The organism is Verrucomicrobiia bacterium, from assembly GCA_035495615.1.
In the GTDB taxonomy this organism is placed as follows: domain Bacteria; phylum Omnitrophota; class Omnitrophia; order Omnitrophales; family Aquincolibacteriaceae; genus DATJFP01.
Window position 1 is genome coordinate 1 of the sequence record DATJFP010000099.1, and the last position, 57,671, is coordinate 57,671.

Consider the following 57,671-nt stretch of genomic DNA (forward strand, 5'->3'; position numbering starts at 1 on the left):
CCGGCCCGCGGTCGCCAGGATCAACACGACCGAAGACGAAGCCGCCTTTTATTACGGGCTTCCCGAAGAATTCGTCTACCGGGTGGATGCGGCCGAAGACTTCAAAGAGCAGGGGCCCCGCGGAGAAATGCGGGCCGCGGCGGAGGAAATCCCGGCGCCGGCGTCGCACCGTTCGAGCGGCATCGACTTCACCCGGACCCAGCCCGTTTCCGCGACGGGGAAGAACAACGCGTTTTTCGGGGAAGAAGCCCGTTCCTCGCAGAAATCATCCGACCAGATCGAACGCGAGCTCGACGAAATGGTGGGTGCGTCTCACGAAAGAATGGGCCGCGAATACGGCTTCCTTGCGCGGGACAAGTCGCCGGAGATCACGAGGGTTTACGAATCCTTCGACCGGCTCGTGGCCGGCTACAACAGACTGGCGCAAATGCAGGGCCTGCCGCTTTACCGCGGAAAGCTCTTCATCGTGGATTCCGAAGACGTGAACGCGTTCGTCTACGCCGGCCATGACGACGTGTATTTCCACATGGGCATGCTGCGGGCCATGGAACGCTACACGCAGCTTCCCGGTGTTACCGCGAAAATGACCGAAGAGCTGGTGGCCAGCGTGCTCGCGCACGAACTCAGCCACGTCATGCAGCTCAGTTCCTACGAAGGGCTCAGTGTCGCCAAAGGACGCGGCCGGGAGGAATCGGCGATGTTCGCGCTGAAGCGCAATGCGGAGTACGACGCGGACCGCAACGCGATCACGGTCATGACGCTCGCGGGGTATTCGCCCCGCGAAATGGTGACAGCCCTCGAATTTCTCGCGCGCATCACCCCCGAGAGCACGGCCGAGCATTCCCTGTCCGATCATCCGCACCCGAAGCTCCGGCTGCGCGAATTGCAGCGCCACATCCAGGATGCGCGGCTTGTCACCGCGACCTGGGGGCTTGCGCTTCATCCCTTCGAGCGGCCGGGCGCTTTTACGGATTTGAAAACCGGGCACCTGGCGCCGTCCCTGCCGAACACCGCGGCGCAGCTCGACGAGGCCGCCGGCCGCGTGTCGTCGGCGCGTGAGCTCACGGAAGTCGGCCGCGTCGCGGACGAAAAGGCAAGGCTCGGGCGCGTGCGCAAAATCGCGGACACGCCTTCGGGCCGCGACCTCTTTTCTTTCTTCGTGTTCGCCGGCAACATGATGAACGCGGCCAACGATCTCGCCATGCGGCTTGCGTACAACGAAAACCGGGAAAGCGCGCCCGCCATCAAGATGGACCCGATCGGCGCGCACATCCTCGAAGACCTCAAGCCCGAAGACCTCGCGCTTCTCACCAAAGACAGCGGCGATCTGACCAGTAAGGAAAAAGACAAAATCGCGGAGCTTTGGAAAATGACGGCGGCGGGCGCCGCACGCGTCCTGGGGGTCATGAAAACGCAGCTGCTTTCCGGCGAGACGACGTCTCAGATGACGGCGGAACGGCGCGAGGCCGCCATTAAGGCCCTGACGCTCATGGCGGACCACTTCAAACGGGCGACGTCCGTGTTCGCCAATCATGTTTGGGATACGGCCGCGGAACCGCCGACGCAGGCCCAGATCACCGACATGTTCCTGGACGGCCGCAGCGCCGAAGCCATCCAACTTCTGACGCGGGTTCCGGTGGCCGTTTACGCGACGGTGGGGCGCACGACGCTGGATGAAGCCGCGAGCGTGAGCCGGAGCGGCGTGACCGTGAGCGGCCAGCTCGAGCGCGGGGATTCCGCGTTTTACCGGCAGAATGTAAGCCTGGATTCGACGGCCACGCCGGCCGACCGCCAGCGCGCGCTGGATGCGGCGCGCTACGCGTGGATGGCGGAAGTCATGACGAGCGTGGTCGGCAAGGTTCACGCCGGAATTTTCCGCGAGAAATGGGCCGACAAGCTCGAATCGCTGCTGCCGGAGCTGCCTGCGCCGCTTACCACCGGAGAAACGGCCCGCGACGGAGAAACGCTGACCCAGGCCCGCGCCGTGACCCGCGGCTTTTTCATCAACAACAAAGTCAGCCGCGGCAAGGATGCGGATTTATTTTTCGCCTACGCGGGGCCGGTCCTGCTGCCCGAAGCTTCGCAGATCCGTTCTCCGATCTACCAGGCTGAAAAAGGACTCCGCGATCCGACGCTGGTGCTGGGGCGCCGGGAAGGCCTGGAGCGCCAGGACCCTTACTTCGAGATGATCAACAACGCCGACGTTCCCGGCGAAATTCTGATCCGGGAATGGGAAGAGCGGGGAAGCGCCGCGGGCTTTGATCTGGCCGAACTCTTCCGGCGGCACCTGGCTCCGTACAGCCGCTCCTTCCGCAAAAAAATCATTTCGGAAATGATGTATTCGATGACGCAGTCCGTCCGTTACGACCAGCGCCGCGCCGGAATCCTTTTCGACATCTTCCTGGAAAACGTGGGTTCCGCGGATGCCTACGCGCTGATGAGCGAATACCTGTCTGTCGTGGAGCCTTCCGAGTTCAAGAGCACGCGCGTCTCGAAATCCAAGGAGGCGTCGCTGGAGTGGCTTCGCGAGATCGCGGATACTATCAAGAACAAGCTGCTGCCCATGCGCGCGCCCGGCGGCAACATGATCAGCGCCACGCTGGCCGAGCATTATCTCACGGCCGTGACGGCCATCCTCGAGCTCGAAGGGCGCACGCCGGAATCCCTCACGCCGGACGAGGCCTTCGGCATCATCGAGCCCCTGTCCCGGCACGTGCTGCTTTCCATGGAGGTCACCAAGCCGCAGACGGGCATGCGGGACCCGTACGCCAAGGAAGAGCACGATCCCCGCCTCGGCCTTTATTCGCGCGAGTGGACCGCGCCCAATGACGTGATGCCGGCCAAAATCGATACGGCCAACATCGACGAAATGCCGGTGGCGTTTTTCAAAGGGCCTTCTTCGGTTTTCGCGCAGCGGCTTTTTTCGCAGACGCTGAAGCTGGACCGGAAGAAGCTGCAGCAGATCGCGCGGAACCAGACCGATCTCCTGGAAAACGCTTCGAACTCCCCGGTGCGCAAGGTCGGAAGATTTGCCGTGCCCCGGATCGGCGAGGCCGCCGGTTTCCTCACGCTGCTGAATGGAACCATCGCCGCGAAAATCGCGGCGGAATTGCTTTCGCTTCCCGCCGCGAATTTCCAGAGCGGGCTCCGGTTCACGGCGGAAAAACAGCCCATGGCGACGCAGCGGGTCAATGCCGAGGTCAAAAAACTCACGTTCGAGGAGTTCGCGGCGGACATCCAGCGCAGCGCGGCGGGACGCGAGGACGCGTTTTATCCGGCTTTTTACCGCGCCTTGTCGGAAGGATTCGTCAAAGTCAACACGCTGCTGGGCGACGAACGGGAAGGCAGCAACCTGTTTTTCTGGCGCCTGGCGGCCGGCCGTCCGGACGATTTCCCGCTTTACCGGGACATGATGGACAGCCCGCCCAACGTCAATACCAATCCGGACCTGCGCAAGGCGCGCCCCAATCCGGAATCGTACCTGCGCGCGGCCTCGCGCTTTTTACCGTTCCGCGGCTCCAAAGACCGCCTCTTTAAAGCTTATCTCCGGGCGCATGCCGGGGACCGGCAGACGCTGCTGCGCGCAGACCGCCATCCCGACCCTGCGGCCATGGTGGGGCAGCTTGCGGAAACTCTCGACAGCGCCACGCTCTTCCGCGACGGCTTCCTCGACCTGTGGGAGCGCCAGCTGTTTCCGGAGATGCATGCCAATTCGTCCATCACCTCCTCGCGCCTGGCCGACCTGCCGAACGATTTCAGCGACGAAAAGGCCGACGACTTCATGTCGGACAGCATCGTGGAAGTGCCTTTGGAATGGGCGAACCTGGCCAAGACCGATTTCCGGAAATTCGACAGGGCGCGCGGGCAGAAGCTCCTGGAGTTTTATGCCGCGGCCATCCCGCTGATCATGGACCCGCAGCGCCAGGCGCGCTTCGGCGCGACGGCCATGAAAATCTGGAAGGCGCTGAATCCGGACGCGGGATTCCAGGAAGAAGCGGGCGCCATCCAGCGTTTCCTGCCTCAGCCTTCGCAATTCCGGGACGAGGCGCTGGACGCGCTTTTCAACCATCACGACATTCCGAGCGTCAGTGTGCCGCACTCCGCCATCGTGCAGGCGCAGCGGCTGTACTCGTATTACCACAAGCTCGAATACGATGCGGAGCTGACGAATGCGGACGCCCTGTACCAGGCGCTGCAGAGCCTGCTGAGCCCGTCTAGCCGCCAGGATCGCAAGGACCTTTTTCTGTGGATGCTCTCCAGTAAATCTCCGGTGCCTTCCGTGGTGACGGGCGCGCGCGAAAAGTACAACGTTGTCTTCGACGATCTGCCCGAGCACCGGCGGTACGCACCGAAATCGGTGCAGCGGGAAATGGTGCTGAACATGTTGACCGGCGAGAATGGACTTCTGCGGCCGCGCTCGCAGCAGGACGTGGAAACACGGCGCGAATTCCTGGGCTCGCTGTTCGACCATTTCTTCCCCGTGTCGGAAAACCGCCCGCACAAGTCCGGGATTTCCAACGAGGTGCTCGCGCTCGTGCGGCGCATGTTCATCCTTTCCATGGAAGCGCATGACGAAGGCCGCGGCGCCGCGATCATCCAGGACCTGATGGAAATGGAAAACCGCCTCGAATTCATGCCTTTTGGGGAAAGGCTGGCCGTCCTGCTCGGGACGCTCGGGCCGGTCGGCATCAAGATCGGGCAAATTCTCTCCGAAAACGAACGGCTTGTCCCGAACGCGCGGCTTCGCGAACAGCTCGGCCATTTGCGCGGCAATGCTCAGGAGCTGAGCAAAGTCGCGGTCCTGGAAGCGCTGCTTGCCGCGGGCCTGAGCCTCGACCGCATCCGCCTCGGCCGCCGGCTGGGCTCGGCGTCCATGAAACAGGTGCATGCGGGGCAATACCTGGACGACAACGGCGTCTGGCAGGACGTGGTGTTCAAAGTGCTGCGGCCCGCGCTCACACGCACGGTGGAAAGCGACCTGAACGTCGTGGCCGCGGTGCTCGCGGACGCCGAAGTGCTGGCCGGCATCCGGACGCTGATGCCGGAATTTTCTCCGGACGCGATCGTCGCCAAAATCCGCCTCATGATCGAACAGGAAAAGAACCTGGTGCTCGAAGCGGAAAATACGGACAAGCTGGACCGCGCCGTTCGTTCCTATGCCGGGCCGTCGCGTCTCGGGGCTTTTGTGCCGGGAATCCTCGTCCATACCGAAAGCGTGATCGTCGAACAGCGGGTCCAGGGCCTCGAGATGAGCGCCTGGCCGAGCGGAGGATTCTTCGAATCCTGGCGCGTGGGACGCGAGCTGGGCCAGCGCGGCATCGCGCGGGACGCGGCACGCCAAATTCAGAAATTGACGCGCGGGGCCATCGTGAAAGAACTTCGCCGTCGCTTCCTGGACCAGGTTTTCGTGCAGGGCGTTTTTCACGCGGACCCGCACGCGGGCAACATCATGGTCAGCGCGCAGGGGCTTGCGTTTATCGATACCGGATTAATCGGAACGCTGAATCCGGCCCAGCGTGAAGGCGCGAAAGAACTGACCAAGGGCATTCTCCTGCAGGACGAAGACCGCACGCTTGCGGCCGTGCGGGCCATTCTCGCGGCCGAAGGCGCGGCCATGTCCGATCCGGACCGCACGCGCGAGGCCGTGCGCCGCGCGTTCAAAACCCATGGCCGCGATCTCGCGGGCCTCTTGAACAGCCTTGCCGCGATCCTTGCGCGCGAGGGAGGCGACGCAGGCAAAACCGTCGCGGCCTTCCTCAAAGCGTTCACGCAGGGCCTTTGGTTCATGCCGATTTCTCTCGGGACGCTGCGAGACATTGCCGCGGCCACGGGCATGACTTCCGGCGAATTTTACCGGGCGGCATGGTCGACAGGAGTGTCCAATGCCGTCGCGTTTCCCGGCCGCGTGCTTTCGGAAGCCGGGAAAGGCCTGGTCAACGGGTGGCGGGCCGTGCAGGAAAAGGCCGCCGAGATGTTCCAGCAAAGGCGCGGCCTCACGCTGATGCGGCGGACGCAAAGCGGGCTGCGCGGCGTGCTGGGAGTTTTCAGAAAGTCCGCCGAAGAGCCGGCGCCGCAGCTGCTGAAGAACAACATTACGCCCCAGGCGAAACTCTTGCCGGTGCCGGCGGCGGGGCAGACTGTTTTCAAGCCCGCGGCATCGCTCAAAATCCAATATTCCAAGGTCACCCTCGGAGAAGTCGCCGAGGATTTTCCAATTCCTGAGGGCGTGCGCGTGGACCAGCTGCACGATGCCCTGGGTTTGTTTTCGAAATATTATGCGGCGGTTTCTTCCCTGGACGAGAACAGGGAAGGGGCATGGACCGTGCCGTATCCCAGCGAGAATGAGTACAACATGCTGCGTTCTGTCCTTCTCGCGCAGGGCGCGGCGCTCGGCAAGCCGCCTTCCAGCGTCTCCCAGAAACGGTACATGAGCCGGGACATCGTGGCGCGCACCCTGACCGCGAGGCAGCTGGAAAAACTCGGAGGCGCGGAGAACTTGATCCTGGCCGGCTTATTTCGTTTTACCGCGCCCCAGGCCGCGGAAGCCGCGGACCGGCTTACGGACCTCTACCTGAAAGGGCTGGAGTTCGAAGACGCGCTGAACCCGCTCGATTCGCCGGAGGGCACGCCGCCTGAGCCGCGCGCCAGCGCGCTCGAAAACAATTTTACCGTGACGCCGAAGGCTAAACCCAGGGACTGGGCCGACGATGACCGCAAAATCGCGCTTCCCACACGGCCGGCGCAAAACGTCCGGTGGATCCAGCAGAAAGAAGAAGGCGAGGTTCCCGAATTCGCGCTGACGCCGAGCCTTCGCGGCCAGCTCGCGCAGTATGCCGACATGCTGGACCTGCGGCAGCCGGGAACCGCCGTCAACCTGTTCGACCCGGGCACAGGACAGCCGCAATCGGGCATCGTGGCCATCCGCGAAAAGTACAGCCGCGACGAAAACGCGCTCACGATCCGCATCGAAGTCCACCACGAAAGCGGGCAGTCAGTCGTGATGCGTTTCACCGACAAGGGCTATGCCGAATTCATCAAGCAGAACAGCCGCTCGAGGCCCGCGGCTTTCGAGGTCACGCGCTATGCCGCGGCCTCGGCGCGCGCCGAACTGCGGCAGGATGAAGGGCTGTCCGTCCTCACGGACGAAGAAGCAAACCAGAAAGCTCAGCCGCGCCCGCTGGACGCGTCCGAGCTGTCCGTGCGCGATCAGATTCTTGCCATCAGCCGATATTGGGCAGAAAAACTGGGCGTGTCGCTTTTCAGGCAGACCGACTACGACAAGGTCATCAACCGGGACACGCAAAAATTGAGCCGCGTGGCCCTGGCCGGGAACAAAGTGCTGGGATTTATTCTCGTGACGCCGCTCAAAGATGGGCCTTCGATCCATTGGGATGCGTCGGTGAGCGCGAGGCCCTTCGGAGGAACGGCGGTTTACGGATGGAATTTCATGAAACATCCGGCCAATGCCAACGCCCGTTTTGGAAGAGACATGTTCCACGAGCTTGCGAAAAATATCCTGGCCGACAACGCGGTCCTGGACAAGCGTTTCGTGGGAGACGTGGAAGACATCCCGTCCAACCAGCCGCTCCTGGCTTATTATCGAAGGCTCGGTCTTGAGCGCGTGGGGGAAATCGAAGAGGGCGGACGGCGGTTCATCCGCGTGGCCGTGGATGCGGACACGCTGCTTCGCAATACCGCGCCCGTGCGCGCGGAACTCCGGTCGGATTCGGCCGTGCCCGCTCAGGCGCCGGACGTGTCGCAGCGCCTCCCCGAGGCCTTGCGCGGCGTGCCGCTGGCCTTGGATCAGGGCTTCTGGAGCAACTTCCGCGGCGAATCGTGGCTGGCGCAGCTCTTCGAAGGGGATTTGTCATGGATGAAAAGCCCGGGCATCCAGAGGTTCCTCGGCGATCCTGCGCGCGCGACTTACGCGCTGCTGGACGACGGCGAGCGGGATGTTTTCCGGCAGCATGCGGGCGAACTTTATGAACGCATGCAGCGGCTCACGCTCGAGCATTTCGATAACGCCATGGGCTCCGGCGATGAAAATCTTTTTCTTATGCTTCTGGCCACGGGACGCGACACCTTTTTCCTGGAGAACGAACAGCGGGCCGAAGATCTGGACCGCGCCGCCGCGGCTGTAGGACGCGCCTTCCAGGCGGTGCAGGCGCGCCACCCGGGATCGGTCCTTGTCGGCATCGGCGCTTATCCGGCCTGGATCTTGAAGACGCTCGAACTGACCGAGCCGTCGCTCGGCTATGGGATCCGGGAGCTCGCGTTTTCCGGCGACGACGTCCCGTCGCCGGAAGCTTTGGAACAATACGCCTCTTACCTGGACAACGAAGTCCGGCTCGACCTCGAAGCGATCGTGAAGTCGAATGCGAAGATCGTGCTGGCCGACACGGTTCTCCAGGGCCGCGCGGCCAAAGTCATCATCAAAGACGTCTTTGCCAAGATTCTCGCTCGCCGTTCCGGAATGTCCGAGGCCGAGGCGCTGGCCGCACTCAACGGTAAGATCGAGCTGATCAACATCAGCGACGACAGTTTCACGCGACCCGAAGCGCTTCAGTATCTGGAAAGAGAAGGCATCCGCATTCCGTCCACCGTGGTCAATGTCGGGCGCCAGCTGCAGACTTATCTGGACCACAATCCATTTGCCGACCGCCTTGTCCCGTATTACGCCGCCGGCCAATGGCTGAAGCCTCCGGCGAAAGGCGTTTCGATCATGGGATCGGTCATGCAATTTCTCCTGATGGACGTCCTGATCGAAAGAGGACGCGCGGAACTGCGCTCGCAGCAGGCCTCCACGCCCGCGCCCGGCGCCTATTCCAAAGAGTGGTACGCCGCCCAGGGCATTGACTTCCATTCGATCGTGACCTCGCGCGCCAGCGGAAATTATCAGGACCGCCACGGCACGAGGGAAATCAAGGTGGAAGGCATTCCGCACGGCAAAGGCCGCCTGCTGTTCGTGGCCGACGGCTTCGGCGGCAGCGAAAAAGTTTCCGAATGGGTCCGCGACCGTCTCATGAATACCGATATTTTCGAGGAAATGCTGAAGCGCAATCATGGAGATCTGCAGAGGGCGCTCCTGGAACTGATTCTGAATCTGGGGCAGGAAGCCGCCGATGTCGTGGCGCAGCTGGGCATTCCTGACGGAGACAAGGCCCCGGGGTCCACGCTTTCGATCCTCTACCTGCCTTCGGATGAAGCCGCGGCCTATACCGCGGTGCTGGGGGATTCGCCGATCGTGATTCTCGACCAGAACCGCGACCGCATTTTCAGTTCCGTGAAGCAGTCGATGCGGAACGTGCTGACTCACTTCCTGGGCGGCAGCTCGGCCTCGAACCCCAAGCATCATTCGGCCGCCATCGACCGCATCGACATTCCGGACGCGGCCTCTTTCTTCCTGCTGGCAAGCGACGGTATTTATAACCGGGACGAGACATCCTACACCGTCAATCCCGGCACGCCGTCCGAAGCGTCTTATCATGACCTGCTGCAGGCCTCGGGCATGCATTTCGAGACCCAGGATGCTTCCCAGGTTTCCGCGCAGGCCGTGGCCGAGTTCGCGCGCAATACCATCGGAAGCATCGACGATATCTCCGTGCTGATCCACGAAGCGAAATTGCCGGAAGGCCTTGCGCCGCAGGCCCCGGTGCCGGGCGCTCCGACCGCCCGCGAGATTTTCCTGAAATTCGAGGCCCTTAAAAACGAAGCCATGAGCAAGAAGATTTCAAACCTCAAAGCCGAGGCCGAAGAATTGCGGCGCCTCGCCGGCCAGATCCGGGCGCTTGGAGATGAGACCCGGTATAAGGATGCGGCGCGTCTGGTGGAAGTCCGCGCGGCGCTTTTCGAGGCCGGAGAAAAGGACGATCCCGAGGCGGAGGTCCAGGCGCTCTTCCGCGAAGCCCAGATGCTCGGTTCTCCTCTAAGTTTCCTAGAAGAATTCGAAAAAGTCCAGGCGAGCGTTGTCGGCCAGGGAAAGGCCGCAAAAATCGTGAAAGGAATTGAGGACAAAAACGCGGCCATCACCGCGGACACGACCCTCGCGCAGCTCGTCGAGCAGACGGCGGGCTGGATCGTGACGGGAAGTGTCAGCTTCAGCAAGGACCAGCTGGTGCGTCTCCATCAGATCTGGGAGGAGGCTTTCCGGCCCCGGATCAATCTTCCGGAAATGACGCGCCAGCCCGTGGGCGCGGCCGAGGCCGGATACCTTGTCGCGGGGCAGGTCCTGGAAGATGCAGACGGAAACATTTACGTGGTCCGTTCCGTTGTCCCTCGGGCTGACAACACAAAAGCCTATGTCCTCCAAGATTCCCCGATATCAACGAAGAACATCAGCGAGGCCATCGCGGCGACGCAGGGATTTACCGTCATTGTTCCTCCCGGCCAGAAAGTCGACTTGACCGAGTTCGGCAAGCTCGCGCGTGATCTTCTCGGCGGAAAGCAAGCGGAGTCCCAGCGCAATGAGACTTTGGCCGAAGCTCTGGCCCGCGTACAGGCCCGGGACTACTCCGATTTCAAGCTCGGAAAAGGGGCATCGATGGCAAGTGAAACCCAGATCCTGGATCAGTTCGTCGGGCTGATGCAAAAGGCGGGGGAAGTCTTCGTTCAGGGGGACGACGCGAAGTCCGCGGCAGAATTCGAGAAAGTCCTGAGTTTCTTTGAATTCGCCGTCCACCTGTCGGGCATCGAAAATGCCGTCATTCTCGGCAAGCTCCTTACCGCAGTCAAAAAGGTGCCGCCCGCGGAAAAATTCAAGGGGACGTGGAGCCAGCGCCTTTTTGCCGCCATTGCCAACGGCCGTGAGGGGGAGCCGGTCGACTCGCGCGTCGAAAGCTGGCACGAATATCTGGATACCTCCAAGGTCAGGATCATGTTCGAAGGCGCAACCTTTAAAGCCAAGCCCGAGCTCCGGACTTCGAGTCCTGAAGGACAGAAGCAAGCTCGTGCCGAGCTCAGGGCGGAAGAGCCGCACCGGGAAGTGGAAGTGGAGCTCGATTCGGCGGCCTTTATCCAAGAGATGCGCGCGGCCTGGCGCGCGGAAGCGGTCCCTGTGGCGGAGCGTAAACGGCTGACCAGCCTGGCCGAAAGGCTGCGCATCACGGTGAGCGTGCCGCAGAGCCAGACCCAGAATCCCACGCCGGAAGACCTGAAGAAAATGCCCGCGTACATCATCCTGCGGGATCTTTTCAGCCCCATCCTGCCGGAACAACGCGAGGAGGGGAAACCGGTTTCGCGCCTGCTGAACCTGTTGTCCAATGCGCGGAACGAGCCCGGCCTGCCCGAACCGCAGTCGCTGCATTACCGCGTGCGCGAATTCGGGATGGAATATCTCGGCGAGGGCATGCACCGCGTCGTGGACCAGATCGCAGTCACGGAAACCAACGGAAAAACAACGGCCTTTACCGCCAGCTATTATCACGAGGTGAACGGCGACGAAGTCCAGCGCGCGGAAAGCGAACAGGACGACCTCAAGCTGATCTTCAACGAGCCGGCGCTGCAGGGTCTGCGCCCCCACTTCCAGAGGCCGCTGGGCGTTTCGCTCATCATGGGTGAAGAGGAAAACCGCCTGGTCGCCTACAAGCTTTACAAAGAAGGCCGCGCTTACGTGGATCTCTTCGGCCAGTATTTGAGCCCGGCGCAATTCGGCGAAGCGGAAAATGCCGAGGCGCGGCTGCTGCGCGATCTTTTCAGGCAGCTTGGGACGCTGGCCGCTCGGGTTGCCGTGGATTCCCAGGGCGGCTATCTGCCGGACAACCATCTGGGCAACACGGTCGCGAAGGTGAGCGATTTCAAGGCTTCGGGTGTCGCGGTCGTCGACTTCGAAGGCGGGCTGATACGCACGAAAAAATTGGCCCAGCGCGCGGATCTGGTCCTGGAGCCGGTGCTGTCGCTGCGGCGCCGCATGATCATGGCCAAAGCACCCGAATCAGACCGGCAAAAAACGCAGCCGCTCGCGGTCGCTTATATCACCGCGTTCCTGGCGTCGTTCTATGAGGTGAAAGCCGCGGACGTGCAGCCGCTCGTCGAGTCGGCCTATGCCGCCGCGCGCGTGGCTCAAGCCGAAAGCTCCCAGGATTTCGACAAGGCCCTGAAACAGGCCTTCAACACCGTGGACGTCAGGCTTGCCGGGACCCAGCGGCTCAATCAACTGACAGGCCAAAAATCCGAATTGCGCGCGGAGCCTCCCAAGGATACGGGCGTATTCGTAGGCAAAAGCAGGCTCCGCTATGCTCCGGACCGCGCCGCAAAAAACAGCGAGATTCAAACCCCGCAGGAAATCGAGGACGCGCTGCAGGCTTTGCAGGACAGTCTGATCGATCAGGAATACCCGCGGGATTCCGACCTCTCGCGCAACCGGGAGATCCGCGATTACCTGAACCGCCATCAGGGAGGCGTGGCTGAAGTAGCCATTTTCCTCGCGGATATCTACGGCCTTGATGCCGAGGAGACTCAGCTGCTCGGTGTGGCCGCGCTCTTTCACGACATCGGCAAAGTCTTCATGCCTTACAGCACCGTGTTCAGCGAACGGCCGTTCAACACGCTGACGGAAAAAGAAAAAGTCAACCTGGCCGGGGAAATGAGCAATCACGTTCTCGAAGGCGTGCTGATGCTCAACGAGTTCCGCGCGACTCTCGCGAATAAGATCGGACAGGACCGGATGGCGCAAATCATCGACGCCGTGAACGACCACCACGAAAACTGGAACGGCACCGGCTATTTCGAACGTTCCGGCGAGAAAGGCGAGATCAGCCGCTGGGGATCGCTGCTCAGGATCGCGGATACCGTCCAGGCCATGCGCGAGGAGCGCCTGTACCAGACCGAGCAGGACCGCAGCGCCAACCAATATGGGGACGGCCGGTATTATCCGGAATTCATTTTCAAAGTGCTGCTGGGGCCCGCCTACGAAAGGCCGCGTGTCGAGGCGTTTCTCCGGAAAATCGCGCGCGGCGACGACGCGGCCCGCCAGCTTGCCTACGCCCTGCATTTCGAAGGAAAAGAAATCGACCGCTTCATCAAGGCCGCCGCGGCCGCCCTGAACCCCGCCCCTAAGTCCGAATTGCGGCAGGTGGAAGCGGAATCTCCCGCGGGTAAAGTCATGCTTACGCTCGACAACGGCGGCATTCTCGAAAATATCCACCAATTGGGAGTGCAGTACAACGTCGCCGTGGCGTTCGCGGGCGGCACGGCGCGCCGCATGCTGCTCGGCAAAGATCCCCTGACGCGCCATTCGGATGTCGACCTCATGATCATGCCGTCTCCCGGCGATCCTCACGAAGTGGACGACCGTATCAAGCTTTTTCAAAAGGCGTTGTCCGAAAAGTATCCGGACTTGAGTTTCGATATCCTGAATTTTACGAAGGAGCAAAGGTTTTCGCCGCCGTTCAATCGTTTCGTGCAGGAAAGACCCGCGACGCTCGACCGGTTTTATGCGGTCAAAGGGACCCGCGGCTGGTCCGCCGGCGATGAAGCTCGCGGCGCCTACTTTTCCGACCTCCGGGAGGGCCGGCTTCGCTTTGTCGGCGCCACCCCCCGCAACCACTTGAATAATGACACGCTGCTGCGGTTCATGCGCCTCGCGGCGGAATATCCCGAGATGAAGATTGATCCGGATTCGTGGCAGGAAGTGCTGCAATTTGTCGCGGAAACGCATCCGGACAACAAATTTCAGAAGCTGTCTGCATCTCTGGACCAGTTCTTCGGGCGTCTTGACATGGACTTTGTTTCACGCAAAGGCTCTCCGGAATTCAAGACGCTCGTCAAAATCTTCAAGCACGCGCGTTCCCCGCAGGATGCCCTGGATGTTCTCAAGCGGGCGGGAACGCCGGAAAGAAATCTTGCCACCATTTTCGGCCAGTACGTGGACTTGGAGGCTCTGGCCGCCCTGTACCAGAAGGGGATGCCGGACCCGGAGCCGGCGGCCTTCGACCGGATTTTCAAAGGAGATTTCCTGCAGCATCCCTACGCGCGGCCGGGAATAACGTCCAAGGAGTTTGCCGTCTTCAAGAGCGGCGACTTGTTTTCGGGCAAGACAGACGAGAAGTCGCTCCGCGTGAGGCAGGCCCTCGCCGTTTTCCTGGAAAGGGAAACGGGCGCCTGGCTGAAGAAGAGCGACGACCTCCGCGCGGATGAAAGGGCTTTTTACCGGTTTGAATTGACTCTGATCATCAGCGGCCTTCGGGATATGTGGTCAGGGCGCGAAACCCGGTGGCTGCTCAATCTGAAGCCGTATGTTTCCGAGGCCTTCTACCGGCATCTTGAAACTCACACCGGCCAGATCGCGGAAGCCATCGACAAGGAAGTTTATGAAAATCTTCTTGATTATTACATGCGCTCGGGATGGGAAGGCGCGGCGGCGCAGCCGGGACAGCGGCAGGAATTGCGCGCGGGCACGCAGGATTCGCGGCCGCAAAACCTCAAGCAGGCGCAGGCGCTTTTCACCGAGGCCGAGGGAATCGATTTGATGTCGGAGGAAGCCGGGGGACGCGTCGGGCGGCTGAAGGAGATCGTCGCGGAAATGAAGAAGCTCGCGCAGTCGGGCCGGATTCTTGAAATGGGCCGCATCCTCGAAATCCGCGTGGAAGCTTATGACGCGATCGCGGCCCTCGATCTCAACAAGATCGCACGCCTCTATGGAGAAGCCATTCAGCTAGGCGCCAAACAAAGAGTCCTGGATGAGATTTCCTATCAAAACCGGCGGGCTCTGGCCGGCATCAATAAGAAAGAAAGGGCCGAGGAGGCGGCCCAGCCCGCGGTCAAAGCCAAGCCCGCGATCGAAGATCCCGCCGTTTTCCTCGAGGAATGGAATGGCATCCGGGGGCATGCCGCCGAACCCGCGGTGAGTCTTGCGGACCTGGTCGCGGAAATGGACGCCTGGCAGAAAAAAGTGCTCCAGCATCCTCATTTCAAGGACGGCGAAGTGCGCGGCCGCATCGAGACAGAATGGCAGGAAGCGCTGGCCGCCAAAATCAGCCAGCCCGGTTACACGCGTCAGCCGGTGGACGAGACGATTCTGCCGGCGATCCAGCCCCGGGACGTGCTCGTCAATCCGAGCGGCAGGATTTTAATCGTGATGAGCGTGGAAACCCGCAAGAGCGGGCTCATCTTCTTCCTTCGCGACAGCCAGTACAATTTTGACATGACGCAGGCCGCGAAGCTGGCGAGCGGGTACGACCGCATCATTCCGGAGCCGCGCGGCGAATTGCGCGCGCAGGAAGCTCAGAAAGAACCGGCCGAAGGGAAAGCCCCGCAGCCCGCGGCCGTTCCCCGGCAGCAGCAAGCGCCCCGGAACGAATTGAGGCCGGCGGCGCAGGAACAGGACCTGCTGCCGCTTTTCCTGCCGGGGACCGATGTGGCCCAGGTGGTGGGGGAAAAACTGAGGCAGCATTCCGGCATCAAGCAGATCGAAGAGGAATTGTCGGCCAAGGCAGGCCTGGAACGAGACAAGGCGCAGGAACTCGTCGCGGCATTCCTGGCGGAAGTCAATCAGGCCATGACGGTCACGCCCACGCTGGACGAACTGGTGGAAAAAGTTTTCGAAGGCCGCTTCACCAATCGCCTCGAAGCCCTGCTGCGCGAGAAGCGCGACGAAATGGCAAAGACGAGTCCCGCGCGGGCCCTGGACGCGTCCGCGGCGCGCGCCTTGTCCGCGCAGATCGTGCCTCAGCTCGTGGAACGGCTGCGGGGCGTGATCAGCTCCGGGCTCATGGCCGGCGAAGTGCTGGCCGGAGGACGTCCCGGAATTTCGCTTACGGCCGCGACGCCGGAAGTGCGGTTCCTTTTGAACGCGCGAGATCCGGCCTTTTACAACGCGGCTTATCAGGAACTCCGGCGGAAGAATCCGTCGCTGCCCGCGGGCAACCTGGTTTCGGAAACCTTCGGCGCGAACGAGGCGTGGTACCTGTCCGCGGATTATCTCAAGGCGGGCACGGCTGCGGAAGAGGCTTTGGTCAAGCGCGACCTGCAGGAACAGTTCGACGCGCGCGGCGTTCCGCTCACCATTGGCTACACGATCGGCACGCCGCAGGAAAAGATCGCGATCCAGCTCGCCAAGATTTTGTCCAAGGCGCTCGCGGTCGGGCGCCGGTTCGGCGAGACCATGCAGTCGCGCAAGCTGGGTTACGACCTGAAGACCGCGGAAAATCCGCGGCTGCTCATGACCATGGACGAGCATCTGCAGCTGTCGACCCGCGACAATCTGGAAAAGGCCAAGGCCATGGTGGGAAGCGAGGGCTATATCAGCGCCGAGACGCTTTCGCGGAAAGAGTACCTCATGCTCGCGGAGCTGGTCTTCAATTCCGCGTACCTCTACAAGCAGCTGAAAGAAAAGGACGGCTACGCCTTCGGCGTCATGGACGAGGAAGTCTTCAACGGCTTCATGGCCTTCCTCCGGGACCTCGGCAATACCGAAATTGCCCGCGAGCGCGTGAAGGCCGCGGCGTAACCGACGGCGGCTTCCTTGCCGCCGCGAGTTACGTACTCAGCCAACCAGGCTGAGTGCCCAACCCTACGATTACGACATCATCCCCTGAAAAAAATCCACCCAATCACGGCAAGGATCGGCAGCAGGATGGGCAGGCTGAAATTCAAAACGTACGCGAAGAAGCTCGGCGTTTTGACCTTGGCCTGATCGGCCATGGATTTAACCAGGAAATTGGGTCCGTTTCCAATGTACGTCATGGCCCCGAAGAAAACTGAGGCTACGCTGATGGCCTCTATATAGATAGGATGCTGTGCCAGGAGATAAGCCACTTCATGGCCCGCTGTCCCATGAACGGCCGCGCCGCCTTCCGCGGCGAATATCCCGAGCGCCGCGCTGAGAAAATTCAAGTAGGTGGGCGCGTTGTCGAGGACGCTCGAAAGAATGCCGCTTCCCCAATAGAATTGCCCGGGGCTGTGGATGCCGAGCTGGTCCGCGTAGCGTTCCAGCCATTCCAGCGCCGGAATCATGGTGGCAAAAATACCGACGAAAAGAAAGCCGACTTCTTTGATCGGCCCGAAACTGAAATCGTTGCTTTCGTGAATTTGTTTGGAAGTCATCTTGTAGGACAGCGCGGCCGCGGCGAGCATGATCGTCTCGCGCAGGAAAACCGGATGGTTCACGAAAACCGACCCGAGAATCATCAGGAGAAAAAAGACGTTTTGCCCGCCTTCGAATTTCCATTCTTCACCACGGCCCGTTTCCTTCGCCTGGACGTCCCGCGGGGCGCGGGCGAAATTGACGGCATCGAAGACAAAGAACACGGCCAGGAGAATGCCAAGTGCCAGCAGCCAGATCGGCCAGATTGCATTCATGACCCAGAAAAAAGGAACCCCTTTGAGATACCCGAGGAAGAGCGGGGGATCGCCAATGGGGGTGAGCCCGCCGCCCACGTTGCTTACGATAAAAATAAAGAATACGACGTGAAACGCGGTGAGGCGGTATTTATTCATGCGCAGCCAGGGGCGGATCAGCACCATGGAGGCGCCTGTCGTGCCGAGAACGTTCGCCAGGACCGCGCCCACCATCAAAAAAAGCGTGTTGGCCAGCGGGGTGGCTTCGCCTTTGACCCGGATGTGGATGCCTCCGGACACGACAAAGAGCGATCCGATCAGGGAAATGAAACTGAAATATTCATGCGCCGTGTGGAGAAGCGGCGACGGGTTGCGGAGCTGGAAAAGGTAATGCAGCACGACGATCAGACCGAGGCCGCACGAAAGAAAAACAAAGTTCTTTTCCCACCAGTGTTTCTGCGCCAGGGGAAGAATGGCGATGCAGCCGAGAAGGGTAACAAACGGAAGAGCCCAGAGAAGTTCGATAAGCACAAGAACACCTTTGTCGACGAGTTGATGAAAACAGGTGCAAAAACAGGGATGCAGCCGTATTATAGGCAAAACGTCCCGAACGCAAACAACTTTTGCGAGGATCGATGGACTTTCCCCCCTTTCGAACCGCGGCTATCGTGACCTGTCACAACTACGGCGCTTTTCTTCCCGTATGCCTCGAAAGCCTTCTGAGGCAAACCGTTCCTTTTTCCGAAATCATTCTCGTCGATGACGCGTCGTCTGACGACACGGCCGCGGTGGCTTCGAGGTTCGCGGACCGCGTGCGTTATGTCCGTGTGGCGTTCCGGAATCCGGCGCTGGCGCGGCAAAAAGGCTTCGAGGAAAGCACGGCCGAATTCGTCGTCATGATCGACGCCGACGACTGGCTCGTGCCCGAGTTCAACGAAAAGCTGGGCGGCGCGCTGGCCGCGGATCCTTCGCTCGGATTCGCCTACTGCGGGGCGCATTACGCGGACCCGGAAGGCAAGTCGTCGCTTTATCCCGGCCGCGGCGAGTTTCCGCTGCAGCCGTATAACCCGCGCCTCCTGCGCTACCAGAACTACATCCCCAATTGCTCGCTCGTGCGCCGCCAGGCCTGGCTGGGCCAGGACCCGGCGCTTCCGTCCCTGGAGGACTGGGACCACTGGATCCGCATGGAGGCGCGGGGCTGGAAGGGCGCGCTTGTTCCGGAGAAGCTTTTCTATTACCGGCTGCACAACCGCAACCGCTCGCAGGAACGCTACTCCCTGAACTCTTCCGACGACCACTGGCGGGTGCGGGAAAAATATTTTTCCTACGACCTTACGGTGATGTCGTTTTTTGAGCGCCCGGACTACGATGCCGCGGAAGTTTTCATTCGCGGCCTGGAGCGCATGCAAAAGCCCGCCTCAACGCAATGGCTCTGGATCGACAATGCCCGCGACCGGGATTTCCACCACTTCCTCAAAGCGCGAAATCCGGGGACGCTGGTTTTTCCGCATGAGCCGCATTTCAGGTTCGGGAGAAAAGGCCATCGGCCGGGCATCGCGCGTCCCGAACACCGTTCGCGTCTCCTGCGGTTTGCGAGCAATTTCGTGGAAGGCCGTAAAATCCTTCTGATCGACGCCCGTTTCGTTCCCGACCCCGGGGCTCTCACGCAGCTTTTGGAGCATGCCGAGGCCTGGTCCGCGGACCTCCTCTGCGGGTGCTTTCAAAAGGCCGGAAGGGCGGGCGTGTTTCAGGAGGTTTCGCACCAGCCCGGGGAAAAGATCAAGAATTGCCGCGTGGATTCGGAGCGCTGGATGGTCTTTGCCGCGGGGATGGATTTTTTTCTGGCCGACACGCGGCTTTTCATGCAGTTTCCGCTGGCGCTGGAATGGCAGCGTTTTTCTTTCGGGGATTTGCCGGAGAGGACCGGGGCCTGGCTGTGGGAGAAAAACCTGCGCTGTTTCGTCGACGGTTCCGCGGTGGCGCGCGAAATTCCGTCGCTCGCTTTTTCGCGTCTGACCTAGCCCTTATTTTCCAGGCAGAATTCCTGGAACTGCCCGATCGTCTCTTCCGGTGCCCCGTCAATTTTGATCCGGCCGCTGTCCATCCAGATCACGCGCGTGCAATGCCGTGCGATGAATTTCATCTCATGGCTCGCAATGATGACGGTCCTTTCCGAGTCCATGAGGCGGTCAAAATAACCTTCGGCTTTTTTGCGGAAGCTCATGTCCGCCACGGTCGTGGATTCGTCGAAGGCAAGGAAGTCGGCCGCGGTCTGGGCAAAGACCGAAAAGAAAAGCCGCTGTTTCTGCCCCGCGGACAAATCTTTGACCTGCATGTAAAGAAGCTCGCGCAAGCCGGAAAATTCCACGATTTCTTCGATGTGGTTCGTCACTTCCGAGACCAGGATGCCGTGCACGGCGCCAAGCAGGTAAATGTTGTCGAGGACCGGCAGGTAAGGATTGAGCCCCAGGCTGTAATTGAAAAGCACGCTGAGCGGGGAGCGGACCTCGACCGAGCCTGCCGTGGGGTCCAGGATTCCGGCCAGCACGCGCAGCAGCGTAGTTTTGCCGCACCCGTTCTTGCCGATGAGGCCGATCTTTTCCCCGCGCTTCACTTCCAGGGAAACCTCGCGGAGCGCCCAAAGCTCGCGTTTCAGCGGCACGCCGCCGAGGAGCGATTGGCCCAGTCGAAAAAGCGTCTTATGCTGCTGGTAGATCTGGAAGCATTTGCTGACCTTGTCCAGCCGGACCAGAGGTTCGTTCATGACATTTCGACGCCCCGCTTTTCGAACCTCTTGAAGCAGGAATAACCGCTCACAAAGGCGATCGTCATGTAGGCCGCTCCCTGGACCACCGTATACACGCTGAAATAGGGCGCCGCATGCCCGAGCATCAGGCTCTGAAATGCAAGCACCACAGGCGTCAGGGGGTTGAGATTCAGGACCATCAGGCGCGCCCAGGGAGAGAGCATGTCGACCGTATAAAAGGTCGGGGTGATGAAGAGCATCATGGGCCACAGCACGGTCCAGATTTCCATGACATCCCCGGCCAGCGTGCTGAGAATGAGAAAATGCAGGGTGATTCCGAAGACCAGCAGGATGAACCCGATCGCGGTCAGGTAAAAGAGCGGCAGGCTTGTGAGATGCAGGACGCCGAAGGCCAGGCCCGCCACGGCGCAAAGCGAGATCTCGACGGCAAATTTCAGCGCGGGAACGAAAAGCGACGACACGAGCAGGATTTCCGCGGGCACGTGGGAATTCAGCAGGAAGTCCCGGTGCTTCTCGAAAAAGCGCATGCCGTGGGTCATCATGTTGTTGAAAAAAGTGAGGGGGATGATGCCCACCAGGAGATGAAGCGGGAAATCCGGGATGCTTTTCCCGAAGCGCGCCTCAAAAATGCAATAAAGCACCACGAAAGCCGTGAGCGGGCCGATGAAGCTCCAGAGCGCGCCTCCGATGGACTTGTAATCGCTCGTGCGGAAATACATTTTGACCAGCACGCCGAGAAGGTTGAGATTTTTTTTGAAGCGGGGTGAGGCCATTTATTTGATCAGCAGGTTTTTGAGGCCGATGTGGCCGAGAAAACGCAGCGCGTGCAGCGGTTCTCGCAGAATCCCGCCGGCATGGCGCAGGAGCCCCTTTCGTTCGGCAAGGGCCGCGTAAGCGCGCAGCCGCGCGCGGCCGCGGGCAAGGCCGGCCTTGTCCGCGGCCGGTTCGCGTTCCAGGGAATCGTAGAGCCGGGAAAGGAACTGCTGCAACGCCTGGAAAGTGCTTTGGGTGAAAGGGCCGAAGTTGGCGCTTTTTTCGTGGATACGCCAGCGCACGAGCGGCTCCGGAAGAAAGAAGAAGGCGCCGCGCGGGGCCAGATGCGCCAGCGTCCACCAGTCGTAAAAAAGTTCGCGCGGCGCGGCTTCCGGGATTTCCGCGAGCAGGCGGCGGCGCGTCACAAAATTGGAAAAGGTGGCCACGGGATTGCGGCGGAGCAAAAAGGGCAGCGCGGAAAACGGACGGCGCCGCGGTGTTTCCGCGGCCGTCAGCCAGCGGTAGGTGTTCCAGAAAAAGGCGCCGCGCGCGTGGCCGAAAGGCCGGTAGCCGGAATAGACCGCGGAAACCGCGGGAAAGTCCCTGAGAGCGCGGATTTTTTTTTCGAGATTCTCCGGTTCCCACGCATCGTCGGCCTCGAGAAAAGCCGTGAATTCTCCGCGGGCATGAGCGAGCGCAAGACGGTAGGACGCCGCGAGTCCCTGATTGGCGCGGCCGGGATGAGTGAGCAGGCGGATTTTTCCGGGAAAGCGGGCCCGCCAGGATTCCAGGATTTCGACCGAGCCGTCCCGCGAGCCGTCATCCACGGCAAGAAGTTCGAAGTCCCGGAACGTTTGGGCCATGACCGATGCAAGAGCCTCGGGAAGCCAGCGCGCGTAATTGAAACTGGGCATGAGCACGCTGACCGCGACGGACGCAGAAGCCGAGCTGTTTTCCGGAGTCATGGGCCGGATTATAACGATTTCTCCATGCGGCCACCACAGGTTTTGTGGCGGAAAAACCGGGCAAAGGCGGATGTAAAATCGCGCCGGATATGATATAACTAGGCATTTCCCATTCAACGGACCGTCAATTTTTTTCAGGATTTTCTTGGACGAGACCCGGAATATTTCTAGGAATAAAACCGCTGTTTTAGCGGGAGCCGTCTGCCTGGTGCTGGCGGCTTTTATTGTTTTTGGAAGGTCGGTTCAGTACGACTTCGTGAACTGGGACGATGATCTCTACGTGACGCGCAACGCTTCGATACGGGAGCTGAACGTCCGCAATCTCGAAGACTGGTTCGTCCATCCTTACGTCTCCCTCTACGTGCCGCTGCCCATGCTGAGCTATGCCTTGAACTACAAGGCCGCGGGGCTGGACCCTTCCGCGTATCATGTGACCAACGTCATCCTTCACGCGGCGAACGGTGTCCTGGTTTTTCTGCTTTACCTGGCCTTTTTCCGCGACGCGCCTCTGTCTTTCCTCGGCGCTCTGGCGTTCGTATGCCATCCCGCGCAGGTCGAAACCGTGGCCTGGATCTCGCAGAGGAAAAGTTTGCTTTGCGCTTTTTTTCTGATCCTCGGCGTGCTGTTCTACAACCAGGGCGCGGCGGCGGAACGCGACCGCAAACGCACGGCGCTTGCCTGCGTCTTTTTCGTGCTGGCATTGCTGTCGAAAGCCACGGCCGTGATCGTGCCGCTCTTGCTGCTGGCCTACGATTATTTTTACCGGGGAACGGTGGGCAAGCGCAAAGGCCTTCTGCTTTCGCTTTTTCTCCTCGTGCCGGCCACGGCCATGGTTTTTTTCACGCTGGCGCTTTATCCGGAGGTGCTCGCGAAGTTCCACGGCACCCACGTCGTCGATTATGTGCTGGGGCAGGGGAAGACCCTTTTGTTTTACGCCAAGCACGCGGTCCTGCCCTGGCCGCAGGACCTTGTCTACGAAGGATTGACCGAGATCGGGCCGGGCGTGAAGGAGAGGCTGGGGCTTGCGCTGCTGGGCACTGTGGTTACGGGCCTCCTCTTCGCCGCGAGCTGGCGCAAAGAACGCTACGGATTCTGGCTGGCCTGGACGCTTCTCTTCCTGCTGCCGGTAGTTAATGTTTTCCGCGTGCCCGTTTCCGACCGGCATTTGTACCTGCCGCTCGTCGGCTTTATCGGGACGCTGCTCTGGCTTTTTTCGCGCTGGAAAAAAACCGGCATCCTTTTTTTGACGGCCTGGACGGCCGGACTGATCCTGCTTTCCTGGCATCGGCTTCCGGTCTGGCAAAACAGCGAGACCTTGTGGAACAGCGTGACTTCCAGGCGCGGCATGATGTTTGTCGCCAGAATGCAGCTTGCGGGGTATTATGAGGACCGGGGGGATCTGGAAAAGGCGTCCCGCGGGTATTGGGACATCATCGCGATCCAGCCCCAGCTGCCTTACCCGTACCTGAATCTTTATAATCTGTACACGCAGCACGGCCAAAAGGCCAATGCGGCCACGGTCGCGGAATTTTATGCGCAAAACTATTCGCAGCATTTTCCTCTTCCGGAACTTTACGAAAAGCTCGTGCGTTCGAAAAATGAGCCCGGCCGCGTCCGGGAACTGGTGCATCAAGTGATCGAAGACCACGACGACGGCAAAATGCAGGAAGATTACTGGGAAGAATTCCAGTCGCAAAGGCCCCTATGAGCACGCCCAAAGCCCTTATCCTCGGGGCCGGACCCGCGGGACTTTCCGCGGCGCACGAGCTTTCCAATCACGGCGTGTCCTGTCACGTGGTGGACCGGCACACCCAGGTGGGAGGCCTTTGCCGCACGCTGGACTTCGAGGGATACCGCTTCGACATCGGGGGGCACCGCTTTTTGTCGCGCAGCGTCGAGGTGAATGACCTGTGGAAGAACGTCCTCGGCCAGGAACTGCTCACCAAGTCCCGCAAGTCGCGCATTTATTTCCGCGGGCAGTTTTACGATTATCCGCTGCATCCTTGGAAGACACTGCAAAAACTCGGACCGGTCGAGGCCGCGCGCTGCATCGCGAGCTACCTGGGCGCCCAGTTATCCGGCGGCACGGATTCCGGCTCGTTTGAAAACTGGATGATCCGGCGTTTCGGGCGCCGCTTGTACGAGAATTTTTTCAAGTCCTACACGGAAAAAGTATGGGGCATCCCATGCTCCCGCTTGTCCAGCGATTGGGCCGCGCAGCGCATCCAGGAGTTGTCGCTTCAAAAGGCCATCCACCAGGCTTTTTTTTCCGACCGCGAACGGAAAATCAAGACGCTGAGCGACAGGTTTTACTACCCGCGGCTTGGGCCCGGCCAATTCTGCGAGAGGCTGAAGGCCATCTGCGAGACGAAGCACGTGAATTTCCATCTGGAACGCGAAATCGCGGAAGTCCAGACCCAGGGGCGGCGCGTCCGTTCGGTCATCTCCGCATCCGGCGGGCGGAAGGAAAACCATGAGGCCGATTACTTCCTATCCAGCATCCCGCTGCCAGTGCTGGTGGAAAAACTAAGCCCGCGTCCGCCGAAGGAAATCCTGGAGGCTGCCGCGTCGCTTTCGTTCCGCAGCTTCATTTCGGTGAACCTGATTTTCAACTCGCCCGATCTCTTCGACGATCACTGGATCTACGTGCATTCCCCGGACGTCAAGGCGGGGCGCGTGCAGAATTATAAAAATTGGAGCCGGGAAATGGTGCCGGACGACCAAACGACTTCGCTCGGCGTGGAATATTTCGTGTTCGAGGGAGACGAACTCTGGAATAAATCCGACGAAGCCTTGATCCGTTTTGCCGCGGACGAACTGGCTGTCCTCGGCCTCGCGGACAAGAGCCGGCTCGTCAAAGGTTTCGTCGCTAAAATTCCGAAGGCTTATCCGGTTTACGGTCCCGGCTACAAGAATTCGGTCCGCATCCTCAGGGATTACCTGGCCGGATTCGAAAACCTGCAGGTCATGGGGCGGGCGGGCCTTTTCCGCTACAACAACAGCGACCATGCCATCCTGACAGGGCTTTTCGCGGCGCGCAACGTCCTCGGCGAAGGCCACGACCTTTGGACCGTGGATCCTGACCGCCACTTCGTCGCGGCCCTGGATTAATTTTTTTGAGCTATGGCGAACACCGGACAATTCAGCGTGATCATTCCCGCGCGCAACAGCGGCCGGACTCTCGGCCGCGTGCTGGAAGCGGTTTGCGCCTCCTCGCTTCTGCCCGCGGAAGTGATCGTCGTCGACGACGGCTCGACCGACAACACGGCGGAGATCGCAAGAAACTTTTCCTGCCGCGTGGTCCCCGTTGCGCTGGGCCGGGGCCCCATGCAGCCGCGCTTTAAGGGCGCGGCGGCCGCGCTTTTTCCCTTGCTCGTCTTCCTGGATTCGGACGTTTGCGTCAAACCCGACACGTTCGGGAAACTCACGGCGCATTTCTCGGACCCCGGCATTCATGCCGTGACCGGCCTTCTTGCCGCGCAGGCGCCTGTCCGCCGTTTTGCCAGCCATTACAAAAACGAATACATGAATTTCATTTTCCGGAAGAAGCCCCGCGAATCGGATTTTCTCTACGGGTCGCTGTGGGCGGTGCGGCAGCGCGACCTCATCATCTTCGAGCCGGTGAGCGAACCCTTCGGCAGCCTGGTTTCCGATACGGAAATGGGGATGCGCCTGAGGGCCTCGGGGAAGCGCGTGCTGCTCGACGCGGGCCTGGAAGTGGAGCATTTGAAAGAGTACGGCATTGCCGGCCTCCTCAAAAATGATTTCGTGATTCCGTTCATGTTCGCCCGCATTTTTCTGCGGTACGGCAGGCAAAGCGATTGGACCCGCAAAAGGGGATTCTCGCATGCGTCGCTGGCCCAGACCGCGGCCACGGCCCTGGCCTTTTTCTCGCTTACGGGCCTCACGGCGTTTGCCTTTTCCGGACGTTTTTTTTTCCTGACGGGTTCTCTTCTCCTGGGCGCGGCCTTTTTCGCGTACTGGCGTTCTTTTCTCGCGCGTCTTTTTAAAACGCGCGGCGTGGTGTTCGGCCTCAAGGCCGCGCTGCTCGAGCCGTTCGATGCCGCGGCCATGTTCTGCGGATTGTGCTCGGGGTTTGTTTATTCGGTGTTCCGCCCGCATCGAGAGCCCTCGTCCCGGCTCGCCGTGGCGGCGGCATGAAGCCGGCGGCGTCCAGCGCGGGAACGCTGCGGAAAATTTTTTTGACCCCCATTCCCATTCCTCCTCCGTTGAAGCGCGCCTTCTGGGCCGCGGCCTTCGTGGTGCTCTACATCAAGATTTTCTTTGTCAGCGGCTCGATGCCGGCCCGCGCGGAACTCGAATCGTCCTGGCATCTTGCCCTGGAATATGCGGCCCTCCACGGCATCCCGCACGGCTCCTGGATCCTCCACAGTTTCGGACCTCTGGGCTATCTGGCCTCGGATTCCAGCATGGCAGTCTTTGCGCCGGCGCGCGTGCTGTTTGCCTGGTGCTGGACCTTCCTGATCTGCACGGCCATTTTCGAGATCGGCCGTTTGACCGGACCGAGGATCAAGCTGCTGCTCATTCTGGCCGCGTTTTTTATCTTCAACCAGGTGAACGCCTACGATCATGAGATCCAGCCGTTGACGCTTGTCCTTTACGGCGTTTACCGGGTCCTGGAACCCGGCGCGTCGTCGTGGCTGAAAGAAGCGCTTCTTGCCGCGGTCATCGGCATCCTCATCTGCATGAAGTTCTCGTTTTTTATGTTCGGGACGGGCCTGCTGGCCGTTCTGGTCCTCGTCCGTCTGGCGGAGCGCGATTTCGGCGGGGCCGCGCGCCTTGCGTTCTTGTTTGCGGCCGCGCTTGCAGGGGTATGGATGTTGTCCGGACAAAGGCTGCAGGATCTCGCGCCGTGGATCACGGACAATATGGACTTCAGCGCCGGGTATCTCTCGTCCGCAGGGATGAAAGGAAATCCGCTGGTTCTGCGTCTGTGTCTTGCCGCGGCCGGGCTTTTCGGCGCGCTCCTTTTGATGCTTGCAGGCCGCCTCCGGCCGGGTCCGCGCGCGCGGGGCTTCCTTGTGGTTCTGGCCGGGCTTATGGTGTGGAAATGGAAGCATGGCTTTGTCCGGGCGGATTTGCACACGCTCTATTTTTCCAGGATGATGCTGACTGCGGCGAGCCTTTTGTATCTTCCTTATTTTTATCCGCGTCTCGAGGAAAGAGCGGCAAAATTCTTTCACCATGCGGTGTACGTGGGCATCGTGGGACTTTGCCTGGCGGCGGGGCATCTCCAATTGCCCTACCGTTTCCTCCCCGTACGGGACAATGTCGTCGCGCCGTTTCTCTGGAAGCTCGACATGTTTTCGCGGAGCGTGACCGGAAAGAAGATGGATTCGTTCGGAAGAACAGAATGCCTGTCCGTGGAAGACTGCACCCTGCCCGAAATCCGGAAAAGGGTGGGCACCGAAACGATCAACGCGATGAATTACGACCAATCGCTTCTCATCATGAACGCATTGAATTACCGGCCCAGCCCCATGGTGCAAAGCTTTGACACATTGACGCCCAAGACCCTGGCGCGTGACCTCGAATTTTACCGCGGGCCGCTGGCGCCGCGGTTCGTGGCGCTGCACGTTTCCACGCTCGACGGCCGCCTGCCCTCGGAAGACGATGCCCTTGTGCTGCCTTATCTTTTCCAGCATTATGTCCCCGTGCTGCGGGAATCGAAATTCCTGCTTTTTGAAAAGTCCGGCGGTCCGGATACGGCCTGGCCCGCGACGGAAACGCTCCTCAAAACCCGGGTCACGTTCCGGCAAATCCTTGATTTGACGGCATGGAACGGCAGGCCTTTGTGGATCAAGGCGCGCTTCAAGAGGAGTCCGCGGGGCAAATTGAGGCTTTGGGCTTTCCGCGCGGTCCCGCCTCAGATCTGCGTGAAATCAGGCAGCTCCGCGTATCTTCTTTACCGGCTGGTGCCGGGCATTTCGTCTGAGGGGTTTCTTCTGAATCCCATGCTCGAGACGAACAAAGACGCGGCGAACCTCATCCATCCGGAGAGGTGGAAAAAAGCGGACAAGATTTATTTCGAGGCCATGGGCGGGGAACGCGACTTCGAGCCGGAAATCGAAGTGGAAATCGACGCCTTGAAAGAGGGCTGGATCAACGAGGCTGAGTGGCGCCGTGCGGAGGAAGTGCGGCAGCGGCGGACGCTGGAAAAAGTTTTCGGCCCGGGGCCTTTGCAAGTCGAAGCCGCGCGGCCTTTGGAAGAAGGGGAGCTATGGGACTATCCAGCGGTTCTGGCGTTTCCGCCCACGACGATCAGGGTACCGGTTCCCTCAGGCATGCATTTTCTCGAAGGCGGATTCGGCATGATGAAAGAATCGTATAGGGGAGGCAATGCCTCCGACGGCGTGAGGTTTATCGTCGAAGTCGAAGACGGGGCCGGCAAATGCAGGCGGGTGCTGGACCGCATCATCAACCCTCACGCTTTTACGGCGGCGCGATGGCAAAGTCATTACCTGGTCAAGCTCGACCCTGCGGTGGACAAAAATATCGTTCTGAAGACTGATCCTGGTCCCGCAGGCAATTCCAAGGCGGACTTTGCGGTCTGGACCAAGATGAAATTCAAATCCGACGTCCCTAAAAGGTGGCAATATCTCTATGTCTGAGATGGAAAAAGGGAAGGCATGGACTCCTCCAGGCGGCACCGTCCAGGTTTCCGACCTGCGGCGGGCCTCGCGCGCCGGCACCATGGCGGTTTGCACGGTGGCGTCCAAAAATTATCTCGCCTACCTGCGCGTCTTCAGCAGGAGTTTCCGGCACCATCATCCGGACATCCCCATCTACGTGCTGCTGACCGACCAGATCGAGGGGTGCTTCAACCCCGCCGAAGAACCGTTTGAAATGATTCCCCTTCAGGCCTTGGACAATATCCCGGATCCCTGGACTTTCTTTTTCAAATATTCCGCGCTCGAGCTGAACACGGCGGTGAAGCCCTATTTCTTCGAAACCCTTTTCCGCCGTTACGGCCTTCAAAAACTCATTTTTTGCGATCCGGACATGGTCTTTTACTCCTCCATGGATGAGGCCTGGCAGGCCCTGGAAGACCATCCTTTGCTTCTGACGCCGCATATCACGGTTCCCTATGGAGATACGTCTTATCCAGGGGAGTTGGAAATCAGCCGGGCAGGCCTCTTTAACCTGGGATTTCTGGGGCTTTCTAATTCATCCAAAACAATGGATTTTTTGGGATGGTGGCAACATAAGCTCTACGATCAATGTTATATGGACCCCACCCAAGGCCTTTTTGTAGACCAAAAGTGGGCTGGCTTTGCCATGGTGTTGGTCGAGGGCACCCAAATTCTCCGGAACCCTTCCTATAATATGGCTTATTGGAACCTCCACCAGACCCAGCATCAAATGGACTTCCGGGGCGGGCGGCTTTTCTGGCAGGGGAAACCTGCCGTGTCCTTCCATTTCAGCGGGTTTGACCCTTTGAAGCCCGGCCCCATTTCCCGGCATCAGAACCGCTTCCACCTCAACGATGTGCCTCAGCTCCGGCCTTTGTTCGAGGATTATGCGGCGCGCCTGTGCGAAGCCGGGTATGCCGAGTCCAGCGCCTGGCCCTATGCCTTCGGCTATTTCGAAAACAACGTGCGCATCCCTCAGGAAGCCCGGAGCCTTTACCGGGACCTCGGACCCAAGGCCGCGGTTTTTGGAAATCCTTTCCGGACCGGCCCGGGAAGTTTTTTCGAATACCTGAACGAATCCGCCGAAGGAAGAAAACCTTCCAAGCCAGGGATGACGCGTTTGGTCCAAAAAATTTACGCGTCCCGAAACGATGTGCGCGAAGCTTTTCCCGAAGCCGGGGAACGCCCCGGGGGCGGTTTTTTTTCCTGGCTCAGGGATGCCGGAGCGCGGGAACACGGGCTCGACGGCGCGTTTGTGGAAGCGGCCGTGGGCGGGTACCGACCGTCGTGGGGCGAGCGCGTCCGCGCGTTTTTCAAAACGCGCCTGACGAAGAAGCAGATTTTTATTTTCCTATGGACCGCAAAACGCGATGCGCTGCAACTTGTCCGTGATGCGGCCGACGCGGCCGCGCGCCGCATCCAGGCGCGCCGGATGGAATGCCTGCCTTTCGGCGCCAATCTTGCCGGCTATTTCCAGGGTGTTTTCAGCACGGCCGAAATCACGCGCTCGTCGGTCGAAGCGCTGAAGGCCGCGGGCATTCCGCATGTCCTCACCAACGTCTCCGAAGCCCGCCATAATCATGGGGACAGGACCCTCAGCCATTTCCAGGCGTCCAACCCGTACCGGTTCAACCTGGTTTTCGCGAACGCGGACATGGCCACGCATTTCTGGCGGGGGAGGCCCGTCCAATTTTCCGCGGCGCGGACCAACATCGCGCTTTGGTTCTGGGAGCTTCCGCGTTTTCCGGCCCGGTGGAGCCGGAGTTTCGATTATTATCAGGAGATCTGGACGCCGACCACGTTTTGCCTGGAAAGTATTTCGCGCGCGTCCGCTGTTCCCGTTTTGAAAATGCCCACGCCTGTCATCATGGAAAAACAGCCGGACCAGCGTGAAGCCTTTGGCTTTTCGCGCGGGGACTTTGTTTTTTTGTTCTGCTTTGATTTTCTGAGCGTGCTCGAGCGCAAAAATCCTTCGGCGCTGATCCGCGCGTTCCGGCTCGCGTTTGGAGACCGTCCCGGGATCCACCTGCTGATCAAAACGATCAATTCCCATCATGAACCGGAGAAAATGCGCCGCCTTCAGGACGAAGCCCGCGGAGGGCGCATCCGCCTGCTGGACGCGCATCTGGCCAAGGCGGAACTGAGCAAGCTCATGAATTCCTGCGATGCCTATGCCGCGCTTCACCGCTCGGAAGGCTTTGGGCAGGCGATCGCCGAGGCCATGCTGCTCGAAAAGCCCGTGATCGCAACCGGCTACTCCGGCAACATGGAGTTCATGACGCGCGAGAACAGTTTCCCGGTGCGCTATGCGTTGACGCCGATCCCCCAGGATTATGATCCCTACGAGAAAGGCCAGGTCTGGGCCGATCCGGACGAGGCTCATGCCGCGGAGCTCATGCGCCAGGTCCATGAAGACAGGGGGCTTGCCGCGCAAAAAGCGGAAAGGGCAGCCCTCGAGATCCGCCGCGCCATGAGCCCGGAGGCCTGCGGCCGGGCCATGAAAGAAAGACTGCTCGAGTTGTCCCGCTCCTCATCCCCCCAAAAGAAACGGCCGATAAACTAGTCTGAAAAATTGCCGGGACGCCTTTAAACTTCCTGGAACACCGTCTATACTTTTGTAAGGTATGGGAGTTTTTTCAGTCTTTTTTCAAACATCCTCATAGCTTACCGTTTACGGTAAAGGACTGTCGGGAGAATCGATGAGCGAACCTACGGAATCCGGCGTCAAGGTTCCATCCATCGCCGTGTCCGCCGAAAAAATCACAGTGCTGGCCATCGAGGATGACCCGACCTACGTCGAGCTTCTGAAAAAGTTCCTTTCCCCGCTTCAGCGGCCCGCTTACGAAATCGATCATGTGTCCACGCTGGCCCAGGCCATGGAAGTCCTGGCCAAGGGCGGGCATGACGTGATTCTCGCGGACCTGATGCTTCCCGACAGCGAAGGCGTCGCAACCTTCGAAAAAATCCACGAAAAATTTCCGAGCAAGCCCATCATCGTCGTCACCGGCATGGCCGAGGACGAAGTCGCGCTCGAGGTGATGCGCAAGGGCGCGCAGGACTTCATGACCAAAAGCGCGCTCAATACCAAGCTGCTCGCGCGCGCGATCCCTTACGCGATCGAGCGCAAGAAAGCGCAGCACGACGCCTTCCTCGTCAACGAAAAATACCGCACGATTTTCGAGAACTCCGCCGTGGCCATCATGATGGCCGACCCGCAGGAGCGGATCATCTCCTGGAACAAGTTCACGGAAAACTTTTTAAAGATGACGCCAAAGGACCTTTGCCTGAAGCCGGTCAGCTCGCTGTATTCGGAAATGGAATGGCGCCGCATCCGCTCGTACAACATCCGCGAAAAAGGCGTGCAGCACACGCTCGAGACGCAGGTCATGCGCAAGGACGGCGTGGTCCTGGACGTAGACATTTCGATCAGCGTGCTCAAAGACGAAAACGGCAAGATTACCGGATCGATCGGCATCCTGAAGGACATCTCCGAGCGCAAGCGCGCCGCGCGCGACATCCAGCGCGCTGAGGAAAAATACCGCACGATTTTCGAAAACTCCGCGGTCGCCATCACCGTGACCGACGAGGAGGAACGCATCGTGTCCTGGAACAAATTCGCCGAGGATTTCCTGGGCATGACGTACGAGGACCTGTACCTGCGCCCCGTGGGCTCGCTTTATCCCGAAGAAGAATGGACGAAGATGCGTTCTTACGACATCCGCCGCAAAGGCATGCAGCACGTCGTCGAGACCCGTGTCTTCCGCAAGGACGGAAGCCTGCTCGACGTGGACATCTCGATCCGCGTGCTCAAAGACGCGCACGGCAAGATCACCGGTTCCATCGGCATCATGAAAGACATCACCGAACGCAAAAAGCTTCAGCACCTCAAAGACGAATTTGTCAGCACCGTCAGCCACGAACTGCGCACGCCGCTTTCCATCGTGCGCGAATCCATTGCGCAGGCCGCTGAGGGGATCCTGGGCCCGACCACGCCGGAACAGCAGAAAGTCTTCCGCATGTCCGTGGCAAGCGTGGACCGGCTGACGCGCATCATCAACGACCTCTTGGACGTCTCGAAAATCGAGGCCCAAAAGCTGACGCTGTACAAAGAGCGTTTCGACCTGCTGGATGCGCTGCAAATCCTGAAAGCCGAATTCTCGGGCCGCGTGCGGGAGAAAAACCTGAAGCTGGACATTTATGCGCCCACGGAAAAACTCGAGGTCTATGCCGACAAAGACCGCGTGATCCAGATTTTCACCAACCTGATCAGCAACGCGGTCAAATTCACGGACCAGGGGCAGATCACGATTTCGTGCCAGGACGCGGGCGGACTCGCGGAATGCTCGGTCACGGATACCGGATGCGGCATTCCGGAAGAATATCTTCCCAAAATCTTTTCCCGGTTCGAGCAGTTCGGCGCTCCTAAGAGCGGCATCGAAAAAGGCACCGGCCTCGGGCTTTCGATCTGCAAAGGCATCGTTCAGCTCCATGGCGGCGAAATCCGCGTCGAGCCGAACAATCCTCAGGGCACCCGCGTCATCTTCACGCTTCCTCGCTGATCCGGGAAATCTTCCGGTTGCGGCCTTTCTTGCGATCCCGTACACTGTCCGCATGACGTCCGGCACAAAACCCAACCGTCTCATTCGTGAAAAAAGTCCGTATCTTCTCCAGCACGCCATGAATCCCGTGGATTGGTATCCGTGGGGGGAAGAGGCTTTTGAAAAAGCGCGCCGCGAGCAAAAGCCGGTTTTTCTTTCCATCGGCTATTCCACCTGCCACTGGTGCCATGTCATGGAAGAAGAATCTTTTTCCGATCCCGCGGTCGCGCAGATCCTGAACAGTGCGTTTGTGCCCGTGAAGGTCGACCGCGAAGAGCGGCCCGACGTGGACCATGTTTACATGGATGCGGTCATGGCCATGACCGGTTCCGGCGGCTGGCCGCTCAATCTTTTTCTCACGCCCGAACTCAAGCCCTTTTACGGCGGCACTTATTTCCCGCCGCGCGATGCCTACGGCCGGCCGGGTTTTGGCACGATTCTCCTCGCCCTCGAGGAAAAATGGAAAACCGAGCGCGAGGGCATTGAAAATGCCGGCCAGGGTCTGGTTCAGGCGCTGCAGGCCCATGCCGCGGGCGAAGGCGCGGAAAGACAGGCGCTCGCCCCGGGGCTTCTGGACCGCGCCGCGGGAGAAATGCAGGAGCGCTTTGACGACGAAAATGGGGGATTCGGCGAGGCCCCGAAATTTCCGTCCAGCCATGGACTTTCCTTCCTTCTTTATTATGGAAAGAACACGGGGCAGACCGTGCCGCTGCGCATGGTGGAAAGGACACTCGCGGCCATGGCGCGCGGCGGGATATGGGACGCTTTAGGCGGCGGCTTCCACCGTTATTCCACCGACGAACGCTGGCATGTGCCGCATTTTGAAAAGATGCTTTACGACCAGGCGCTGCTCAGCCGCACTTACACCGAAGCCTTCCAGGTCACGTCCAAACCGCTGTACCGCGACGTCGCCATGAAGATTTTCGATTACGTTCTGCGCGATCTCCGTTCGCCTGAAGGGGGATTTTATTCCGCAGAGGATGCGGACAGCGTTCCCGGCGTCGAGCCGGGAAGGTCTTCGCAGTCCCGGCCCGACGGGGACCGGGGCAGCCTGCCTGCTGCCGATGCGACGAAAAAAGTCGAAGGCGCTTTTTATGCGTGGAAGGCGGCGGAACTGAGCAGCCTTCTCACGGAAGAGGAGATGAACCTATTTGCCGCGGCTTACGGCGTGGAAGACAAAGGCAATGTCTCGCATGATCCGTTCGGCGAATTTGCCGGAAAGAACGTGCTTTATCAGAGCGCGCTCGAAGAGGGGCTGGCGCAGGACACGGGCAAAACAAGAGAGGAAGTGAAAGAAATTCTGGAACGCGCATCGGCTAAGCTGTTCGCGGCGCGCGCGAAACGGCCGCGTCCGCACCTCGACGACAAGATCCTCATGGATTGGAACGGCCTCATGGCCGCGGGTTTTGCCTATGCGGCGCGGGTTTTCAAAGACAGCCGCCTCGAAAAAGCGGCACGGGAATCCGTGGACTTCATCCGGACGCGCCTGCGGCAAAAAGACGGGCGCTACCTCCACCGCTGGCGGGAAGGCGAGGCCGCGGTGCCGGCCTTTCTCGACGATTATGCGTTTTTCATCCACGCTCTCTATGAATTGTACGAGACTACGTTCGACGCCGCTTATTTAAAAGAGGCGCTGCATGTGGCCGAAGACATGATCCGCCTTTTCGTCGATCCGGACAAAGGTGGATTTTTTTTCACGGGCCGCGACGCGGAACCGCTATTTTCCCGTCCAAAGCCGGCTTACGACGGCGCGATCCCGTCGGGCAATTCCATGGCCATCTGGGTCCTGGCCAGGCTCGGCAATCTGACGCTGCGCCAGGATTTGCGCGACGCCGCGTCCAAGGCGCTGGAAGCCTTGTCCTGGCAGATCAGCGCGCGGCCTTCGGTTTATCCCGTGTCGCTCTGCGGCCTGGACATCCTCATGGGGAACGCCGAGGAAATCGTCATCGCGTCCTCCAGTGAAGAAGAGGCCCGGGCCTGGGCGGACGAAGCCGCGAAGATCCTCGCGCCGGGCCGCGCCATTGCCCTGAGCACGGGAGAAAAAAATGCCGAAGAATGCATTCCTTTCCTTCAGCAGCAGGTGCCGCTGCAAGGCAAGACCACGGCGTACTTTTGCCGGAACGGCGCTTGCCGCCAGCCGGTCCAATCCCGCGACGAATTCCTGAAACTTCTGCAGGAGCCCCGCTAGAACATGGACGGGCGCATGATGGAATTCGTGATGCTCCTCGAAAAGTTTTTGCCGTGGGCGCTTGTCCTTTTGGGGGCTTATCTTGTCCTGGGGCGCGTGTCGCCGGAGCTGGCGCCGCAAAAAAAATGGATGCTGCGCAGTGCGGGCGTGCTGCTGATTTTCGCGGGAATCGCCGGCCCCTGGCTCGGCGGGAAAAAAGCCGGCGTCGAATGGATGCCGTACAAGCCCGGCATTCTCGAGCAGGCCGCGGCCGAAGGGAAGCCCGTGATCCTTGATTTTGCCGCGGCATGGTGCGAGCCCTGCCATGATCTCGACCGCTACACCTACACGCATCCGCAGGTCGTGGCCGCTCTGGCGCCGCTCAACCGGATCAGGGCCGACATGACGGACATGGAAAAGCCCGAGAACATCGAGCTGACGCTGAAGTATCACATCGAAGGGCTTCCGACGCTGCTTTTTCTGGACGGCGGGGGAAATGAAATCGAAGGCAGCCGCGTCATGGGCTTCATCGGGCCGCTGGAGCTGGTCATGCACGTGAAGTCGCTCGCGGCCAAGGCCGGCGCGTCTTCGCAGTCCGGCGCGGCAAAGCCGGCTCAGTAGACTTTTTTACTTCCGGTTTCGTTAAATCCTTTGAAGAGGCGCAGGCACTCGGAACGCATGAAGGGGCCGATGATCTGGATCCGGCTCTTTCCGAGTGACTTGATCTGGCGATTGGAAAGCCTGAGCTCGTTGAACCCGATGCTTTTCGCGTCCGCGATCGTGGCGCCGTAAAAAATCCGCGACACCCGCGCCCAATGGAGCGCGCTGAAGCACATGGGGCAAGGCTCGCACGTGGAATAAATGTCGCAGCCCGTGAGGTCGATCTGCTTTAATTTTTCGCAGGCCTTGCGGAGAGCGTGGACTTCGGCATGGGCGGTGATGTCCGTGCTTTTCCAGACCACGTTGTGCTCGCAGGCAATGACTTTGTCGTCTTTGACGATGCAGGCGCCGAAAGGCGTCTGTCCTTTGCGGATGCCTTCGCGGGCTTTTTCCATGGCCAGGCGCATGAACTTTTTTTGCATAAAGTCGTTTCCTCGCTGGGAAAGGTATCCCGTGTGTCCCGCCTTGTCAAGCGGAGGAAAAGGAAGAAATCCGGCCGGCTGCGGTTTTTTATTGAAGGAATCCGCGCTTTGACCGTCAATTAACGGTATTGTTGTGTCCTGCGGTACAATAGAGCATTGAGAATTCCAACCTCGAGGAGGAAGCATGAAATCGTTTGCGATCGTATTGGCTCTTGTTTTTTCCGCAACCGGCGCCCTTGCGCCCGCTGCGCTGGCTGTAGGCGAGGAAGCCGGCGGCGTTCTCGACGTCCAAAATAAGTTTTGCCCTGTAGATCACAAGCCCGTGGACCAGGAGCATTCCGTGGTTTACGACGGCAAACTGTACCATGTCTGTTCGGCCCGCTGCGAATCCAAGTTCAATAAGGATCCCAAGACGTATGCGGCGAAAGTCATTCTGCCTTCTCCGGGCGGCCAGCCGGGCGTGAATGCGGACTCTGCGCAGGAAGCTAAGAAGCTTACCGAAGGTCAATAAACCCTCAATGAAATGAGGGGGTTGGCATGATGTATGCCTTTAGAAAGGGGTGCGGAAAGCTTGGCGGTTAAAACCGCTTTCCGCCCCACAAAAAGGTCGTTTCTTTGACTTTTTTGTTACAAATTCAAGGAGGCCGTCATGCAGAAGATTTACAAGAGCATCGAGAGCCGTATCCGTCTTTGGGTTTTTGAAGAAGAGCGCCGTATCCTGAGCTCCCTCAAAACCCCGCAGAAAAACGTGCAAACTGCCCGCGTTATGAAGGCCGCTTAACGGCCTTTCAAAACCTGGTTTTTGCTTGGGATTCTCGTTAAACGCGGATACAATGCTCCCGTTTCGAAGTCGTATCAACCCGCTTGACCCGTCAATAGAGATAGGAGACCGCTGTGAAAACGAAGACCAGGATCCTCGCAGGGGTGGTAGGCCTGTGCGCCCTTGCTCTCGCCGGATGCGCTTCCAGCAAAGAACCGCAAACCATCGACGTTGCCGACCGCATTGCCCAGGCCCGCGCGAATTATCATAATCCCGCGGTGAGCGCCGGACCGACGGCGACCGGATATTCCGGCTCGAGAAAAGCCTACATCAAGTAACTCCGATTTTCCTTCCTGACGCCCGGCCCGGATATTCCTTCGGGCCGGGTTTTTTTCCCAAAAAAGCCTCGACTGAACCCCGCCCTCCGCGTTGCAAGCGGCCATGCAGAACGCCAAGGAAAGTAGATCAGCACGCGGCCCCGAGTGCGCCGGATTTTTCACACGGGCCAGGCCGGGGGGGCCGGCGGGCAGATGACCGCTTTTATTTCGGCCTTGGCCGCAATTATGCTAGTCTGGACGGGGTTTTCCATGACGTGGCGCCGTTTTTTCAAACGGGCCGCCCGAAAACGCTTTCAACGATCAAGACCTGATTTCATATCCTAAAGGAGGATAGTATGCTTCAGCTCTTTCAAAAAGGCGGGCCCGTCATGTGGCCGCTGCTCACGGCTTCGCTGATTGCCACGACACTCGTCATCGAAAGAATTATTTTCATGACGCGGGCCAGGTTCCGCGAAAATCCCGCTCTCAGGAGGAAGATCTTCTTCCTTGTGGAGTCCGGCGATATCGAGCAGGCCAAGGCCGTCGCCGAGAAATCGCAGGACCCCGTCGTGCGCATGATGCTCGACGGCCTGCGCAACAAGGAACACCTGCAGACCGCGCTGATGACGTCCGCTTCCGCGGAGCTGAAAAAATATTCGCGAGGCATCACGGTCCTGGACACGATCATCACGCTGGCTCCGCTGCTCGGCCTGCTCGGCACCGTGACCGGCATGATCGGCGCCTTCGGCATGCTCGGCGGGCAGGAACTGGGCGCGCCTTCGGCCATCACGGGCGGCATCGCGGAAGCGCTGATCGCCACGGCCTTCGGTCTCGGCATCGCGATCACGTCGCTCATCCCGTTCAACTGGCTGAACGCCAGCGTTGATGAATTGCGGCACCAGATGGAGCAGTCGGGCTCGGCTCTCGAAGTGCTGATCTCAAAACTGGAGAAGGAATACTATGAAACTTCAGCAAACGTCCGTTAGGCGCAGGGCCAGGATCGAGATCATCCCGCTGATCGACATCATCTTTTTCCTTCTCGCCACCTTCGTCATGGTTTCGCTGTCCATGATCAAGAACGACGGGATTTCCGTGAAGCTTCCCAAGGCCGCGACGGCGACGGCGCAGGAGCGCGATCTTTCCGCCACGATCACGGTCAAGGAAAACGGGGAGCTCTATCTCAATAAAGAAAAAATAACGGCCGAGAACCTGCTTGGGCGTCTTACGGAAATGAAAGCCAAGGAGCCTGAAACCCGTGTCTTCGTGAACGGCGACGAGCTTTCTTATTTTGGCGACGTCGTCACGGTGCTCGACAAGATCCGCCAGGCCGGCATCGACAAGATCGGCATTCAAACGCAAGGCGTGAAAAACGCGCCGGCCGCGCAGGTCCCGGCCCCGCCGGACGCGGTGACCGAGGTCCCGTGATCGAAACCGAGAAGCCTTCCTTTATTAAAGCGCTTCCCAAGGACTGGCTTGCCAGCGGCTCGCTGGCGCTGCTGGTGCATGTCCTTCTTTTTTTCGGAAGCGGCTTTGCTTTCGTGAAGGCGCCGGAGTTCGGCGTGGAGGCGGCCTCCGGCGGCATTGAAGTGAGCCTGATCGCGGCCCTGCCCGCGTCGTCCGATGCCGCAGCCGTAAGACCGCAGTCCGAGCCTGAAAAAGACGAGGCCGGTGAAACCGTGCCCAAGTCCGAAGAGCCGAAGTCTCAGAAAAAAACCATCCCCGCCGAAAAAGAGGAAAACAAGACGCCCGGCCTTGTCAATGAGACGCCGTTTGTCGGCGACGGCAGTTCGGCCGTTCCGGGCCAAAGCCGGACCACGTTTTATTCCCCCGGCGGCGGAAGCACGGAAGAAAAGGCGAGTTATCTCAAGAATCCGCCGCCGCCTTATCCGCAGAGCGCCGTGGACCGCGGGGAGGAAGGCCTTGTCCTCCTGAGCGTTCTCGTGGACAAAAGCGGCCGGCCGCAATCGGTCGAGCTCAAACAGAGTTCGGGATCCGAGCTCCTGGACGAGTCCGCCTTGAAAACGGTCCGGCGCTGGAAGTTTCATCCTGCCCGCATGGGCATGATGAAGGTCGAATCCCGTGTCGACATTCCGATCCGTTTCGTGCTGGAAGAAGAACTCAAGCGGCATTCGCGCTGATCCCTCCGGTTTTTTCGCGTGTAAAATCCCTGTAACCCGGTTGAAGGAATGCCGAAAATTCATTAATCTATGAAATCTTCCCCACGGCTTGCGGAAAGAAGGATTAAACCTTGGGCGGTTTTCGCGCGTCTTAAGAGTAGAAAGGTGCGCTTTTATCTATGAAAGGCATAAAGACAGGGCCGTGGGGTTTGATTGCGCTGCTGGGGCTTGCGGGCTGCCTGAGCGTGCGCCTGCCCAAGGCGCAAATCCGCCCGCTGGAAAGTGAAAAAGTCGTGGGCTGGCAGGGGATGGTAGGCGAAGCGCTAGAAAACAATCCGGACCTGGACTCGGCCCGTTTTGCGTTGGAATCGCGCGCGCGCGCCCGGGACATCGCTTTCGGCGATTATCTGCCGTCGGTTTCCGGGAACCTGGACAAGGGCCGTGCCCGTTCCTCGGGTTCTCCGGCGCATGACAGCCTGAGCCTGTCCGTCGAAGCGGACCAGGCGCTTTTCACGGGTTTCGAAACGACGGGCAATTTTATCAGCGCGCGCAAAGATCTGGAAGCCGCGCGCTTTGATTACCAGGACACGAGCGCGAATGTGCGCTTCCGGCTGAGGTCCGCCTACATCGAGCTTCTGAGGCTGAAAGACCTGCTCGATGTGAGCAAGAGGATCGAACAGCGGCGGCGCAATAACGCGGAGCTGATCCAGCTGCGCTACGAAGCCGGGCGTGAGCATCTGGGTTCGTTGATGCGCGCCAAGGCCATTGCCGAACGCGCCGCGTTTGTCGTGAGGCAAACCGACCGGCGCATCGAAACGCAGTCACTGCGCCTCGAACGCGAAATGGGCGGGGAGTTCGAATTGCCGCTGCAGGTCGAAGGCACGCTGGACACGATGGTCCCCGTCATCTCCGGCCTGAAGCCCGATCCCGCGGAGCTGGCGGAAGAAACGCCCGCCGTGCAAAGGGCCATGAAAACCGCGGAATCGTTCAAGGCGCTTGTCCTATCCTCGCAGGGCGAGCTTTGGCCGCATGTCGACGGTTCGTACGATTATGAGGACAGCGGCACGCGCGCTTCGGATTTGAAGAGCGGTTCGTTTCTGGGGCTGCGCGCGAGCGTCCCTTTTTTCAACGGCGGCAAGAACGTGAACGGCATCCGCCGGGCCGAGGCCAATTACCGGGCCGCCCGCGAGGACGCCCGCAGCGTCCGGGACGAAACCCTGACGCAGCTCGCGGAAGCCTGGGCGCAGCTGACCGATGCCGTGGAATTCGTGGAAGTGCAGAAAAATTTTCTCGAGGCCGCGCGCAAGCGTTCGGAGATCGTGCGTTCGGAATACACGGCCGGCCTCGTGAACTTCCAGGATTTTGACATTGCCGAGCAGGACCTGGCCGATTCGGAAAACAATTACGTCGAAAGCCTGGCCGCGGTTCTTTCGCGGGAAGCCTCGTGGCAGTTGGCCCGCGGCGCCACTTTGGAGGATGCAGCGCGTGAAATTTAATCTTCGTTCCGGAAAAATGTTGGAGACTCTTTTCACGGCCGGCCTGGCCGCCGCGCTGGCGATGGGAACCGGCTGTTCCAAGTCCGGGTCCTCGCTCGAAGTGATCCGCATGGTCAAAACTCGAAAAGGCGACATGAACGTGACCGCGGCGGCCACCGGTGAAGTGAAACCGTACAACCGCGTGGAGATCAAGCCGCCGATCGCGGGCCGTGTCGAGGAGGTGCTCGTCAAGGAAGGCGACTCGGTCACACAGGGACAGGTGCTTGCCTGGATGAGTTCGACCGAAAGGGCCGCGCTTCTGGACGCAGCGCGCTCGCGCGGTCCCGAGGAATACCAGAAGTGGCTGAATTCCTACAAGCCCGCGCCTCTCCTCGCTCCGCTCGACGGCAAAATCATCGTGCGCGCGGTCGAGCCCGGGCAAACTGTGACGCCGACCGATCCCATTGTCGTGATTTCAGACCGCCTCATCATCAAGGCGCTGGTCGACGAAACAGATCTGGCGCAGATCACGCTCGGCCAGAAAACCCAAATCCATCTGGATGCGTACCCGGACAAAATCATCGACGGCAAAGTCGATCACATCAGCTACGAGAGCCAGCTTGTCAACAACGTGAATGTCTACGACATCGACATCCTTCCGGATGAAATTCCGCCGGCTTTTCGCAGCGGCATGACCGCGAACGTGACGTTTCTGGTTTCCGAACATCCCGATGTCCTGCTGCTTCCTTCCGAAGCGATCGTGGAATGGCCGCGCAAGGTCAAGCGCCCCGAAGGTGCGCAATTTGCCGTGTATAAAAAAGATTTCGGGCGCCTCACACCCGTGCCCGTACAGATCGGCGCAAGCGACGGACGCATGACGGAAATCACGAGCGGGCTGAAGCCGGGACAGGAAGTGGCGATCACCCGCAAGAAACAGTCCCAGACCGGCTCCGCATTTTCGCCCATGGGCGGCGGGCGGCAGGGCGGTGGCGGCGGATCCGGATCCCGCGGCCGCTCATGAAGCTGCTCGAAGCCGAAAATCTCACCAAAACCTACCGCATCGGCGAAATCGAAATCCGCGCGCTTCAGGGCGTCTCGCTCTCGATCGAAGAAGGCGAATTCGTGGCGCTCATGGGGCCGTCGGGCTCGGGCAAGTCCACGCTCATGCACCTCCTCGGCTTCCTGGATTCGCCGGACAGCGGGCGGCTCAGCCTGGCGGGCAAGGATGTAAGCAAACTCGCGGAAGACGAAGCGGCCTTCCTGCGAAACCGGCTCGTGGGTTTTGTCTTCCAGCAGTTCAACCTGATGTCGCGCTCCACGGCGCTCGAAAACGTCGCATTGCCGCTCCTTTATTCCGGCAACCGGGAGAAGGAAGAAGAAACGGCCGGGCATCTGCTCCAGCGCGTCGGGCTGGGAGATCGTGTGGGCCACCGGCCCAACGAGCTTTCCGGCGGCCAGCAGCAGCGCGTGGCCATTGCGCGCGCGCTCGTCAACAAGCCGCTTCTCATCCTTGCCGACGAACCCACGGGCAATCTCGATTCCAATTCGGGCCGCGAGATCATGGGCATTTTTAACGAGCTGCACGAGAAAGGCATGACGCTTGTTCTCGTCACGCATGACGAAAACGTAGGGCAGCAGGCCGAACGCATCATCCGCATGCAGGACGGCAAAGTGGTCAGCGACGAGCGCAAGGCCAAACCGCGTTCGGCATCCTCGGGTTTGGGAGCGGTTTCGTTTGAAAAGGGAAGAGGCCCGCGGTATCCGGTCAAAGAATTCCAGGAACATTTGCGCCAGGCGCTGCGCATGATCCAGTCGAACAAGATGCGTTCCTTTCTCTCCATGCTGGGCGTTCTCATCGGCGTGGCCTGCGTCATTACCATGCTGGCTCTAGGCCGCGGCGCGAGGGAATCAATCACGGAACAGCTTTCACGGCTCGGCTCCAATCTTCTTTCCGTGCGCCCGGGCTCCGCGAAAGTCCGCGGCATTTCAAGCGACGCCACCGCCACGCGCTTCACCTTCGAAGACGCGCGCGCGATCAAGGAAAGCGTGGGATCGGTCAAAGCCGTCGTGCCGCAGGTCTCGGGTTCCGCCCAGATGGTGAACGGCGACAGGAACTGGACAACGCGCGTGACGGGCGTGACGGCCGAGTACGTGGCGCTGCGTAACCAGGAGCCCATCATGGGAAGGTCGTTCACCGAAGAGGAAGATTCGTCGCGCCAGCGCGTGGTGCTGCTCGGGCAGACCGTCATGCGGGAACTTTTCGGACGGGAGAATCCCGTGGGCCAGTCCGTGAAGATCAACCGCATCAATTTCCAGGTCATCGGCGTTTTGCCGTCGCAGGGCTCGAACAGCTTCCGCGATCAGGACGACGTGGTCATGATGCCGCTGATGACCGCCATGAAGCGTGTGCTCGGCAAAGAATACCTGGACCAGATTGACGTGGAGATCACCGACGCCGATCAAATTCCCGTGGCCGAGGACGAGATTAAAAGGCTCATCATCCGCAGGCAGCGCCTTCCGCCGGAGCGACAGGACAGCTTCAACGTGCGCAATTACGCGGACGTGCAGGCCGCGCTTTCCAGTACGACGCAGACTTTTTCAATCCTGCTCGGATCGGTCGCGGCCATTTCGCTTGTCGTGGGCGGCATCGGGATCATGAACATCATGCTGGTGTCGGTGAAGGAGCGCACACGCGAGATCGGCTTGCGCAAGGCGATCGGAGCCACGCCGCGCAACATCCTGGAGCAATTTCTGGTCGAGGCCGTGACGATCACGTTTATCGGCGGAGGCGCGGGCATCGCGCTTGCGGTTTTCGTTTCCTGGCTGATTTCCACGATCGTCCACTGGCGGACCGCGATCACGCTCGGATCGCTGCTTCTCGCCTTCGGATTTTCCGCATTCGTGGGAATTATCTTCGGACTTTGGCCGGCCAAGCAGGCTTCCGAACTCGAGCCCATCCAGTCCCTGCGCTACGAATAGAGGTGAACCGGCCTCTCATTATTTGGCGAGCCGGTAATAGACTTCGGCCTTGAGCCTGGGGAAAAAACGGCTTTTGGCCGGAGAAGGGGATTCGGAAATGACGAGCAGCTGGCTTGTCAGCCAGACCAGTGCTTTGTGGAATTCTTCGATGTCGTCGATCGCAGCGTGCTTTTGAAGGGCCTCGGCCGCGAGAGGCGATTGCCCCTTGAGAGCCCTGTAAATCTTGCCCGCATTCACACCGGTGGTGCCGGAGTCCTGCGGTTCATGGCTCAGCCGGAATTTTCTTTTAAGACTTCGGGTCCTGTTTTCCATAGCGGAAGAAAAGATACTTTTCTTTGACCTCTTTCAGCCATTGAATGAGGCGTTCGATTTCCTTCAAATCCTCCGGGTCCGCCGGCGCCTGAAAAACGCAAACCGTCCTGTGGCGTTTCTGCTTGGCGTGCCGTTTGCTCTCGATGACCGTCGCCTTCATTTTGACCGAACGCGTTTCCGTGTAGTTGTAAGAAAAGCGAAGAGTCAGATCCAGGACGGTATTTTTTTTGAACTGCTGGAAGGCGGCGAAACGGATGCTGTCGACGGAAATGTCCAGGCCTTCGCCGTCTCCGGACTTGCCCGTGGACGGGTCCAGAAAATCGACGTAAAGCGTTTCGAAAGTACGCGTTCTTTCGTAACGTTCGGGAGTTTGAAACCACCGGAGGACGGTGCGAACCAGCTTATTCATGGCTTATAGTAACGGAACGGGACGGCGTTTTCTGAATGGGTGCGGCTTTGCCCGTCTTTTTTGACTTGATTTCGGGAAAACGGTGGGCTATCTTCGATTCGTCCAATCAACGGCCTGAGCTCCGAATCTCAAGTTCGGAGGGTTTTCTCGGTGCCGGACTCAAAGGAGTCCGGCGCGGCCCCCCGCGATTCCAGGCCCCAAGCCAATCAATGGGACTGCGGTCATGACGACTCCCATCCGGGAAATCAGCGAACCCCAGGCATGCGCCATCGCGCTCGAAGCTGTCGGATATCCTGCCGAAGAAAAAGAACGCGTTTACGCCGTCCATGAAGGGACCACCGAGGATACCCGTTTCGGAACCGAAACCGTGGAGCTGGACGAAGGGGAATCCGATTTCTGCTGGATCGTGGCGCTCCGCCCGCTGGAAGAGCGGGGCTATTCTCCCGACGGCCCGGAGTACGTCATCTGGATCGATTCCAGGACCGGCAACATCTTGAAAGTCCTCCGCAAAAAAACCGCGCGTTACGATCTCGAAGATCCCCAGGGGCGCGAAGACGGGGACAGGTAGCGCAGTCCCGAATCACAAGTGCGGTAATGCTGTAGTTCAATTTCTCTCCGGCCGATAATCCTACCCATGGAATTCGAAAGAAAAACGCCTTTGTCCCGGATCTTTTTCGGCTTCCGTGTCCGCCGGCTCGGGGCCCTGCTTTGCCTGTCTTCGCTTTCCGGCTGCGTCATGTCCCGCCCGCAGTCGGAATTCCTGACCATGAAAACCGCCATGACGCCGGGCCAATATTTCGCGCAGGAATACGTCGTTCCCAACAAAGATCTTTCCCCCTATCACAAAGTGCAGGTGAAACTCGTCGGGCTGAAATACCTGGATCCTGAAATCAATTACAACTGGCAGGAGATCCGCACGCTGCGCGATCATTTCCAGGGAATCCTGGAAACAAAACTCACGGAAGGCTATCTGCTTCTCGACCGCGAAGCGGACACAGACGCGGAAACGATCGTCATCGAACCCATGCTTGTCTTTCTTTCGCCCGCGCAGCGGTATGTCAAAGTCGACGGCAGGCGCCATGGCACCGCGGGCATTCCCATGGCGACCGGCATGGCCGCTTTCGAAGCCAAGATCCTCGACGGGCGCACAGGACATCTTCTGGCCGAAGTTTCCGAACAGCAGAACGACGGCGGCAACCTGAAGGCCGTCACCTACGATGCCTTCAAGCGGTACGCGAACACCGAAGCGGTTTTCCGCAAATGGTCCGACCAGATGCTGCGCATGCTCCGGTCGCTGACGGGCGACAGGCCTTTCCACGAAGATTTCGGTTCCGACATGTCCGGACTTCTTATCCAGGACGTGCAGGCCATCCAGGAAATCCATAAAACCTGGCGCGAAAAGGAATTGGCCGGGAAATCGCAGGAACTGCTGGACCTGTGCGCGGACGACGTCACCTGGATTCCGCCTCAGGCCGCGCCGATTCTGGGCAAGGCCCAGGTCGCGGAGCATCTCCGGGAAACAACTCCCGAAGTTTCCAGCATCATGGTGACCGACCGCGCGATCCGCGGCGGCGGTTCGGTCGCTTATCTGACCAGCCATTATTCCAAGGTATTCCGTCCGCCGGGCGCGGTCCTGTCGCAGACCGTCATGGGCGAAAATCTCTGGGTGCTCCGCAAATTTCCGGGCCAGGGCTGGAAAGTCGTCGTCGTCAGCTGGAATCAGGTCCCTGTCGAACTGGCCTGAATAAAAGATTGACGCGCCCGTCCACGAAGTATTAAATAACCCGGAGGGTCGCCATGAAAAAAATCCTATTTGTCTTTGCCTTCATTCTTCTTCTTTCTCCCGCTGCTTTTTCCGCGGAAAAAACGGACGGCTCCATCGGCGAGACCGCGGGCAAGGCCGTCGCCGAGATGAAAGACCGACTGGACGAGTCGTATAAGACCGCCCAGGAAAAGTCGGAGACCGCCAAAAAAGACCTGGAAGTCATGAGACAGCAGATGCAGTCCGCGCTTGACGACTTCAACAAGCAGGCCGCGAAAACGCTTGCGGATCTGAACACCCAGATCAATTCCATCCGCGGCACCATGGAAGCCGAAATCAAGAAGTTCAACGACACGCTCGCGGCGGCGGAGGCCGAAAAAAAGGCGGCGTCGCCCGCGCCCTCGGTCCAGCCCTGACGCGATGCGGGCTTCTCCGGATGCCAGGCGCGCGCATGATTACGAATTCTCCAGCCGTTGGGAAATTTCCGCGCCCGTGGAAATTCTTTACCGCCTCCTTGAAGATCCCGCCGGATATCCGGAGTGGTGGAAAGGCGTCCGGCTGCGCGTCCAAGTGACCGAGCCGGGGCGGCCGGACGGCGTGGGCAAGACGGCCTCTTTTGAAATGCGGGGCTTTTTCCCTTATACTTTGAAATGGCAGCTGCGCTGCGTCGAAGCCGTGAAGCCCTTCCGCATCCTTTCGGAATCCACGGGGGATTTGGAGGGAACCGGGCTTTGGCTCCTGGAGCCGCGGGGCAGGATAACGGTGGTGCGTTTCCAATGGAACGTCCGGGCCGTGAAACCTTTGCTTCGATACGGCTCCTTTTGGTTCCGGCCTTTATTCATTGCCAATCACGACCGCGTCATGGCGTTGTGCGGGCAAGGGTTGGAAAAGGCCGCGGCGCTTGCCCCTAACATATGACCGCGCTGAAACACTCGATACGCCCTGAAGAGGCCTTGAGGTCGCTTTACGGCAAGACTTCGGTGGAACTCGGCATGTCGGAAAAACGCCGGGACGAAGTCATTGCCGCGGCTATTTTCACCTGTTTCCGCAACCAGGAATTCGGAACGCGCTTTCATCTCCCGCCGGATTACAAGAACAGCAATCTCACCGAAGACGCCCAAGGCATCGACATGGCCGTGACGGATACCAGCGGCCGCAAGAAAAATCTCCAGATCAAAGGCATCCACATCCAGCGCTCCATCGAACGCCGCCGTCTTCACAAGACCCGCGGAGGCGCGATCATTCTCGGCCGCAAGACACAGCGCCAGATGCGCCGCGACTCTGAGGAGCTGACGCGCATCATGAAAGGGGAGCTTAATAAGATCGTGCAGGATTACAGCGGGATCATCTTGCTCATCCACGTGATCGCGGATCTTGCCACGCAAACCAGCCTCGACATCGCCATCAAGCAAAGCCAGAGCATCGTGCAGCACCTGAAATCCAAAGAAGTCTGGTTCCTGCGCAACATTCCCGTCCGCGTTCTTGCCGGCCAAAAGACCCTTCTTTCGTGCTATTGCTACAAGATCATCCGGGTGGCGCCGGACCGGCAGACGTATGTGTTTACCTTTGCCGTTTGAGCGGGGAAATGGGGAAAATAAAAAGCCCTCCGGGAAGCTCCGGAGGGCTTTTTAACGAAAAGGAGCCTTTGAGAACAAAGGCTTGAGTGGGCGCACAGTTTACCATAGCCCCCCGCATTTCCCAAGTTCAAAATCCCGGCCGGATAATTTTTTATGGCTAACCCTAAGTCAAACTGTTACAATGATTTAAATAAAAATTCCACGGGTGAAGAGCTCCTATGAGTGATTTCAACGGAAGGACCGTTGTCGCTTTCGAAAGCCGTCTGGCGGAGATCATGTCGGAATCTATCCGGCGCCACGGAGGTCATCCCCTGGTTGCCCCTTCCATGCAGGAAATCCCTCTCGAGAAAAACCCCGAAATTCTGGCTTTCGGCGAGAAATTAATGGCCGGGGAGATCGACGTGGTCGTGCTGCTCACTGGAGTCGGGGTCAGGATCATGATGCGCCTTTTGGAAAGCCATTCCCCGCGCGAAGCGCTGGTGAAGGCTTTTTCCCGGGCGACCACGGTGGCCCGCGGACCGAAGCCCGTGCGGGCGCTTTCGGAATTCGGCATTCCCGTCACCCTGAACGTTCCGGAGCCGAACACCTGGCGGGAAATCCTGGAAGTCCTGGATACAAGCAAGCGCAGCCTGGATTTGAAAGGGAAGACCGTGGCCATCCAGGAATACGGAGAATCCAACGAGGCTTTGATTGACGGGCTCAAGAAAAGAGGCGCGCGCGTGATCCAGGTCCCGGTTTACCGCTGGGCCTTTCCCGACGATACGCGGCCGCTCGAAAGCGCGATCGCCGAAATCATCGGAGGAAAAGCCGCGCTGGTTTTTTTTACGAGCGCCATGCAGGTTCGCCACGTGCTGCGCCTGGCCACGGAAAAGGGATTGGACTCGGCGCTCATGGCCGCGCTCAAACAAACGGTGATCGCTTCCATCGGCCCGACTTGCTCGGAAACCCTCCGTGAGTACGGCCTCCCGGTCGACTTCGAGCCCACGCATCCAAAAATGGGCCATCTCGTGGCCGAATCCGCGCGCCAGCTCCCGCACCTTCTCGAAGAAAAAGCGCAAGCGCCGCAATTTCAGCTGGAAAAGCGCGGCGCGGACCCCGCGGACGGGAAGCGTAAACGCGAGCAAAGTCTTTTTCTGAAGGCCTGCCGCCGCGAACCTACGGACGTGACGCCCATATGGCTCATGCGCCAAGCCGGACGTTACATGAAGGAATACCGGCGCATCCGCGACCGCGTCGGATTTCTCGAGCTTTGTAAAAACAAAGAGCTTTGCGCCCAGGTGGCGATCGAGGCGCAGGAAAAGATCAAGGCCGATGCCGCCATTCTTTTTTCCGATATCCTTCTGATCGTGGAGCCGCTGGGCTTTGGTTTGGAATATGCGCAGGGCGACGGGCCGGTCATTTCCGGCGGCCTTTCGTCACGCGCTCACGTGGATAAAATCCCGGAAGCGGATCCCCGCGATTCCCTGGCGTATGTCATGGACGCGGTGAAGCTCACGCGTGCCTGCCTCAAGCCCGAAATTCCGCTGCTTGGATTTTCCGCCGCGCCTTTTACCCTGGCGGCTTACATTCTCGAAGGCGGGAGCTCCAAACTTTTTCTGCAGACGAAAAAATTCATGGCCCGCGACGCCGGCGCATGGCATGCGCTCATGGAAAAAATGTCGCGGCTGCTGGGACGTTACCTGAACGCGCAAATCGAAGCCGGCGCCGACGCCGTACAGATTTTCGACAGCTGGGTCGGCTGCCTCAGCCCTTCGGATTACCGTGAATTCGTGCTGCCGCACACGCAGCGACTGATCCGCAGCGTGACGCCGGGCGTGCCCGTCGTTCATTTCGGCACGGGGACCGCTCCTTTTCTCGAACATCTCCGCGAAGCGGGCGGCGACGTCATCGGCGTGGATTTTCACGTTGAGCTGGACCACGCCTGGACGCGGCTCGGTCATGACGTGGGCATTCAAGGCAATCTGGACCCCGCGGCGCTTTTTGGACCGCGGGAAGTGCTGCAGGAAAAAGCGCGCCGCATCCTCGACCAGGCGGGCGGCCGCCCCGGGCACATTTTCAATCTCGGACACGGCGTGCTGCCCGGAACGCCGGTCGATAACGTGATCGCGCTGATCGATTTTGTTCATAACGCCAGCGCAAAGGCCCGCACGGGCCAGGCGAGGACCTGATGAAGAAAAGAAAAGTAGTCGTCATCGGCGGCGGCATTTCCGGTCTTGCTGCCGCGCACCGGCTTTTGGAGGCGAATCGCGAAGCGGAACTGGGACTTGAAGTCGTCCTGCTGGAACGAGGCTCGCGGCTCGGCGGTGTCATCTCATCGATGCGGGAAGAGTCCTTCGTCATGGAGGGCGGGGCGGACGCCTTCCTTACGGAAAAACCTTGGGCGCTGGATTTGTGCCGCAGACTGGGACTGGAAAATGAATTGATCGGGACCCATTCCGCGAATCGCCGCAGTTTCATCCTCCAGGACGGACGCCTGAAAAAAATCCCTGCCGGATTCTATCTGATGGCTCCGGTCGACGCGCTGCGGTTTGTCGCTTCGGACCTGCTGTCTTGGCCCGGTAAGGTGCGCATGCTGTCCGAATTTTTTATCCCGCCGCGCCGCGCTCGTGCCGATGAAAGCGTGGCGTCCTTCGCGCGGCGGCGTTTCGGCCGTGAGGCATTCGAAAAAATCGTGGAACCCATGGCCGCGGGAATTTATTCCGCCGACGCCGAACAGCTGAGCATGGCCGCGGCCTTTCCTAAATTTGCCGCCCTGGAGCAGCAAGACGGAAGCGTTTTAAAGGGGCTGCGCCGCATGCGCGCCGATGGCGCCGTGAGCGCGGCTTCGGGACCCCGTTACGGGCTTTTTGTAACCCCGCGCACGGGCATGGAGCGTCTGGTCGAGGCGCTTCGCGCGGACATGGAGGAACTTGAAGTGATCACGGAGTTCCCTGTCTCGCGCCTCGAAAAATCAGCTTCGTGGAAAATCCATGGAAAAAACGGCGCATGCCTCGAGGCCGACGCCCTTTGCCTTGCGCTCCCGGCTTTTGAAGCGGCTCGGCTGCTGGAAGGCATTGACCGCGTTCTGGCCGCAGAATTGAACGCGATTTCCTACGAATCCGCGGTGACGGTCAACCTTGCCTACCGGAATATTCCGAACGTCAAAGGTTTTGGGTATGTGGTTCCGCCGCGTGAAAAAAGACCGCTTTTAGGATGCACTTTCACCAGCCAGAAGTTTGAAGGGCGCGCGCCTGAGGGAACCACGCTTATCCGCGCGTTTTTGGGCGGACCGTCACTGCGTGAGGTGATGCGGGAAAGTGACGCGGATATTCTGGAGCGCATTCAGGCCGAACTCCGGTTCACGCTCGGGATCAAGACGGGTCCGATCCTCGCCCGGGTGACGCGGCTTCCAAGGGCCATGCCTCAATATCATGTCGGCCATGCTGTGCGCGTCGCGGCCATCCGGCGCCTGGCGGCTTCGCATGCCGGGCTTTTTCTCGCGGGGAATGCTTACGAGGGAGTCGGCATTCCCGACTGCATCCGCGTGGGCGAAGAACAGGCGGTCCATCTTTTGCGTTTTCTTGAAGGCCTCTCGAGCCCGCGCGATACCCGGGTGCGAGTGGGGTCATGAGTGAAGCGCCTTTCGACCACGTGCTGATCGTCGGCTTCGGCGGGGCCACGAACCTCGAAGAAGTCGAACCGTTTTTGAAGCATGTGGCCGAGGGCGGGGAAGTTCCCGAAGAGCGCATCAACCTGATGCGCCTGCACTACGAAGCCATCGGAGGCCGCTCGCCGTATAACGATTACGTGAAGACCCTCGTCCAAAAGCTCAAAGAAGACCTCGCGGGCCGCGGTATCACGGTTCCCGTGTTCCTGGGCATGCGGCATTGGCGGCCTTTTCTGGACGACGCGTTGAAAGAGATCCGGGACCGCGGGCTCAAGCGCGGGCTTTGCCTCGGGCTGGCGGCACAGCGCTCCGCGCTCAGCCTCGCGCGGTACAAGCAGGCGATCCAGGATTCGAAAGCTGCGTCTGGCGCGGAAAGCGTCGAGCATGTTTACCTTCAAGGCTGGTACGATCATCCTTTGTATATCGAAGCCCAGGCCGACGAAGTGCGCCGGGCCATGAAGGGGCTTGCGCCGTGGAACCGCTGGCGGGCCCATCTTTTGTTTTCCTCCTCTTCGGTGCCGCTTGACCGCGTGGGGGATTGCCCGCATTGCGACTATAACGGGGAATTCCGGGTTTCGAGCCACCTCGTCGCGGCCGCCCTGGGCCAAAAAAAATGGTCGCTTTCCTTTCAATCCATGACGGGCCGCGCTTCCATGCCGTGGGTAGAGCCGGACGTGAATACGATGCTGGGAAATCTCGCCGCGGAGAAAAAGAAGGTCGTGGTCTGTGTTCCGATCGGGTTTTTGTTCGATACGGTCGAGGTGCTGTACGACTTGGACATCGCGGCCAAGGAGCGCGCCCGGGAGCTCAAAATCAAATACGTACGCGCGTCCACGGTGATGGCCCACTCCAAATTCATCGTGATGCTGGGCCAGCTTATCGAGCAAAAAATCCGAGGCTAGACTTTTAATGAATAGTCCTGCTTTGTTGAGCGTCCGATAAAATTATTTTTCCTCATTTTTTGTGAAATTCTAATCCCTTTAAATAATTAGAGTTAGGACGCCATTTTAGAGCGTCGATCACTTTTAAACAGAATGCTTGCAAGAAAAATCATAAACCATTATCATAGGCCCCAATTTAGAGAGGCCCCCGCGGCTTCCGGATGGCGTCAGTCTTTTTCCAAAAATCATCTGAAAATCTCTTCGGGAGGGATGTATGTCTAAAATCAAGATCGCGATTGTCGGTGTCGGCAATTGCGCCAGTTCGTTAATCCAGGGTATTTATTACTACGCTGATAAGAGCGAGAAGGATGCCATCGGTCTCATGAACTGGGACATCGGCGGCTACAGGCCTTCCGATATCGAAGTCGTGGCGGCGTTTGACGTCGACAAGCGCAAGGTGGGCAAGGATGTCAACGAAGCCATTTTCGCGGAACCGAATTGCACGGCGATTTTCTGCGCCAGCATTCCCGCGAGCGGCACCAAGGTCACGATGGGCAAAGTCCTGGACGGCGTCTCCAAGCACATGGGGGATTATCCCGAAAAATTCACCTTCGTGCTCGCGGACCAGAAACAGGCGGAGAAGAAGGACGTCCTCGACGTGCTGAAGAAATCCGGCGCCGAGATCCTGATTAACTACCTGCCCGTAGGCTCCGAAGAAGCCACGAAGTTTTATGCCGAATGCGCGCTTGAAGCAAACCTCGGCTACATCAACTGCATGCCGGTCTTCATCGCCAGCAATCCGGCGTGGGCGGAAAAATTCGAAGCCAAGAATCTCCCGATCATCGGCGACGACATCAAGGCCCAGGTAGGAGCCACGATCACGCACCGCGTGCTGACGGACCTCTTCAACAAGCGCGGCGTGAAGCTCGAGCGTACGTACCAGATCAACACGGGCGGCAACACGGACTTCCTGAACATGCTGAACCGTGACCGTCTCAACTCCAAGAAGATTTCCAAGACCGAAGCCGTGCAGTCGGTCGCGGCCGAGCGCCTCGATTGGGAAAACATCCACATCGGCCCGAGCGATTACGTTCCGTGGCAGAAGGACAACAAGGTCTGCTTCCTTCGCATGGAAGGCAAGCTTTTCGGCGACGTGCCCATGAACATCGAACTGCGCCTTTCTGTGGAAGATTCTCCGAATTCCGCGGGCGTCGCGATCGATTCGATCCGTTGCTGCAAGATCGCGCTCGAGCGCGGCCAGGGCGGCATCCTCTTTGGCCCTTCGGCTTATTTTAAGAAGCATCCGCCGAAGCAGTTCACGGACGACGAAGCTTACGAGATGACGCAGAAGTTCATCGAAACCGGCTACAATCAGCCCCGGCCCGTTTCTCAGGCCGAAGCTGCCGGCGCGGTCATCGCCTAAGTCCGAAAGTTTTATCCAAGCGGGGAGCTTTTGCTCCCCGCTTTTTTTTTGCCTTCTCCCGATTTTCCCCTCCGCTGTTTTTTGTCAAAATCCTGCGCCTTTCCAAACTAGTAATGTCGATCAGGGCCTAGTGTGATGCAACTGCTTTACCGGCTTTGTTTGGCGCTTTTAGAAAGCTCGTGTAATCTCTACAAACCAAATCATTTCAAGGGAATAGCTCGGTTTCGAACCCAATCCAAAATGACGAAAAGAAAATCCGTCTTCTTTAAACTAACGGCGGCGTTTTTGACGTTCTTCCTGATCGCGGGAGACGTGTGCAAATTCGCCGAAGCTTCGCCGGCCGCGGAACCTTCTTCCTCGTCCCGCGTCCCGGTTCCGTCCGGAAAATCCCTGCGGGATTTTTTTGAAGCGCCGGGCGCATCGCTGCACGGAACTCTAGAGGAAACGTACGACGGCGCCGGCGGCGCACCCTTTGTCCTGATCCTCAAAGACGCGCACGGCTCCGGCGATGCGCAAAAGTCGCTGGCCGGGCTCATCACGCGTCTGTCGGCGGAATACGATTTCCCGCTCGTGGCTTTGGAAGGCGCGGACGGGCCTCTGGACCTGACGCTGTTCCGCGCGTATCCCGAGCCATCGCAGGCCAAAGCCCTATTCGAAGACCTGGCCGGCCGCGGCGAGATTTCAGGCGCGGCCCTGGCCGCCGTGCAAGCGCCGGAAACGACGGCGTTTTACGGCGTCGAAGATGCCGCTTTGTACCGCCAATCCGTGCAGGCCTTTTTGGACGGCTTGAAACCCTCCGGCTTCGAAAAAGAACTCGCCGGTATCCAAAAAGATTTGCAGGCCGAGAAAGAAAAAAATTACGGGCCGCTGCTTCTTGAACTCGACCGGCGCCGGGAAAAACTTCGGGATCCCGCGAATTCCCTCGAACCGCTGTTTCATTTTTTTGAGCAGCTTCCCGCGTCTTTTCGCCTTCGGAATTTTTCGGACCGCTATCCTCGTCTTCTTCTCGTTGCCTCGGAGCTCGAGAAAACGGGCGAAGACCGCAAAATTCAGCTTTTGACCCGCGTTTTCGAAAAGCGCGTAAAACGCCTCCTTGCCGGCCGCGGCACACTGCGCGAATTTCACGCCTTGAAACAAAAATACCAGACGGGCCAGATGAGCGATGCGGAATATGCGGAACAGCTGGCGCGGCTTGACTCCGAGAAGACGGCCTTGCCGCAGGCGCTTGCCGCGAGCGTCCAAAGGAGCCGGGAGCTGCGGGCCTTGAAAGGGGAAGAGTTCTGGCGCGAATTGAATGCTTACCTCGACGCTCTCATGAATGCCCTCGCGGTCACGGAAAAGGAAAAAACACTCCGGAATTTGTCCGCGCAGGCGCGGCGTCTGGAAGACTTGATTCATTTCCGGCTCAGCCGATCGGACTGGAATGCCGTCGCGGCTTGGGCGGAGCCTTCCGGAATTTCCGGCCTGGCTCAGCGCGTCCGCGACTTTTCGAACGAGACTCTTTCGGACCGGCGGCCTTTTGCTCTGTTTTACCGTCTCGCGGAAAAAAGGGACGGTGTTTTCGCCGAAAAAATCCAGGCCCGCATGACCGAGGCGCGGGCCAAGGCCGCGATCTTCGTGACCGGAGGATTTCACGCGGAATCATTGGCGCGGCTGCTGAAGGAGCGTGGTTATTCCTATGCCGTGGTGTCGCCGGCCGTGCAGGAAATTCCGGATGACCGCGTTTATCTGGATTGCATGAGAGGCCGCGTTTCCTGGAGTCGTTATTTTCAAGTCCGCAGCGGCGCCCTCGACGTTTATGACGCGTTCCTGCGCGCGGGCACGGAGCGTCTGATGCGTGCCGGTCATTTTCCCGCCGGGCAAAAACTCAAATCCTGGCGCGACGCCGTCCTCAAAAAGCTGGCGCGGGAAGGCCGCCTGGATCGGGCCGCTTCCTACACGGCCATCCTGGACGCTTACGCGGCAAAATCGTCCGACGATCCCGGTACCCGCGCGCTGGAACAGGCGTGGATGGAGCGGGTGGCGGCTTTTGTGCAAAACCTGAAAGGCCTGGAACGCCGCGGAACGCTGACGCCCGAAAAAATCATGGGCCTCACGAGCGCGGTTTCGACCAATCATTGGCCCGCCGTGATGAGCTTCGTACCCGGTTCGCGCGTGCCCGCGGCGTGGCTGGATCTGGAACGGAATCCCGTAGAGAGTGTCCGCGCGGAACTCAGGACGGACGAATTCGATTTTTCGAACCTCTCCGAAGTGCGGAAAAAAATCGGCGACTTTGAAATCCGCTTGAAGGATGCCGACGCGGAGCATCTTCCGGCGGTGATGGCCGAGCTCGTGGCTTTTCAAAACGATTTTTATGCGCATTGGAAAACCAAAGACCGCAGCCGGGTCGAAGGCCTGCTGGAAGAAATGAGCGGGCTGCATGCGGCGGCGCGCAAGCGCCTGGAGCCTCTGGCCCCGGCTCCGCGGTTTGCCTCAGAGCTTGTCACGATGCGGACGCTGGACGAAAACGTACTGACGCCGCCGGACCGTTACCCGCCGGACGACATGGACCTGCTGCTGCCTAACGAAGCTCTCGGCAGCGTCCGCCAATGGACCGCCGAGCAGCTCCACGAACGCGATCCCGGCGCGGAATTTCATCCGGTGACCGGACAGGTTATCAAAGGCGGCGGGTTCTCGCAGATTTTCCTGATGGACCGGGTGCAGGACGGTGAAACCACGCGCCTTGCCGTGGAAATCCCGCGCTTCGCGGACATTCCGCCGTTCTCGTTTCCGCCCGCGGGATCGCCGGGATCGCTTGCCGGGACGGTCGCGCGCAACGGCGAAAATTTCCGCGCCTTTCATGAAGCGGGGCGCACGCGCTTTGTGCCGAAACCTTTCGAGCTGCTGACCTATCCCCTGGGACGCCGGGGCAGGGGCGTGGGCGCGCTTCCGGTTTCGGTGCACGAATATTTCGCGGGCACGGAAGAATTGAGCCCGGCTTTCGGCAGCCTCCGCCGCTGGGTGATCGATCCCGGCACGCGCGAAAGCCGCTTCGAAGCCCTGACGCCGGCAGAAGCCGGAGACGTTTTATCCGAAATCGCCGCGATCATGACCTACCACTACGATCCCCTGAAAGCCGGCGGCACCACGATCAGCGAAGTCCGCCTGGGGAACGGCGACGTGGTGATTCCTGCCGCGGGTCCGGAAGGCCTGCGCCGGAATGCGGACGGATCGCTGGGCTTGAAACTGATTACCGCGCGCGATCTGAGGACCCGGATTTCGATTCCGGAATTCATCCGTTCTCTGATCCAGATGCAGGCCAACGAACAAATGGCGGAAGACCGCGACAAGATCGATCCCGCGCAATCAGAGGTCATTGCCTTGTCGCTGCCCGCGCTTTTTTCCAATCCGGCCATCGCGTTTGAAGGGCTGCGGCGCGGGCTTTACTATCTCGCGCTCGATACCGAAGGGCTTGCGCCGGAGGCCGCGCGGGAAAAGGCCTCGCGCACGGCCCTGGATTGGATCTCTCAATTCGAGGCCTCGTCCTTCGGCAAGCCGTACGCGCCGTTCCTCCGCGCCTGGCGCGAGCACGGCGGCTTCAGCCAGGGAACGCCGGTTTTCGGCACGGAGCCGGGAGAAGGGCATCCGATACGCGGAAATTTTACGCATCTGCGAAACCAGCTCCTGGACAGCTTTTCCGCCGACGGCACGCCGGAAGGAATTTCTGACGGCCCTGCATCGCGTTCTTACGCTTTTCTCGATCGCAGGGAAGCCC

General features: G+C 59.7%; 36 protein-coding genes (1 of these 36 running past the window's edge). 29 read left to right on the forward strand and 7 right to left on the reverse strand.

What is annotated here, in order from left to right:
• Positions 1-82: 82 nt before the first annotated feature.
• On the forward strand, positions 83-16,444 hold the full coding sequence (locus VL688_12705) for an AarF/UbiB family protein (protein ID HTL48913.1): 16,362 nt from the start codon (positions 83-85) through the stop codon (positions 16,442-16,444).
• Positions 16,445-16,521: 77 nt separating this feature from the next.
• Here the strand turns inward: VL688_12705 and VL688_12710 are convergent, their stop codons facing one another.
• The gene (locus VL688_12710) at positions 16,522-17,805 is read right to left on the reverse strand and encodes a sodium:proton antiporter (GenBank protein ID HTL48914.1); all 1,284 of its coding nucleotides are present in this window, start codon (positions 17,803-17,805) and stop codon (positions 16,522-16,524) included.
• Between the two features lie 104 nt (positions 17,806-17,909).
• Between VL688_12710 and VL688_12715 the strand changes: the two genes are divergently transcribed.
• Positions 17,910-19,295, forward strand: a complete 1,386-nt coding sequence (locus VL688_12715) for a glycosyltransferase (GenBank protein HTL48915.1) — start codon at positions 17,910-17,912, stop codon at positions 19,293-19,295.
• Here the strand turns inward: VL688_12715 and VL688_12720 are convergent.
• The 3 genes from VL688_12720 to VL688_12730 are packed head-to-tail and all read right to left on the reverse strand — an operon-like array spanning position 19,292 to position 21,759.
• Entirely contained in the window at positions 19,292-20,038 is a 747-nt protein-coding gene (locus VL688_12720) for an ATP-binding cassette domain-containing protein (GenBank protein HTL48916.1), read from the reverse strand. The two genes, VL688_12715 and VL688_12720, sit on opposite strands and share 4 nt — an antisense overlap.
• Complete coding sequence (locus VL688_12725) at positions 20,035-20,814, reverse strand: hypothetical protein (protein ID HTL48917.1); 780 nt, start codon at positions 20,812-20,814, stop codon at positions 20,035-20,037. Before VL688_12725 ends, VL688_12720 begins: the two co-directional genes overlap by 4 nt.
• Positions 20,815-21,759, reverse strand: coding sequence for a glycosyltransferase (locus tag VL688_12730; protein HTL48918.1), 945 nt, complete (start codon positions 21,757-21,759; stop codon positions 20,815-20,817).
• Between the two features lie 208 nt (positions 21,760-21,967).
• Between VL688_12730 and VL688_12735 the strand changes: the two genes are divergently transcribed.
• The 8 genes from VL688_12735 to VL688_12770 all read left to right on the forward strand — a co-directional run bounded on the left by VL688_12735 (position 21,968) and on the right by VL688_12770 (position 35,798).
• Positions 21,968-23,467 carry a hypothetical protein gene (locus VL688_12735; GenBank protein ID HTL48919.1) on the forward strand — a complete coding sequence of 500 codons (1,500 nt, stop codon included), beginning with the start codon at positions 21,968-21,970 and terminating at the stop codon, positions 23,465-23,467.
• The gene (locus tag VL688_12740) at positions 23,464-24,870 is read left to right on the forward strand and encodes an NAD(P)/FAD-dependent oxidoreductase (protein ID HTL48920.1); all 1,407 of its coding nucleotides are present in this window, start codon (positions 23,464-23,466) and stop codon (positions 24,868-24,870) included. The genes VL688_12735 and VL688_12740 overlap by 4 nt, the downstream gene beginning before the upstream one ends.
• Before the next feature lie 12 nt (positions 24,871-24,882).
• Entirely contained in the window at positions 24,883-25,920 is a 1,038-nt protein-coding gene (locus VL688_12745) for a glycosyltransferase family 2 protein (GenBank protein HTL48921.1), read from the forward strand.
• Positions 25,917-28,391 carry a hypothetical protein gene (locus tag VL688_12750; GenBank protein ID HTL48922.1) on the forward strand — a complete coding sequence of 825 codons (2,475 nt, stop codon included), beginning with the start codon at positions 25,917-25,919 and terminating at the stop codon, positions 28,389-28,391. Before VL688_12745 ends, VL688_12750 begins: the two co-directional genes overlap by 4 nt.
• Entirely contained in the window at positions 28,384-30,975 is a 2,592-nt protein-coding gene (locus VL688_12755; GenBank protein HTL48923.1) for a glycosyltransferase family 4 protein, read from the forward strand. The genes VL688_12750 and VL688_12755 overlap by 8 nt, the downstream gene beginning before the upstream one ends.
• Before the next feature lie 136 nt (positions 30,976-31,111).
• On the forward strand, positions 31,112-32,971 hold the full coding sequence (locus VL688_12760) for a PAS domain S-box protein (protein ID HTL48924.1): 1,860 nt from the start codon (positions 31,112-31,114) through the stop codon (positions 32,969-32,971).
• 52 nt (positions 32,972-33,023) lie between these two features.
• Complete coding sequence (locus VL688_12765) at positions 33,024-35,198, forward strand: thioredoxin domain-containing protein (protein HTL48925.1); 2,175 nt, start codon at positions 33,024-33,026, stop codon at positions 35,196-35,198.
• A 3-nt stretch (positions 35,199-35,201) separates the two neighbouring features.
• On the forward strand, positions 35,202-35,798 hold the full coding sequence (locus VL688_12770) for a thioredoxin family protein (GenBank protein ID HTL48926.1): 597 nt from the start codon (positions 35,202-35,204) through the stop codon (positions 35,796-35,798).
• Here VL688_12770 and VL688_12775 read toward each other — a convergent pair.
• A complete protein-coding gene (locus VL688_12775; protein HTL48927.1) occupies positions 35,792-36,259 on the reverse strand; it encodes a nucleoside deaminase in 468 nt (155 codons plus the stop codon). The genes VL688_12770 and VL688_12775 overlap by 7 nt on opposite strands.
• A gap of 184 nt (positions 36,260-36,443) precedes the next feature.
• Between VL688_12775 and VL688_12780 the strand changes: the two genes are divergently transcribed.
• The 9 genes from VL688_12780 to VL688_12820 all read left to right on the forward strand — a co-directional run bounded on the left by VL688_12780 (position 36,444) and on the right by VL688_12820 (position 43,907).
• Positions 36,444-36,770 (forward strand): YHS domain-containing protein, encoded by a 327-nt coding sequence (locus tag VL688_12780; protein HTL48928.1) that lies wholly within the window; start codon positions 36,444-36,446, stop codon positions 36,768-36,770.
• Positions 36,771-36,908: 138 nt separating this feature from the next.
• Positions 36,909-37,040, forward strand: coding sequence for a hypothetical protein (locus tag VL688_12785; protein ID HTL48929.1), 132 nt, complete (start codon positions 36,909-36,911; stop codon positions 37,038-37,040).
• 113 nt (positions 37,041-37,153) lie between these two features.
• A complete protein-coding gene (locus VL688_12790; protein HTL48930.1) occupies positions 37,154-37,357 on the forward strand; it encodes a hypothetical protein in 204 nt (67 codons plus the stop codon).
• A 335-nt stretch (positions 37,358-37,692) separates the two neighbouring features.
• A complete protein-coding gene (locus tag VL688_12795) occupies positions 37,693-38,322 on the forward strand; it encodes a MotA/TolQ/ExbB proton channel family protein (protein HTL48931.1) in 630 nt (209 codons plus the stop codon).
• A complete protein-coding gene (locus VL688_12800) occupies positions 38,297-38,761 on the forward strand; it encodes a biopolymer transporter ExbD (protein ID HTL48932.1) in 465 nt (154 codons plus the stop codon). The genes VL688_12795 and VL688_12800 overlap by 26 nt, the downstream gene beginning before the upstream one ends.
• Entirely contained in the window at positions 38,758-39,474 is a 717-nt protein-coding gene (locus VL688_12805; protein HTL48933.1) for an energy transducer TonB, read from the forward strand. The genes VL688_12800 and VL688_12805 overlap by 4 nt, the downstream gene beginning before the upstream one ends.
• A 158-nt stretch (positions 39,475-39,632) precedes the next feature.
• On the forward strand, positions 39,633-40,949 hold the full coding sequence (locus VL688_12810; GenBank protein ID HTL48934.1) for a TolC family protein: 1,317 nt from the start codon (positions 39,633-39,635) through the stop codon (positions 40,947-40,949).
• Positions 40,939-41,949: an HlyD family efflux transporter periplasmic adaptor subunit gene (locus tag VL688_12815; GenBank protein HTL48935.1), complete on the forward strand. Its 1,011-nt coding sequence runs from the start codon at positions 40,939-40,941 to the stop codon at positions 41,947-41,949. Before VL688_12810 ends, VL688_12815 begins: the two co-directional genes overlap by 11 nt.
• Complete coding sequence (locus VL688_12820; GenBank protein HTL48936.1) at positions 41,946-43,907, forward strand: ABC transporter permease; 1,962 nt, start codon at positions 41,946-41,948, stop codon at positions 43,905-43,907. The genes VL688_12815 and VL688_12820 overlap by 4 nt, the downstream gene beginning before the upstream one ends.
• 18 nt (positions 43,908-43,925) lie before the next feature.
• Here the strand turns inward: VL688_12820 and VL688_12825 are convergent, their stop codons facing one another.
• Both VL688_12825 and VL688_12830 read right to left on the reverse strand, forming a co-directional pair.
• On the reverse strand, positions 43,926-44,219 hold the full coding sequence (locus tag VL688_12825) for a hypothetical protein (GenBank protein ID HTL48937.1): 294 nt from the start codon (positions 44,217-44,219) through the stop codon (positions 43,926-43,928).
• Positions 44,194-44,628, reverse strand: a complete 435-nt coding sequence (locus VL688_12830; protein HTL48938.1) for a hypothetical protein — start codon at positions 44,626-44,628, stop codon at positions 44,194-44,196. The genes VL688_12825 and VL688_12830 overlap by 26 nt, the downstream gene beginning before the upstream one ends.
• Before the next feature lie 223 nt (positions 44,629-44,851).
• Here VL688_12830 and VL688_12835 point away from each other — a divergent pair, with 223 nt between their 5' ends.
• From VL688_12835 to VL688_12880, 10 genes are all read left to right on the forward strand, one after another.
• The gene (locus VL688_12835; protein HTL48939.1) at positions 44,852-45,196 is read left to right on the forward strand and encodes a PepSY domain-containing protein; all 345 of its coding nucleotides are present in this window, start codon (positions 44,852-44,854) and stop codon (positions 45,194-45,196) included.
• A gap of 66 nt (positions 45,197-45,262) precedes the next feature.
• Positions 45,263-46,372 (forward strand): DUF4440 domain-containing protein, encoded by a 1,110-nt coding sequence (locus VL688_12840; protein ID HTL48940.1) that lies wholly within the window; start codon positions 45,263-45,265, stop codon positions 46,370-46,372.
• Between the two features lie 53 nt (positions 46,373-46,425).
• A complete protein-coding gene (locus VL688_12845) occupies positions 46,426-46,806 on the forward strand; it encodes a hypothetical protein (GenBank protein ID HTL48941.1) in 381 nt (126 codons plus the stop codon).
• A 4-nt stretch (positions 46,807-46,810) separates the two neighbouring features.
• Positions 46,811-47,308, forward strand: coding sequence for an SRPBCC family protein (locus VL688_12850; GenBank protein HTL48942.1), 498 nt, complete (start codon positions 46,811-46,813; stop codon positions 47,306-47,308).
• Positions 47,305-47,967: a hypothetical protein gene (locus tag VL688_12855; protein ID HTL48943.1), complete on the forward strand. Its 663-nt coding sequence runs from the start codon at positions 47,305-47,307 to the stop codon at positions 47,965-47,967. The genes VL688_12850 and VL688_12855 overlap by 4 nt, the downstream gene beginning before the upstream one ends.
• 218 nt (positions 47,968-48,185) lie before the next feature.
• Entirely contained in the window at positions 48,186-50,135 is a 1,950-nt protein-coding gene (hemE, locus tag VL688_12860) for a uroporphyrinogen decarboxylase (GenBank protein ID HTL48944.1), read from the forward strand.
• Positions 50,135-51,577: a protoporphyrinogen oxidase gene (gene hemG, locus VL688_12865; GenBank protein HTL48945.1), complete on the forward strand. Its 1,443-nt coding sequence runs from the start codon at positions 50,135-50,137 to the stop codon at positions 51,575-51,577. The genes hemE and hemG overlap by 1 nt, the downstream gene beginning before the upstream one ends.
• Positions 51,574-52,515 (forward strand): ferrochelatase, encoded by a 942-nt coding sequence (hemH, locus tag VL688_12870; protein HTL48946.1) that lies wholly within the window; start codon positions 51,574-51,576, stop codon positions 52,513-52,515. Before hemG ends, hemH begins: the two co-directional genes overlap by 4 nt.
• A gap of 253 nt (positions 52,516-52,768) precedes the next feature.
• On the forward strand, positions 52,769-53,917 hold the full coding sequence (locus VL688_12875; protein HTL48947.1) for an inositol-3-phosphate synthase: 1,149 nt from the start codon (positions 52,769-52,771) through the stop codon (positions 53,915-53,917).
• A gap of 285 nt (positions 53,918-54,202) precedes the next feature.
• The coding region annotated (locus VL688_12880; GenBank protein HTL48948.1) for a hypothetical protein crosses the window boundary (this coding region is incomplete at its 3' end): on the forward strand, positions 54,203-57,671 show 3,469 of its 3,684 nt. The annotated region continues 215 nt past the right edge of the window.

Bases quoted from the DNA above. Each gene is read 5' to 3' on its own strand.
- VL688_12740 (HTL48920.1), top strand. From the start codon at position 23,464: ATGAGCACGCCCAAAGCCCTTATCCTCGGGGCCGGACCCGCGGGACTT.
- VL688_12810 (HTL48934.1), top strand. From the start codon at position 39,633: ATGAAAGGCATAAAGACAGGGCCGTGGGGTTTGATTGCGCTGCTGGGG.
- VL688_12750 (HTL48922.1), top strand. From the start codon at position 25,917: ATGAAGCCGGCGGCGTCCAGCGCGGGAACGCTGCGGAAAATTTTTTTG.
- VL688_12760 (HTL48924.1), top strand. From the start codon at position 31,112: ATGAGCGAACCTACGGAATCCGGCGTCAAGGTTCCATCCATCGCCGTG.
- VL688_12780 (HTL48928.1), top strand. From the start codon at position 36,444: ATGAAATCGTTTGCGATCGTATTGGCTCTTGTTTTTTCCGCAACCGGC.
- VL688_12820 (HTL48936.1), top strand. From the start codon at position 41,946: ATGAAGCTGCTCGAAGCCGAAAATCTCACCAAAACCTACCGCATCGGC.
- VL688_12755 (HTL48923.1), top strand. From the start codon at position 28,384: ATGTCTGAGATGGAAAAAGGGAAGGCATGGACTCCTCCAGGCGGCACC.
- VL688_12855 (HTL48943.1), top strand. From the start codon at position 47,305: ATGACCGCGCTGAAACACTCGATACGCCCTGAAGAGGCCTTGAGGTCG.
- VL688_12720 (HTL48916.1), bottom strand. From the start codon at position 20,038: ATGAACGAACCTCTGGTCCGGCTGGACAAGGTCAGCAAATGCTTCCAG.
- VL688_12770 (HTL48926.1), top strand. From the start codon at position 35,202: ATGGACGGGCGCATGATGGAATTCGTGATGCTCCTCGAAAAGTTTTTG.
- VL688_12725 (HTL48917.1), bottom strand. From the start codon at position 20,814: ATGGCCTCACCCCGCTTCAAAAAAAATCTCAACCTTCTCGGCGTGCTG.
- hemE (HTL48944.1), top strand. From the start codon at position 48,186: ATGAGTGATTTCAACGGAAGGACCGTTGTCGCTTTCGAAAGCCGTCTG.
- VL688_12795 (HTL48931.1), top strand. From the start codon at position 37,693: ATGCTTCAGCTCTTTCAAAAAGGCGGGCCCGTCATGTGGCCGCTGCTC.
- VL688_12825 (HTL48937.1), bottom strand. From the start codon at position 44,219: ATGGAAAACAGGACCCGAAGTCTTAAAAGAAAATTCCGGCTGAGCCAT.
- VL688_12800 (HTL48932.1), top strand. From the start codon at position 38,297: ATGAAACTTCAGCAAACGTCCGTTAGGCGCAGGGCCAGGATCGAGATC.
- hemH (HTL48946.1), top strand. From the start codon at position 51,574: ATGAGTGAAGCGCCTTTCGACCACGTGCTGATCGTCGGCTTCGGCGGG.
- VL688_12835 (HTL48939.1), top strand. From the start codon at position 44,852: ATGACGACTCCCATCCGGGAAATCAGCGAACCCCAGGCATGCGCCATC.
- VL688_12745 (HTL48921.1), top strand. From the start codon at position 24,883: ATGGCGAACACCGGACAATTCAGCGTGATCATTCCCGCGCGCAACAGC.
- hemG (HTL48945.1), top strand. From the start codon at position 50,135: ATGAAGAAAAGAAAAGTAGTCGTCATCGGCGGCGGCATTTCCGGTCTT.
- VL688_12775 (HTL48927.1), bottom strand. From the start codon at position 36,259: ATGCAAAAAAAGTTCATGCGCCTGGCCATGGAAAAAGCCCGCGAAGGC.
- VL688_12840 (HTL48940.1), top strand. From the start codon at position 45,263: ATGGAATTCGAAAGAAAAACGCCTTTGTCCCGGATCTTTTTCGGCTTC.
- VL688_12850 (HTL48942.1), top strand. From the start codon at position 46,811: ATGCGGGCTTCTCCGGATGCCAGGCGCGCGCATGATTACGAATTCTCC.
- VL688_12730 (HTL48918.1), bottom strand. From the start codon at position 21,759: ATGACTCCGGAAAACAGCTCGGCTTCTGCGTCCGTCGCGGTCAGCGTG.
- VL688_12785 (HTL48929.1), top strand. From the start codon at position 36,909: ATGCAGAAGATTTACAAGAGCATCGAGAGCCGTATCCGTCTTTGGGTT.
- VL688_12765 (HTL48925.1), top strand. From the start codon at position 33,024: ATGACGTCCGGCACAAAACCCAACCGTCTCATTCGTGAAAAAAGTCCG.
- VL688_12845 (HTL48941.1), top strand. From the start codon at position 46,426: ATGAAAAAAATCCTATTTGTCTTTGCCTTCATTCTTCTTCTTTCTCCC.
- VL688_12830 (HTL48938.1), bottom strand. From the start codon at position 44,628: ATGAATAAGCTGGTTCGCACCGTCCTCCGGTGGTTTCAAACTCCCGAA.
- VL688_12715 (HTL48915.1), top strand. From the start codon at position 17,910: ATGGACTTTCCCCCCTTTCGAACCGCGGCTATCGTGACCTGTCACAAC.
- VL688_12875 (HTL48947.1), top strand. From the start codon at position 52,769: ATGTCTAAAATCAAGATCGCGATTGTCGGTGTCGGCAATTGCGCCAGT.